Here is a 56,914-nt window from a genome sequence, read left to right as displayed (position 1 = left end):
TCGACAAGCGCACGTTCAACTGGTCCGCCCGCCAGGCGTTGGCCTGTTCGCGCAGACTGTTCAATGGCACGACCAGCAGTCGATACAGACCGACGCATAACAACAGCGTGAACAATCCCGGAATGATGCCGTTGGTGACCACGCGCCAGAACAACCGGTATTGCCCTGGAACAAAGCGCTGAGGCAGTTCGATCACCAGGCTGCCGACCGCCGGGTCCTTTGGAAAAGGGATGCGCAACCATGGCAAGCCTTTGGTATGGCGACTGGTTGGCCAATCAAGCCCACGCAAAAAGGTCAGGCGCTGAACTTCTTTTTCCGTCAGCGGATAGCTGCTCAACGACTGCAAATCAGCGCCGATGACACCGACCCACGACGTCTCGCGCTTGCCGATACCTTCCAGCCAGACATCAACGCCTGCGCTCTGGCGTTGATTCCAGGCTTGCTCGGCTTCGGCGGCATAACCGGTCAGCGTGAGGCGGGCCTCTTCGGACAAGAACAGGTTTTTCTGTTCCATGTACCGGCCCCAGGACCAGCTCAACCAGATCATCAACAGACAAAACGCTATCAGCAGACAGGCGAGTTTCCAGAACAGTGAGTGCCGGCCCGGCAGGTCAGACCATTTCATCGGCAGCACTCAATACGTACCCCTTGCCCCAGACCGTGCGCACTTCCCGCTCGGTATAGCCGATGCCTTTGAGTTTGCGGCGGATCTGACTGATGTGCATATCGAGGCTGCGGTCATGGGCAGCGTAACCGCGTTGCAGCACGTGCTGATAAAGAAACGCCTTGCTCAACACTTCATCGTCATTGCGATTGAGTGTTTCCAGCAACCGATACTCACTGCGGGTCAGGCCGGCGGCGTGTTCGCCATAGAAGACCTCACACAGCTCATCGTCGAAACGCAGACTGTCCGCCTCACGGGTCACGGGTGCCGGCGCCGGTCGACGGTCGAGCGCCACCCGACGCAGGATCGCTTCGATGCGTACCCGCAACTCAGCCATGCTGAACGGTTTGGGCAAGTAGTCATCGGCGCCCAGGCGAAAACCGCTGATGCGATCCTCCTCGGCGCCCAATGCCGACATCAGCACCACCGGGGTGGAATGGCTCTGGCGCAGTTGCGTCAACACATTGAGCCCGTCCAGGCCCGGCAACAGAATATCCATCAACACCACATCGAAGGCTTGCTGACGCGCGATGGCCAGACCTTCCTGGCCGTTCTGGCACCAGGTCACCTGAAAACCACAACGGCCCAAATGTTCGTGCACATAGGCACCGAGCACCAGGTCGTCTTCGATGGAAAGGATTCGGGGATGGCCAATCGACATGGGAGTCATCAGTATCTGCAAATAATTCTCAGTTGAGTGATTATTCAAGATTGCCCGCCGATGGGCAACCCAAGGTTTGTTCTGGCGTCAAAAGCAGCGCGGTAGCCGACGAATAACGACATCAATTTTACGAAGATTGCCTGCCTGCAACTCGCTACACTGCCCGGGTGGCGCGTACGGGACGTACACGCAGGTCAATCAATCGCTGGATGCAGGAGAGATGCGTGCTCAAGAAACTGGGAATTAAAGGCCGCGTGCTGTTGCTGACCTTGTTGCCGACGACGTTGATGGCATTGGTCCTGGGCGGCTATTTCACCTGGATGCAGCAATCCGACCTGCAATCCCAGCTGCTGCAGCGCGGCGAGATGATTGCTGAACAGCTGGCGCCGCTGGTGGCCCCGGCCATGGCTCACCAGGACAATGACCTGCTTGAGCGCATCGCTACCCAGTCGCTGGAAACGGCGGACGTGCGCGCCGTGACCTTCCTCGCCCCCGACCGCACGCTGCGGGCCCACGCCGGCCCGACCATGCTCAATCAGGCACCGGTGGGCAACGGCTCGCAGATGCTGCGCCGCAGCGGCAACGATGCGACGCGTTATCTGCTGCCGGTGTTTGGTAAGCACCGCAACCTGGCCGGCGACTTGATTCCCGATGAAGCCAACCGCCTGCTGGGCTGGGTCGAAATCGAACTGTCCCACAGTGGCATGTTGCTGCGCGGTTACCGCAGCCTGTTTGCCAGCCTGCTGCTGATCGCCGCCGGTCTGGCCGGCGCGGCGCTGCTGGCATTGAGGATGGGGCGCACCATCAATCGGCCGATCAGTCAGATCAAACTGGCGGTGGCGCAACTCAAGGACGGTCATCTGGAAACCCGCCTGCCGCCGCTCGGCAGCCAGGAACTGGATGACCTGGCGTCCGGCATCAACCGCATGGCCGGCACCCTGCAAAATGCCCGGGAAGAATTGCAGCACAGCGTCGACCAGGCCACTGAAGACGTACGGCAAAACCTGGAAACCATCGAGATCCAGAACATCGAGCTGGACCTGGCGCGCAAGGAAGCCCTGGAAGCGAGCCGGATCAAATCCGAGTTCCTGGCCAACATGAGCCATGAAATCCGCACGCCGCTCAACGGCATTCTCGGCTTCACGCACTTGCTGCAAAAAAGCGAACTGACACCACGCCAGCTCGACTACCTGGGCACCATCGAAAAGTCCGCCGACAGCCTGCTGGGGATCATCAACGAGATCCTCGACTTCTCGAAAATCGAGGCCGGCAAACTGGTGCTCGACAATATTCCGTTCAACCTGCGCGACCTGCTGCAAGACACCCTGACCATCCTCGCCCCGGCGGCCCACGCCAAACAGCTGGAACTGGTGAGTCTGGTGTATCGCGACACGCCACTGTCGCTGGTGGGCGACCCGTTGCGGCTCAAGCAGATCCTCACCAACCTGGTGAGCAATGCGATCAAATTCACCCGCGAAGGCACCATCGTTGCCCGCGCCATGCTTGAAGAAGAGCATGAAGACAGCGTGCAACTGCGCATCAGCATTCAGGACACCGGCATCGGCCTGTCGAACCAGGATGTGCGCGCGCTTTTCCAGGCGTTCAGCCAGGCCGATAACTCCTTGTCCCGGCAACCCGGCGGCACGGGGCTGGGGCTGGTGATTTCCAAGCGGCTGATTGAACAGATGGGCGGCGAGATTGGCGTCGACAGTACACCGGGCGAAGGGTCGGAGTTCTGGATCAGCCTGAGCCTGCCCAAGACCCGCGATGATGCCGAAGACCTGCCAGGCGCTCCCCTGCTCGGGCGCCGCGTGGCGGTGCTGGAAAACCATGAACTGGCACGGCAGGCCTTGCAGCATCAACTGGAAGATTGCGGCCTGAGCGTAACACCGTTCAATACCCTGGAAAGCCTGACCAATGGCGTGACCGGCGCGCACCAGACCGATCAGGCCATCGACCTGGCAGTGCTTGGCATCACCAGCAACGACATGCCACCGGAGCGTCTCAACCAGCACATCTGGGACCTCGAACACCTGGGCTGCAAAGTCCTGGTGCTGTGTCCAACCACCGAGCAAACACTGTTCCATCTCTCGGTGCCTAACCCGCACAGTCAGCTTCAGGCCAAACCGGCCTGCACCCGCAAACTGCGTCGGGCCTTGTCCGATCTGGTCAACCCCCGTCAGCAGCGCACCGAACCGGGTGAACCGGTGTCCAGTCGCGCGCCGAAGGTGCTCTGCGTCGACGACAACCCGGCCAACCTGTTGCTGGTACAAACCCTGCTCGAAGACATGGGCGCCAAGGTGCTGGCCGTGGAAAGTGGATACGCGGCGGTCAAGGCGGTGCACAACGAAACCTTCGACCTGGTGTTGATGGATGTGCAAATGCCCGGCATGGATGGGCGTCAAAGTACCGAAGCGATTCGTCTGTGGGAAAGTGAACGGCATTGCACACCGCTGCCGATCGTGGCGCTCACCGCCCATGCCATGGCCAATGAAAAACGTGCGCTGCTGCAAAGCGGCATGGACGATTACCTGACCAAACCCATCAGCGAGCGACAATTGGCGCAGGTGGTGTTGAAGTGGACAGGCCTTGCCCTGCGCAATCACGGGCCGGAACGTTCCAGCGACAGCCACGGCGGCGGTCATGATTTGCAGGTGCTCGACCCCGAGGAAGGTTTGCGTCTGGCTGCGGGTAAAGCGGATCTGGCGGCGGACATGCTGGCGATGTTGCTGGCCTCGCTTGAAGCCGACCGCGAGGCCATTCGCACGGCCCGGGAAAGCAATGACCAGAATGCATTGATCGAGCGCGTCCATCGCTTGCACGGGGCAACCCGTTATTGCGGCGTCCCGCAACTGCGAGCGGCCTGCCAGCGCAGTGAGACGCTGCTCAAGCAACAGGACTCGAAAGCGCCCGGCGCACTGGAAGAGCTCGAACGGGCGATCAATCGCCTGGCCGCTCATGCCCGTATTAATGCTTGATGCAGTGCAACCGCGCCGATCACATTCAGCGCTAAGCTGCCTTTTGTAGCAGCTGGCGCAGCCTGCGTCCGAGGGCGCAGCCGTCGTAAACCCGACAAACGCGGTTTACCTGAAAGACCGCAGCGCCTGATTTTACGACGGCTTCGCCCTCGGACGCAGGCTTCGCCAGCTGCTACATAACGCGGGACCGAGTTAAATGGAGGATTCATGCGCACGATTCTTTTCAGCAGCCAGACCTACGACCGCGACAGTTTTCTGGGCGCCGACCTGCCCGTCGGTATCGAGCTGCACTTTCAGTCAGCGCGGCTGAGCCTTGACACTGCGACACTGGCGCAAAAGCACGAAGTGGTCTGTGCCTTTATCAATGACGACCTCAGCGCCCCGGTTCTGGAATGTCTGGCGGCGGGGGGCACGCGCCTGATCGCCCTGCGCTCGGCCGGTTTCAATCATGTTGATCTGCCCGCGGCCAAGCGCCTGGGTCTTGCAATCGTGCGCGTCCCGGCCTACTCGCCACACGCGGTGGCCGAACATGCGGTGGCGCTGATCCTGGCACTCAACCGCCGCTTGCACCGTGCCTATAACCGCACCCGCGAAGGTGACTTCAGCCTTCATGGGCTGACCGGCTTCGACCTGGTGGGCAAGACCGTCGGCGTGGTCGGCACCGGGCAGATCGGCGCGACGTTCGCCAAGATCATGAACGGTTTCGGCTGCCGGTTGCTGGCCTATGACCCCTACCCCAATCCGCAGGTCGAAGCCCTGGGCGCTCGCTACTTGAGCCTGCCGGAACTGCTCGCCGAGTCGCAGATCATCAGCCTGCATTGCCCGCTCACCGAGCAAAGCAAACACCTGATCAACCGCGAATCACTGGCGCACATGCAACCTGGCGCAATGCTGATCAACACCGGGCGAGGTGGTTTGGTGGACACCCCCGCACTGATCGACGCATTGAAGGACGGCCAATTGGGCTATCTGGGGCTGGATGTGTACGAAGAAGAGGCGCAGTTGTTTTTTGAAGACCGCTCCGACCTGCCGCTGCAAGACGACGTGCTGGCGCGGTTGCTGACCTTTCCAAATGTGATCATCACCGCGCACCAGGCCTTCCTGACCCGCGAAGCGCTGGGCGCGATTGCCGCGACGACCCTGCAGAACATCGTGGCCTGGGCGGCCGGCACGCCGCAGAATCAGGTCGAGGGCTGATCGACTCAGTCCCTGGACCTTATCCGTTCCTTCAATGTGCAAAAGCGGGCGCCATGCCATGAGTCAGCGGGGCGGTTGAACCTGATCGAAGGTCACCTGCCCGCGCCATGCTGCGCGCAGGCCCGTGATAGCATGTCGCGCCTATTTGGAGGACCCATGGTCGAACACGATTTCCGCTACACCCTGATGAACCCGCAACACACCCTCACCGAATGCCGCGCCCTGGTGCCGGGGCGTTATCAAGTCACCGGTAACGGCGGCTCGATCCGGATTGGCGACGTGCTGGTAGTGACCCTTAAAGGCAGCAAGGACTTGTCCATGCGCCTGACCGTCGAAACGGTTCGCCATTTGATCAACCCGCCAGGCCAATGGGTCGCGGTGAGCAGTGGCCCGGTGTTCGGCGAATTGGCGATCCACACTTGGGAAGTCAATTGCGACAGCTGTGCCAAAGCGCTGAGCTTTGAGTTCGCGGTCGACGCCAAGCTCGGCAACAAGGCTGAAAAGCCCGCTGCCACGGTGCGGATTGCCGAGCTGGGCTGGACCTCTGTCGGCGAGAAACACCTGTGCCCGAAATGCCAGTGACCGCCGTGATGAAACGTTTCGCGCTGACCGCTTTGGTCGGTGCCAGCCTGCTGGGATGCGCCGCTGAGCCAGTGCAACTGGAAAAAAATCGAAGCTACATTCTGGAATGGATCGGCGAATATCCATTGATGGACTACAGCCACCTGACTGTCACCCTCGGTGAAGACGGCCGGGCCTATGGCAGTGGCGGCTGTAACCATTGGTTCGCGCCGTACACCCTGGAAGGCAACAAGTTGAGCTTCGGCAAGATCGGCAGCACCCGCAAGCTGTGTGCACCCGCGCTCATGGAGCAGGAAAAGCGCTTCTTGCAGGCGCTGGAAGGCGTACAGCGCTGGGACGTTTCACCGATTGAGCAGATGCGCTTCTGGCCGGCGCAAGGCAAGCCATTGCGATGGTGGCTTGAAGAGGGTTGATCCCTCGACCCGATCGTTCCCACGCTCTGCGTGGGAATGCATCCAGTGACGCTCTGCGTCACAGGGACGCTGAGCGTCCCGGGCGGCGTTTCCACGCAGAGCGTGGGAACGATCAAACGGTCACTTGAATGCCTGCAACGCCTCAAGCTTTGCCATCAACCCCGCCGCCGTCTGCTCGCCCATCAGTTGTTCGCGCACCTTGCCTTTGTTATCGATGATGTACGTCACTGGCAGGGCTTCACTGCGCGGCAGTTCAAAAAGATCGGCCGGGTCTGAAGCCAGTACCGTGAACTTGATCCCCAGTTTCTCGCTGGCGCTTTTCAGTTCTTCGCCCTGCACATTGTCGAAGTTGACGCCGAACACGCCGATCTTCTTGTCCTTCAATTGATCAGCCAACGCATTCAACTGCGGGATTTCGGTCCGGCATGGCCCGCACCATTCGGCCCAGTAATTGAGCACCACCCATTGTTTGTCCAGCCGTTCGGACGCAACTTTCTGGCCGTTCTGGTCCACGCCATAGTCGTTGCCACAGCCCCCCAGCATCAACGCCCCGAAAATCGCCAATGCCGCTGCCAGTCGCCTTGTCATGTCGTGTTCCTTGTTCAAAATTGAATGCGCCTGCGACCCATCGCCTCGCAAGGTTCAGGATTACGCGCTGCACAGTTAGAATAGCTGCCACTTTACGCAAGAAGCGACCCGCCCATGACCGATCTGACGCTTTATCACAACCCGCGCTGCTCGAAATCCCGCGGTGCGCTCGAACTGCTCGAAGCCCGCGGCCTGGCCCCGACCGTCGTCCGCTACCTCGAAACCCCGCTGGACGCTGCGCAAATCCAGCGCTTGCTGACCAAGCTTGGCCTCAGCGCCCGACACCTGTTGCGCACTGGCGAGGAGGAATACAAAACCCTCAACCTGGCTGACAGCAGCCTGAGCGAAGCGCAATTGATCGCGGCCATCGCGGCTCACCCGAAACTCATGGAGCGCCCGATTCTCGAAGTCGGCGACAAAGCCGTTATCGGCCGTCCACCAGAAAACGTGCTGGAGTTGCTGCCGTGAGCGCACCCTACATTCTGGTTCTGTATTACAGCCGCAGCGGCTCGACCAATGAAATGGCCCGGCAAATTGCCCGTGGCGTCGAGCAGTCCGGGATGGAAGCGCGCCTGCGCACCGTGCCGGCGATCTCCACCGAATGCGAATCCGTGGCGCCCGACATTCCGGACACAGGTGCGCTGTACGCCAGCCTCGATGACTTGAAGAACTGCGCGGGCCTGGCCTTGGGCAGCCCGACCCGTTTCGGCAACATGGCGGCGCCGCTCAAGTACTTCCTCGACGGCACCAGCAACCTGTGGCTGACCGGCGCGCTGGTGGGCAAGCCGGCCGGCGTGTTCACCTCCACCGCGAGCCTGCACGGCGGCCAGGAAACCACCCTGCTGTCGATGATGTTGCCGCTGCTGCACCACGGCATGCTGATCACCGGCCTGCCCTACAGCGAATCTGCCTTGCTCGAAACCCGTGGCGGCGGCACGCCATATGGCGCCAGTCATCACGCCGGGGCCGATGGCAAAAGCGGCTTGAATGAACACGAAGTGGCGCTGTGCCGGGCCTTGGGCCTGCGGTTGGCAAAGACTGCGCAAAAGCTGGGGAACTGACGTGGCCAAGAAGCCGAAGATTCTGCCCTCCATTGAATGGCTCGAACCGCGGGTACGGGCAATGCGCATCGTCAGCCTGCTGTGTTTTTTCGGGCTGGTTGGGCTGTTGTGCGCCTACTACCTGGTGTTTGCCGACCTGCATGGCGCGCGGCCGTGGGTGATTTTGCTGATCGAACTGGTGCCCCTGCTATTGCTCGCACCGGGAATGATTATCGGCAGCGCCCGTGGGCATTCGTGGATGTGTTTTGTGGTGAACCTGTATTTCATCAAGGGCGCACTGGCGGCGTATGACCCGAACCGGCAGCTGTTTGGGTTGCTGGAGATGGGAGCGAGTCTGGCAGTGTTCTGCTCAGCGCTGTTGTATGTGCGGTGGCGGTTTCAGCTCAATCGCAAGTTGGCGGGGGAAGGCGAGATCTCCGTCGCCTGATAGACCGCTATCGCTGGCAAGCCAGCTTCCACAGGGGATGGGTGAACGACACAAATCCAATGTGGGAGCTGGCTTGCCAGCGATGGGATCAACTCGGTATCAATGATTCACTGTGTAGGCGAGCATCATCGAAATCTGGCTCATCGGCCGCCCGCCACTCTGTTCATGCCACTGGTTGAACACATCCTGCACCAAGGCCAGATCCCGCTGACTGCTCGGCACCTTGTCGACGATCTTCTGTGCATTCAACGCCGCGACCACATCGTAGCTCGGCACAAAGGTGTCCTTGCCGACCATGCGCAAGAAACGCGGCGCCGACAACCCACCCAATTGATGGCCGCGCTTTTTCAGGTACGTCCACAGCCCAACAATATCGGTCACCGGCCAATCGGCAATCAGCGCACCGAAACTGCCCTTCTCATGCGCCACGTCCAGAATGAACTGCGCATTGCGCGGCACGCTCTTGAGCTTGCCCAGGTGACGGATGATTCGCGCGTCCTGCATCAGGCGTTCGAGGTGTTCGGCGCTCATCAGCACGACTTTTTCCGGGTCGAACTTGAAGAACACTTCTTCGAACGCCGGCCACTTGGCGTCCACCAGGCTGTGCTTGAGGCCGGCGCGGAATACACGTAGCGCCATGGTCGAGAGGTAGCGGTCGTCGCTGATCTTGCGCAATTGTGCCGGGGTTTTCGGAACGGGCAGATGGGCTTCCAGTTCAGCTGCTGAACCGAAGCGGTTCAGACAGTATTCGTGCAGCCACTTGTAATCGCGCATGCCCTCTCCTGTTGAATAAGTGAATAGACCCCTGTTGGCTCCCACAGGGATTGTGTTTAGAGGTTGACTACGTTGACGAAGCGCGAAGCGGCGGATTCGTCGATCTTGAGGCTGGTGAAGTCAAACAGGTTGCGGTCCGCCAATTGCGACGGGATCACGTTCTGCAGGCTGCGGAAAATGCTTTCGGTACGGCCCGGGGTCTTGCGCTCCCAGTCCTGCAGCATGTCCTTGACCACCTGACGTTGCAGGTTTTCCTGAGAGCCGCAGAGGTTGCACGGGATGATCGGGAACTGTTTCAAGTCCGAGTAAGCCTGAATGTCTTTCTCATTGCAGTAGGCCAGCGGACGGATGACGACGTTGCGGCCATCGTCGGCGCGCAGTTTTGGCGGCATGGCCTTGAGCGAACCGTTGAAGAACATGTTGAGGAAAAACGTCTCGACGATGTCGTCCCGGTGATGGCCGAGGGCCATTTTGGTCGCACCGATTTCGTCGGCAAAGGTGTACAGCGTGCCGCGACGCAGACGCGAGCACAGCGAGCAGGTGGTTTTTCCCTCAGGAATAAGCTCCTTGACCACGGAGTAAGTGTCTTTCTCGACGATGTGGTACTCGATCCCCAGTTCCTTGAGGTAGGCCGGCAGCACGTGCTCCGGGAAACCTGGCTGCTTCTGGTCCATGTTTACGGCCACGATCTCGAACTTGATCGGTGCGACCTTCTGCAAGTGCATCAGCACGTCGAGCATGGTGTAGCTGTCCTTGCCACCGGACAGGCAGACCATGACCTTGTCGCCATCTTCAATCATGTTGAAATCGGCAACCGCCTCGCCGGCCTGACGGCGAAGGCGCTTTTGCAGTTTGTTCTGGTTGACCGTAAGAGTGCCCATGTCGCGAAATCCGTGAGGTGTGACGAAAGGCCGGCATTTTACGCAAAAACCCGCCTTCGGCGAAGTACCTGATCAGGTTAGAAAATTATGCGCCGACGCACTCTTTGTAACTGCTGGCGAAGCCTGCTACACGTCGCGTCATGTACCTATTCAGTCATCCAACAGATCCTGCGGCGATTAACCTGCTTGTTTTCAGCGCGATAAGCTCTAACCCCCTATCACCTGTACGGTTAAGTCCTTTCTATACTGCGACATAAGGTCGCATTCAAATCCAGACCTTTACTTACTTGGCCACTTTGGCCCGTAGGCGCTCCGCTGGGGGGCGATGGTAAAAACAAGAGGAGTGACTGGCATGATCCATCACGTAGTGGGACTTTTCACCCACCCCGACCAGGAATGGAAAGAAATCCGTGGCGACAATGAGGAAAGCATTAGCCACATGTACCTGACCCACACGCTGATTCTGGCCGCGATCCCTGCCGTATCAGCGTTTATCGGCACCACCAAGGTTGGCTGGGTGATTGGCAGCCGGGCACCGGTGATGCTGACGCAGGAAAGCGCGCTATGGATGACGATCATGTCGTACGTGGCGATGCTCGGCGGTGTTGCAGTGATGGCCGCGTTCATCCACTGGATGGCTCGCACCTATGACGCCAATCCGAGCCTGGCCCGTTGCGTTGCGTTTGCGACCTATACCGCGACCCCGTTGTTTATCGGCGGACTGGCGGCACTGTATCCACACCTGTGGCTGGGAATGATCGTCGGGACGGCGGCCATCTGCTACACGGTGTACCTGTTGTATGTGGGACTTCCCACTTTCATGAACATTCCATCAGACGAGGGGTTCCTGTTTTCAAGTTCGGTGCTTGCGGTAGGCCTGGTGGTGCTGGTGGCCATCATGGCGTTCACAGTCATTGTCTGGGGACTCGGCGTGGGGCCGGTCTATACTAATTAGTGGTGTTTTCACCAAACAACAAGATCTGCCAACACAGGCCGCCGCAAGGCGGCCTTCTAATGTCCAGGGATACCAGGCACTGACGACCATTCGGTACCTCGGCGATTCGCAAGACCCCAGGGTTGCGGCATACTCGACGTCTCTGGAGATCCCTCAAGCATGCCCGAGCAGCTCAGTACCCGCGTCGAAGACTGTTACCAACTCGCCGAATCCTTTTTCAAACGCACGTTCAAACGCCCCGTGGTGAGCCTCAAGCTGCGTGGTCAAAAAGCCGGGGTCGCGCATTTGCACGAGAACCTGCTGCGTTTCAACCCGCAGCTGTACCGGGAAAATACCGAAGACTTTCTCAAGCAAACCGTGGCCCATGAGGTCGCCCACCTGATTGCTCATCAATTGTTTGGTGACCGCATCCAGCCTCATGGCGAAGAGTGGCAACTGATCATGCGCGGCGTGTACGAACTGCCGCCCAATCGCTGCCACACCTACGACGTCAAACGCCGCAGTGTGACGCGCTATATCTATAAATGCCCGTGCGTGGACAGCGATTTCCCGTTTTCGGCGCAGCGTCATGGTCTGGTGAGGCAGGGGCGGCGGTATTTGTGCCGACGGTGCCGGAGTACGCTGGTGTTTAGCGGGGAGATGCGGGTCGAGTAAGTCAGAGTTGTGGTGCCTGTGCTGGCCCCATCGCGAGCAGGCTCGCTCCCACAGGGTTTTGTGTACGCCACAGATCCACTGTGGGAGCGAGCCTGCTCGCGATGGGGCCAGTACAGCCGCTAGAGAATCACCTTGGCACGCCGCAGCTCTTCGATCCGCTGCGCACTAAACCCCAGCTCCCCCAACACCTGATCCGTATGCTGCCCCAGCGCCGCGCCAATATGCCGGGGCTCAGGCAACCCCTCTGAAAATTTCAACGGACAGGCCATCTGCGCCTGGCTCGTGCCATCCCCACGCGGCACCTCAGCCACCAGCTCCCGCGCCTTCAGCTGCGGATGCTCAATCGCTTCGCTCAAACTCAACACCGGCTCGACACACGCATCGAGCTCGGCAAACAGAGCACACAAATCGCTAAAGTCGTGTTTCTCGAATTCGGTCATCAGCGCGTCCTTGAGCTTTTTCTGGTCCGCAGGCTTTGGCGACAAGCCCAAAGGCGCCAACTCCTCCAGACCCAACGCCGTACACAGTGGCTTCATAAACGCTGGCTCCAGACTGCCCACCGACAACCAGCGCCCATCGCGAGAACGGTAATAGTCGTAGAAGCTGCCGCCGTTAAGCATCTGATCTTCCCTGCCCGGCTCCGCGCCACAGGCCAGATACCCGGCGCCCGCCATGGCGTTCAGGCTGAAGGCGCAGTCGGTCATGCTCACGTCCAGATGCTGCCCCTGCCCGGTTTGCTGCCGGGCGATGACCGCCGCCAGCAGGCCGATGACCCCGTGAAGCGAGCCTCCGGCGACATCCGCCACTTGCATGCCCAACGGCAGCGGCCCGCCATCGGCGCGTCCCGTGTAGCTGGCCAGGCCCGCCAGCGCCAGGTAGTTGATATCGTGGCCGGCGCGGTCCTTGTAGGGGCCGGTCTGGCCGTAACCGGTAATCGACACGTAGATCAGCTTCGGATTGATCGCCTTCAACGCTTCATAACCCAGCCCCAGGCGTTCCATCACACCGGGGCGGAACTGTTCAAGCACGATGTCGTAGTCGGCAAGCAGCAGCTTGATCACTTCCAGCGCCTCGGGTTGTTTGAGGTCCAGTCCCAGACTGCGCTTGTTGCGATTGAGATAAGCGTGACTGGCCGACACGCCGTGATCGTGGGGCGGCAACACCCGCAGCAAATCCATGCGGGTCGGCGATTCGATGCGCAATACCTCGGCGCCCATGTCCGCCAGCAACAACGAGGCAAACGGCCCCGGCAACAGTGTCGAGAAATCCAGAACCTTGAGTGATGCCAGTGGCCCGAGCATGAGCGATCTCCGTGAACGATGCCTCCAGCCTAGGCAGCCGATGGCGTTGCGGCAATCACCCGAAGTGTCAGCAAAGGTGACCGTTACGCTCAAATCGCAGGCATGAAAAAACCCGCCGAAACGGGTTTTTCAGTACAGCGAGTCTTATTTCACGTTGCTTGGGGTTGGGCCTTCGGCCACGCCCAGGTCGTCTACTTCACGCTCGTCGGCGATACCGCGACCGCCAGAAGCCAGCTCGACTTGCAGCTTGTCTTCGTCCAGCTCTTTCACCCACTTGGCGACCACGAGGGTAGCCACAGCGTTACCAACAAGGTTGGTCAGCGCACGGGCTTCGGACATGAAGCGGTCGATACCGAGGATCAGCGCCAGGCCGGCCACCGGCAGAGTACCCACGGCCGACAGAGTGGCTGCCAGCACGATGAAACCACTACCGGTCACACCTGCCGCACCTTTGGAGGACAACAGCAGCACCAGCAGCAAGGTGATCTGGTGAGTGAGGTCCATCGGTGTATCAGTCGCCTGAGCGATAAACACAGCCGCCATGGTCAGGTAGATCGAAGTACCGTCGAGGTTGAAGGAGTAACCAGTCGGGATCACCAGACCCACCACCGATTTATCCGCACCCAGGCGTTCCATTTTGATCAGCATGCGTGGCAGAGCCGATTCAGACGAGGAAGTGCCCAGTACGATCAGCAGTTCTTCACGGATGTAGCGGATCAGCTTGAGTACGCTGAAACCATGCGCGCGGCAGATGGCGCCCAGTACCAGAACCACAAACAGGATGCAGGTGATGTAGAAGCAGATCATCAGCTGACCGAGTTGCACCAGCGAACCGACACCGTAGGCACCGATGGTGAAGGCCATCGCACCGAACGCGCCGACTGGAGCGAGCTTCATGATCATGTTGATGATGTTGAACATCACGTGAGCGAAGCGATCGATGAAGTCCAACACCGGTTTGCCATAGGCACCCAGGCGATGCAGGGCAAAACCGAAGATCACCGAGAACATCAGCACTTGCAGGATGTCGCCGTTGGCGAAGGCGCCGACGATGGTGTTCGGGATCACGTTGAGGACAAAAGCGATGATGCTCTGGTCTTTACCGGCCGAGATGAAGCCCGCGATTTTGCTGGTGTCCAGAGTCGTCACGTCGATGTGCATGCCGGCGCCCGGTTGCACGACATTGACCACGACCAGACCGATGAGCAAGGCAATGGTGGAAACAATTTCGAAGTACAGCAGCGCATAGCCGCCGGTTTTGCCGACCGACTTCATGTTCTGCATGCCGGCGATACCGCTGACGACCGTACAGAAGATGATTGGCGCGATGACCATTTTGATCAGTTTGATGAACCCGTCACCCAGCGGCTTGAGGGCCACACCGGTCTGCGGGTAGAAGTGACCGAGCAGAATGCCGATGGCGATGGCAACGATCACCTGGAAATACAGGGATTTGTACAGCGGCTGACGAGTCGTCATTGCAAGTTCCTCAAGAGTGCCCGGTGACAACATCCATCTGTTGCCCAAGTCACTTCAATTGCGAACCCTCCTGCTTCTGGAGGGATTTGTTTTGTCGAGCTGCGCGACGGCAGGCATCTGCTCGTTGTATCGCAAGGCCCGTGCCACATTCGTCAAAATGCCAGCAAGCCTCTTGGCATCAGGGGTTACAGGTTTTTCTTCGTCACTGAGTGGTTACATCAATGTGGCGGATTTCCGCCCATCCACCTGACCTCGTCCTGCAATTTGGCGGATATCCGCCTTGTTCATCGCAAGGCAGCACGGCTACCATCCGTCGTTCAATGGACGGATTTGCCTGCTCATGCGCGAACGCACCATCGCCAGTCATTTCGCCCGCGCCGCCCTTGGTGGCGCGCGCCGGCTGGGTGTCGACTCTTCAGACCTTTTGCAGCAACTGGGTATCAGCCCCGAGTTGCTGGACGAGCCGCGTGCGCGAATCGCGCCCGAACAATTCACGCGATTGATCCAGGGGTTGTGGCTGGCAATGGATGACGAATACCTGGGATTCGGGCCAGTGCCGAGCAAAACCGGGAGTTTCGCGATGATGTGCCACGCGGTGATCCACTGCCGCAACCTGGAAAAAGCGCTGAATCGCGGCCTGTTGTTTTATAGCTTATTCCCCGAAGGTCCGCGCCTGACCCTGACCCACGAAGGCGAATTGATCCGCCTGAGCCTCGATGATTCGAAGTTCCAGGACCCGGACCATTTCCTCACCGAAAGTCAGTTGATGGTCTGGCATCGGTTCGGCAGCTGGCTGATCGGCCAGCGCATACGGCTGGAGCAGGCGACGTTCAGCTACCCAAGGCCCGAGCACGGTGCCGAGTACGAATTGATGTTCCCCTGCCCGATGCAGTTTGGCGCGGCACAAAGCAGTCTGCTGTTTCACAATCGTTACTTGAACATGCCATTGCTACAGGACGAACGCACCCTCAGACATTTTCTCGAACACTCCCCCGCCGACCTGCTGTCACGCCCGGATGACGGCGACAGCCTGAGCAGCCAGTTACGCCGTTTGCTCAGCCGCGACAGCCCACGCTGGCCGGATCTGGAAGCCGTGGCCGCGCAGATGCACATCAGCCCACAGACGTTGCGTCGGCATTTGCGCGAGGAAGGGTCGAGTTTTCAGGAGTTGAAGGATCAGCTGCGCCGAGATATCGCGATTTATCATCTGGGGCGGGCGGATTTGTCGTTGCAGCAGATCGCCGAACAGCTGGGATTTTCCGAACCTTCGGCGTTTCACCGGGCGTTCAAGAAGTGGACGGGGCTGACGCCGGGCGCCTACCGCGCGCAAGAGAACTGATTGTTCGTTCCCACGCTCCGCGTGGGAATGCAGCCCCGGACGCTCCGCGTCCCTGCCAAAGCCGACGCAGAGCGTCCATTGAGGCATTCCCACGCAGAGCGTGGGAACGATCATGGCGCGGTCTACCCTGACGGGTGACTACGGCGGATCAAGCCGATCCAGCATCCGGTTCACTGCCAGTTCCCCCAGCATGACCACCTGCTGAATCCCCAGCACCTTATTGCGCTGCGAACCCTCCACCTGTCCTGCGAAATCACTCAGCATCACACTCGCCGATGCCATGGTTTCACAGGCGCTGACCAGCAGGGTTCCATCATCCGTGTCGGGCCCGACGAAGTAGATCGTGCTGGGTTTACGAGGTGTGTCTTTGGGGATGACCGGTTTGAGGTAGTAATCGAGCGCCCGGTCGGCGGCGTCGTTGGGCTTTTTGGAATCGGGGGTTTCGTACGGGGAAACGTCGTTGGTTTCGGGCGGGTTGGGTGTGATCTTGAACATTTGAAGCTCCGTGGTTGGTTGAGCCGCCACGACCTATCGCTAAACAAGTAAAGGTGGCGGCTGTACGCAGGTTAGCGATCCGGGTCACAGAAACCCCGGGTAGACTCGAAGGTCTCCCACGCACAGCCACCATTAAGCAAATTGCAGCTTTTGCGTCTGTGTAGGGGATCGGATCGCTAAACCCGATCGCTGATTCGTCAGCGACCGGCAAACGATAGAACCCACGCCCAAGGCGCACAAGCCGGCGGATTCTGGCGTAGTCGTAGGCAACGGCGCAAGGATGTGTAGCCTGAGTGAGTGTCAGCAGATGTCTTTTTAAACATCACTGTTTAATGCTCACCCAGGCCTCACGGGATGCAAGATCGGCTAGATAAAAATGCGCCCCCTATTCAACTCTTTTCCGCTTAAACCCAGTTGATTCCCCAAGCTGTCTGACTCAATAACCCCGATAATTCGTCTCGAGCCTGATAGGTCGCGTATCCCGCGTTTGTAGCCCACCCGAACTCGTTGATGGTGTAACTATTGACCCCGGTCCCCAACTGCACTGCTCCGTTGTGGTTATTGCTGCCTACAAGTAACAGCAAACGCGATTTCGTGGGGTGTGAGTAACATCCCCCAGTGACTCTTAACTGAACCCCACGAGGAAGAGTTGACCCACTGGGAACAAATGCCCCGGTGTCAGTTCGGACTACGTTAGTAATCGTTGGTCTTGAATAGGGTGGAATGATCGAAAATTGCCGCTCGGCCGATGGAGGGATGCTGCCATACAGCGCTTTGACGGTGAAGCGGTGGCTTCCTACGCTCAGCCCACTCAATGTCAGGGTCCAGACCCCGGTCGTGATGTTGGCGATCGGTTTCCCCTTGGACATAGTGCCATCGAGCACATCGACTTGCAGGCCCTTACTCGCCATACCGGTCAACACCACGGTGGTCTCAACGGTATAGTCGCCTTGACGAATCTCGACACCGCTGGGCGAGCCTTTGATCGAACTAATGGTCGGTGCGACCAGCGCTATCACGGTAAATGTCCATGCCTGGGAGGTCTGACCCGAACCGTACAGCGCCGTCGCGGTGTAGCTGTAGAGATCAACGTTCAAGCCGGACACCGATAAGCTCCAGATCCCCGTCGTCGGGTCAGCCGTGGGCTGACCTTTGGAGACTTTGCCGTCGCTCACATCGACTTTCTGTCCTTTGCTGGCCAGCCCCGTCAGCACCACAGCGGTCTCGACAGTCGTGCCGCCGTTGGGGATTTCGACCCCGTTCGAAGCGCCTTTGATTGAGGTGATGGCAGGTTTCTCGTCTACCACGGCGCTGACTGTGTATTCGCGCAATGGAAATGTCACCGCCCGATTCAGGTCAGCCACTTTGCCAAAGTTAACCCTGAACGAAATCGTGAAATTCGTCTTATCCTTGAGCGCGTTCAACCAATCAACCAACGCCTGCCCGAGCGGCCGCGTCAGTCCTTGCGTTTCGTTGTGCGGCACCCCATTGAGATCATCAAAGAAAACCGGCGCCCCACTGCTGTTAAACCCGTCATAGCCCAACCACACATACTGCCCCGCCGCTTGAAGCAGCCATTGCGCAATACTCAACAGATCGGTAACCACCAGTTTTGTGACATCGAGTTCCTGTCCCACCTGACCGGCAATGACGGGTGTCGGAAGGCGCGTATCCCCATTCGCAATCCGACTCACGTTCAACACCAACGGCCCGGACCGGGCAATCTCCTCGCCCCCCCGAATCAGCGCCCATACAAATTGCACGGCTGTGCCATGCCACGCCCCGAGAAGCCCCGCTTGAAGGTTAAAGGTGGCTTGATGAATCGCGTCTAGCGGCAAATCCGCAAACGTCGGTGGATCCGGCATATTGACCACGATCAATCGAGCCTGATCCTCTGGCAGCGATGCCTCAAAGGCAACCTGAATCGTCATACCTTGAAGGTAGGCCAACGGGTCAACGGGATTGGCAGCAGGGACTGGCGGATTCAGCTCGACACGATTGACATGAACATCAATGTACCGGGTCACTGACTGGTTGAAATTGCCCAGTTGATCGGTGGCGGAATAGAGAATCGGCGTTCGGACGTTATCGGGATTTTTCCTGAACGTATCGATATACAGGGTCTGAGTCACTGACTGCCCCGGTTCAGCCTCTTCAGGGGTCAGTTCACGTTCGACCAGCCCTCTGGCCCCCAGCGACAGGCTGATGAAGTCATATGGCCGGCGATTGGAATAGTCGAGACCGAATTCCACGCCACGAGTGGCTAGTTCCAGGCCAACACCGTTGGTAACAACTTCGTCCGAGATCTGTAACAGAATGGAGTCAGGCGCGGGCTCGCCGGGGGCCCAACGGTGGTACAGGACCCTCAACTTCCGCGAATCTTCAGATCCGTTGCCGCTAGCGCGGGTCACCCGGTAGTAAATCTGATTGAAGCCATCATGCAGGCGCCCTTTGGGGACGTACAGACGAATGCGCTGGTTTTCCTCGCCGGGAGCAATGGTTTTGCCGTCCACCGGTACAGGCGAGGTGTTGATAAACAAATCAACACGATCATCCTTGGCCGTGGGCACGTTGAAGGGCTCGATCCAAGGATCCACCAGACACTCCAGCCCCCGGACCTGGTCGTCGTAAAGCGACTTGGGAATACCACAATCAGCTGTACCGGCGGGTCGAACAGGCTTGATCGACCCCTGAATGATCACTGGAAAAAGTACGAATGTTTCGAATAACTCTGCTGACTGGATATCCATCGCTCTCTCCGAAAATGCGGCAAGGCCTTGAGCCCATTCGAGACCCAAGGTCATCACACACCGGAAAGGAAAAACTGACTACTGTCAGAAATAACAGGTTAGTACCTCATTGAGACGAACGGTCGCGGAATTGAGTTTGTCGCATTAAGGTCAAACCACCGGAAAATGAATCCGAAACGCCGCCCCGCCCATCGGCGAATCCCCCAGCGTCAGCTTCGCGCCGTAGCTCTCGATAATGTCCTTGACCACCGCCAGCCCAATCCCCTGCCCCGGATGCTGGGCATCCAGCCGCTCGCCCCTTTGCAGAATCCGAGCCCGCTGATCCGGCGGCACACCCGGCCCGTCGTCTTCAACGCACAACTCAACTCCGCTCGGTGTTTCACGCACGCTGATGCGCACTTCGCTCAGGCACAGCCGATAGGCGTTTTCCAGCAGGTTGCCCATCATTTCCAGCAAGGCGCCCTGCTCGATCGGTACGTAACACTGATCCGGCAGATCGAAGGCGACGCGCACGTGTTTATCGCGGTAGACCTTGTCGAGCGTGTCGCACAGGCTTTGCAGCACCGGTTGCAGTCGCACCTGATGGCGCACCAGCCCGCTTTTGCGCAGGCTGGCGCGTTGCAGTTGGTAGCTGATTTGTTGGCTCATGCGTTCAATCTGGGTTTGCAGCACCCAGGCCTGATCGCGGTCTTGCGGGCGCTGGGCCATGTTTTCGCTGACGCCTTGCAGCACGGTCAGCGGGGTTTTCAGGCTGTGGGCCAGGTCGTCGAGGGAGTCGCGATAGCGGCTGCGCTGTTCGCGCTCGCTGTGCAGCAAGCGGTTGAGGGAGCCGGTCAGGCGCAACAGTTCGCGCGGGTGTTGTTCGCTGAGGCTTTCCCGGGCGCCGCTTTCGATTTCGTCCAGTTCCTGACTGAGCCGGCGCAAGGCCTGCAAGCCCCAGGTCAGGCCGACCCACAGCAATGCGAGCAGCACCAACAGCGCCGCGCCGAAACCAAGGTAGAGGTTTTCGCGCAGGCCTTCGAGGGTGTTTTCATATTCGCGCACCGGTTGCAGGGCGACGATGCTGAACGCCGCGCTTTTGCCGCCGAGCAGTTTGACTTCGACGTCGTAGACGAAGAATTCCTGACCGTTGGCCTCGCGTATACGCGCGAACTCATTACCACGGCCATCGTAACGTGGCGTGTAATTAATCATCTCTGCCCCGGCGGCCTTCGAACGCCAGACCAGGTGACCTTCGCGGTCAAAGATGTAGCCGAGCAAACGACTGTCCGTCAGGTTGAAACGTTCATCCGGCAACTGCGCCGGCATTTGCAGGGTGTTGTTTTCCACGCGCGCGGCGGAGATCAGCGTGGTGACGTCCGAGGCCAGGCGTTGCTCGATCGAATCCTGCAACGCCAGACTGAACGCACCCTGCATCGCCGGCAGCAACCCCAGCATGAACAACACCGCCAACAGGGTGGCGGCGAGCATCAAGCGGACACGGAGCGAACGAATCAAGTGCAGTGCTCATTGAACAGGTAGCCGAGGCCACGCACGGTGTCGATCGGTTTGAAACCGGCCGGGCCTTCGAGTTTTCGGCGCAGACGGCCGACCAGTACTTCGATGACATTCGGATCACGCTCCTCGTCACCGGGGTAGAGCTGCTCCATCAGGCGGTCCTTGGCCACCACTTGCTGGTGATGACGCATGAGGTACTCGAGGATCCGGTACTCATACGCGGTCAGGGCCAGCGGTAGTTCATCGAGCGTGGCCTGCTTGCGGTTGAGGTCGAGCAGCAGTGGCCCGGCGACGATGGTCGACTGGGTGAAACCGCTGGAACGGCGCAGCAAGGCATTGAGCCGAGCGTCGAGCTCTTCGAACTGGAACGGCTTGACCACGTAATCGTCGGCGCCGGCGGCGAGGCCTTCGACCTTGTCCTGCCAGTTACCGCGCGCGGTGAGGATCAGGATCGGGAAGGTCTTGCCCCGCGCACGCAACTGCCGGATCAGGTCGAGCCCGCTCATGCCCGGCAAGCCGAGGTCGATCACCGCCAGGTCGTGGTTGAACTGCTCGGTCTGGTACAGCGCCTCTTCGGCGTTGGGCACGGCTTCGACCACATGGCCATTGTCCGTCAGGCGAGTTTTCAGGTGATGACGCAACAGCGCTTCATCTTCGACGACCAGCAGTTTCATAACGCTCTCCCGGGTAAAACGACCTTCTCGATGGCACAACGGCGCATCCAACGGTCAGGACAGATCATAGTGGCCCTTGAGGTCTTGCTGACCGAGTTTAAAGCCATTGTGCGTCACCGACACGCTGGCGTAACCGGCGGAGTAATCGGCCGGGTTGTTCAGATGGCTCAAATGCGCCTGCCAGGCACTTTCATTTACCACCGGGCTGAGCGTGCTGAAGCGGGTCAGGGCCAGCGACTTTTTGACCTTCTCGTTGGGTATTCCCAGCGCAAGGTGGGCGATGAGGTCATCGATGGCGAGCGCCGCGGTGCTCGCGCTCGCAACGGTGAAAGTCAGAAACAGCTTTTGAAAGCCAGACATTAGGGAATTTCCTCATGCGCAGGTGCTTTTGGGTACGAGCCACCTTACTCACCCGCCCCTGAACTGCCCCTGAACACAGCCTGAACCCAAGCTGAACAAGATCGACTAGGCTGTCTTGATGACTTTCTCGCAGGAGATCCGACCATGCGCATCTTTCTCGCCCTTTGTTTGCTGGTGATGAGCGGGCTGACTCAAGCCACCATCAAAACCCAGGAAATCCCCTATCAAAGTGTCGATGGCACAAAAATGATCGGCTATTACGCCTACGACGACGCCATCAAAGGCCAGCGACCCGGCGTCCTGGTGGTGCATGAATGGTGGGGGCTGAACGATTATGCCAAGCGTCGCGCCCGTGACCTCGCCGCTCTGGGCTACAGCGCGCTGGCCATCGACATGTACGGCAACGGCAAGAACACCGAACATCCGAAGGACGCCATGGGATTCATGGAGGAAGTGCTCAAAGACAGCTCGGCGGCGGCTGCACGCTTTCAGGCCGGGCTTGAAGTGTTGGAGCAACAACCGCAAACCGACCCGAATAAGATCGCGGCGATTGGCTACTGCTTCGGCGGCGCGGTGGTCCTGAACGCCGCACGTCAGGGTTTGCCACTGGCGGGCGTGGTGAGTTTCCATGGCTCGCTGGCAACCAAGACACCAGCAGCACCAGGCACTGTGAAGGCGAAAATTCTCGTGGAGCACGGGGCGATGGACAGTATGGTCAAGCCGGATGCCGTGGCGGCGTTCAAGGCTGAAATGGACAAGGCCGGCGCCGACTATAAGTTCGTCAGCCTTGAGGGTGCCAAGCATGGGTTCAGCAATCCGGATGCAGATCGGTTGGGCCATGGCGAGCATGGCGGGCCGGATATTGGTTACAACAAGGCTGCGGATGAACAGTCCTGGACGGATATGCAGGCGTTTCTCAAAAAGATTTTTAGTTGATCAGATCGACCGCAGCGCGGCCATCGCGAGCAGGCTCGCTCCCACCTGGATCTATGTAGCACCATAAATCCCTGTGGGAGCGAGCCTGCTCGCGATGGCCGCAGCTCGGTCTAACGTCAGGACTACCCAGCCTGAGCGCAACCCGGCAAAATGCCCGGCATGAATCCCGCCCCCGCCCTGCCAACCTGCTGCACCCCACTCGACGCCCACTGGCCGCTGCCGGTTGTGCTGCCCGATACGGTGCTGCTGAGTACCCGCTTCGACAGCGCGCAACTGGCCAGCGATGATTTCCAGCGCAGCGCCATCGAGCCGCCTGCGAGCATTCAGCGTTCCGTCGCCAAGCGTCAGGCCGAATTTCTCGCTGGCCGGGTGTGTGCTCGGGCCGCGTTGCAACAACTGGAAGGACTGAATTTTATCCCGGCCATCGGCGAAGACCGGGCGCCGGTGTGGCCTGCGCACGTCGCTGGCTCGATCACCCACAGCACCGGCCGGGCAGCGGCGATTGTCGCGAGAAAAACCGCTTGGCGCGGTTTGGGCATGGACCTGGAAAACCTGCTCAACCCTGAACGGGCCCAGCGTCTGGCGGGAGAAATTCTCACGCCACCGGAGTTACAGCGCATGGCGACCGGTCGCCGTGATGATCTGGCCATGCTGGTGACGTTGACGTTTTCAGTGAAAGAAAGTCTGTTCAAGGCGCTGTACCCGATCGTTCAGCGGCGCTTTTATTTTGAACACGCCGAGGTGCTGGAATGGAGCGAAACGGGTGAGGTGCGGTTGCGCTTGCTGACGGATTTGTCTGGTGAGTGGCGCAATGGCACCGAGCTGGAGGCGCAGTTTGGGCTGATGGATGGGCAGTTGTTGAGTCTGGTCAGCATTAAGGCCTGAAGATTTGCAGTGTTTGGGCTGGCCTCATCGCGAGCAGGCTCGCTCCCACATTGAATCTATGCAACGCCACAAATCCCTGTGGGAGCGAGCCTGCTCGCGATGAGGCCGGAACAGGCCCCGACAAACTCAGCGCTTCTCCTGATTGCGCGGCCAACTCAAGCTAAAGCAAGCCCCACCCAGGCTCTTGCTCTTGCTGATCAACGCCCGTCCGTCATGCCAATGGATGATTCGCCGCACGATGGACAACCCCAACCCATGTCCGCCTGACGCACGGGTACGGCTGTCATCCAGGCGCAGGAACGGCGTGAAAATTCGTTCCCAGGCCAACTCCGGCACACCCGGCCCGTCATCCTCGACGTCCACCCGGCAACGCTGCTGCCCCACCTGATAACTGACGGTCACCCGCGATTGAGCGTGACGCATGGCGTTGCTGACCAGGTTCTGAAGAGCCCGATGCAAGTAGCGCGGTTCGGCCTCGACCCAGGCGTCATCGCAATCAGCGGCCGACAAACACAAGCCGCGCTGCACCGTGACCTCGGCGCGCAATGGCGCCAGTTCTTCGATGACTTGATTGACCAGTGCGTCCAGATCGATCCGCTGGAAATTCAGTGCCGGCGAGCCCTGCTCCAGCCGCGCATAAGTCAGCATCTCGTCGACCAGTTTGTCGAGGTCCTCGATGTCGTGGTCCATACCCTCGCGGTATTTCTCCAGCTGCTGCGGCGTGGTGGCCGAGCCGATCATCTCCAGGCCGAAACGCAGGCGTGCCACAGGGGTGCGTAACTCGTGGGACACGGCGCGCACCAGTTCACGCTGGATCGCCAGCAATTGCTGCAAGTGTTCGGCCATGCCGTTGAACGCTGCGGCCAGTCGCCCCACCGAATCGGCGCCGCGCGCCGGTACACGGGTTTCCAGGCTGCCTTGGGCAATACGTGTGGCGGCCGCTTCGAGCCCGCGCAAACGGCGCTCCAGTTGCCGCACCAACAGGTAGACGATCAGACCGATCAGGCTTAACCCGAGCGCCGCGATCAACACCAGCCATTCCGGCGGATAAGGATTCATCTGGTACAGCGGGCCGATCTCCAGCACCCACGGCGTCCCGACCATGCCGGCAAACACCCGGATCGAGTCGCCGCCCTTGCCCAGCGCCATCACCGTGTCACCCTCGGACACCCGGCGGCTCTGGTCTTCGTCCATGTCCGCCTGCTCGACCTTGACCAGACGCAAGTCGAAACCAAAGCTTTTCTCTTCTTTCAACAATGCCAGCCGCTGGGGCTGTTCGGCCACCGGGTAGCGCACCAGTTCATCGACCAGTAGATAAATAGTGGCGCGGGCCAGTTGTTCGCTGATCTGCTGGACCTCACCCACCAGCACAAGCTGCTCCTTGTCGCTGACCAGTCGATAGACCTTCGCCGCGTGCGGGCCGGTCTGTTCAACCAGCGCCTGGCCGTGCAGGACGCGGGTACGCTGGGTGAGGTCGAGTTCGGTTTGAGCAAATGTGGTCAGCGCCAATGGAATCCCGAGCAAGCGCTCCCAGACCAGCAAGGCGCGATGGCGCTCGGTTTCGTTCATCGGATTGAGGTTGTCGGCCATCAACGCAAACGTACCGTGGGCCAGGCGCTCGCGGTATTGCTCGCCGCGTACCTCATTTAGCAAGTGCAACGCCAGCACGCCCAGCACCGCGACCAGAATCAGCGCCGCGCACATGCCGCCATAAATACGCAGGAAGATCGAATTCACAGCGACGGGTCTACGCTGGCTTCCGGTACAAAAAGATAACCTTTGCTGCGGATGGTTTTGATCAGCCGCGGGTGTTCCGGGTCATCGCCGATTTTCGGGCGGATGCGCGAGATGCGCACATCAATGGAGCGGTCCTGACCGTCATAACCGATGCCGCGCAACGCGGTGAAAATCTCTTCACGGGACAGGATGCGCCCGGCGTTGGCCACCAGCAGCCAGAGCAGGTCGAACTCGGCACTGGTCAGCTCGATGCCGTTGTCATGCAGCCAGGCTTCACGCAATGCGTTGTCCACCACCAGCGGACCAAACTGCAGGCGTCGCTGTTTTTCCGGGACGACCTCCGGTGCTTCGCTGCGGCGCAACAGGGCCTGGATACGCGCCAGCAACAGGCGCGGGCGCACCGGTTTGCACACGTAGTCGTCGGCACCGAGGTCCAGGCCGAGGATCTGGTCGGTGTCGTCGGTGCGGGCAGTGAGCATCAGGATCGAGCCGTCATACTGGTCGCGAACCTTGCGGCAAATGCTCAGCCCGTCTTCGCCGGGCAACATCAGGTCGAGGATCACCAGGTCCGGCTTCTCCTTGATGATGCGAGCCGCCGCCAGCGCCCCATTGCCCTCGATCGAGACGCACAGGCCATTGGCCTCCAGGTAGTCGCGGGTCAGTTCGGCCAGACGCTGGTCGTCCTCCACAATCAATACCTGCCAGGCTTCTTGCTCCACGGTGACCTCTGCTTGCCAATAACACTTATAAGGAAGGATCCGCCCGTCTTTTTGTAATGATTGGGGAGGATAAGAATGCGTAACGCTGGGGCGATTGTATAAACGCCGCCCGTCGAGAACACAAGCCGGCAAATGCGTTCGGACACGCCGGTTTTTTGTGATAGGGTTCGCGCCCTTAAAAATCCGGACGGCTGTTTTCAATCCCTGAAAATCGATGAAAAACGCCTCGGTCCCGCTAGGTCGCGGCCTGCACGCCGGTTCCACCTTTCACACACAATTTACACACAGGTTTATCCACAGGCAGTACGTTGCAACACCTCCAAAAACGCACTATCTTGTACCCCGGCGTCAAAAAAACCCTACATGTAGGGTTTTAGATTAAAAGCCCCACCACATTTCAGAGCAGAAACTCAAGCGCTTTATTGCCTGTTTCTGGTTGAACACAGCGTGATTTTACAAGACCAAACCGCACAGGCGGATGGCACCGTTTTTTCAGGCCCGAACAGCCAAAACGGTACGGGTGTTGCAGTCATTATTGCCACCCCGAAAGGAATCCGGTTTCGAGCCCAGGCTCGCAGCCCAAGACTTCGGCAAGGATGCGGCCTCATTAGCCTTTTCCTACTGTCCCGGAGTTGTTATGCCCGACGCCCGTCGGTTGTAGTGCTTTTGGACAGAACGGTGGGCACCGTGACGGTGCCCAAACAAACATAGAGAATGTGGAGATACTCCCCCATGCAAACCGACACAACTCGCGAGAACCCGCAGGGCACCTTGCCGCAGGCCGCTGATTCGACTTCGGATCTGTCCGCCACCGCGCCTGGTCAGCTGCGCGTGATCAAGCGAAACGGCACTGTCGTTCCTTACACCGACGACAAAATCACCGTCGCGATCACCAAAGCGTTTCTCGCAGTTGAGGGCGGCACCGCTGCCGCCTCGTCGCGAATCCATGACACCGTGGCCCGCCTGACCGAACAAGTCACCGCGACCTTCAAGCGTCGCATGCCATCGGGCGGCACCATCCACATCGAAGAAATCCAGGACCAGGTCGAACTGGCCCTGATGCGTGCCGGCGAGCAGAAAGTAGCCCGCGACTATGTGATCTACCGTGACGGTCGTTCGAAACAACGCGCCGCCCACGCACCGGCCGAAGAAGCCGTCAACGCTCACCCGTCGATCCGCATCACCCGCGCCGATGGCAGCCTGGCACCTCTGGACATGGGTCGCCTGAACACCATCGTCACCGAAGCGTGCGAAGGTCTGGAAGAAGTCGACGGCGACCTGATCCAGCGCGAAACCCTGAAGAACCTGTACGACGGTGTGGCCCTGACCGACGTCAACACCGCCCTGGTGATGACCGCCCGCACCCTGGTTGAGCGTGAGCCGAACTACTCGTTCGTGACCGCTCGCCTGCTGATGGACACCCTGCGTGCCGAAGGCCTGAGCTTCTTGAACGTTGCCGAAAGCGCGACTCACCACGAGATGGTCGACCTGTACGCCAAGGCCTTGCCTGCCTACATCGCCAAGGGTATCGAATTCGAATTGCTGAACCCGGTCCTGGCGACTTTTGACCTGGAAAAACTCGGCAAGGCGATCAACCACGAGCGCGATCAACAGTTCACGTACCTGGGCCTGCAAACCCTGTACGACCGTTACTTCATCCACAAGGACGGTATCCGCTTCGAACTGCCACAAATCTTCTTCATGCGCGTGGCCATGGGCCTGGCGATCGAAGAGAAGCAGAAAGAAGACCGCGCCATCGAGTTCTACAACCTGTTGTCGTCCTTCGACTACATGTCCTCGACGCCGACCCTGTTCAACGCCGGCACCCTGCGTCCACAGCTGTCGAGCTGCTACCTGACCACCGTGCCGGATGACCTGTCGGGCATCTACCACGCGATCCACGACAACGCCATGCTGTCGAAATTCGCCGGTGGCCTGGGCAACGACTGGACACCGGTTCGTGCACTGGGTTCGTACATCAAGGGCACCAACGGCAAATCCCAGGGCGTTGTACCGTTCCTCAAGGTAGTGAACGACACCGCCGTCGCCGTTAACCAGGGTGGCAAGCGCAAAGGCGCTGTGTGTGCCTACCTGGAAACCTGGCACATGGATATCGAAGAGTTCATCGAACTCCGCAAGAACACCGGTGATGACCGTCGTCGTACCCACGACATGAACACCGCCAACTGGATCCCTGACCTGTTCATGAAGCGTGTCTTCGATGACGGCAAGTGGACCCTGTTCTCGCCATCCGAAGTACCGGACCTGCACGACCTGACCGGCAAGGCCTTCGAAGAGCGTTACGAGTACTACGAAGCCCTGTCCGAGTACCCGGGCAAGATCAAGCTGTTCAAGACCATCCAGGCCAAAGACCTGTGGCGCAAAATGCTGTCCATGCTGTTTGAAACCGGCCACCCATGGCTGACCTTCAAAGACCCGTGCAACCTGCGCAGCCCGCAGCAGCACGTCGGCGTGGTTCACAGCTCGAACCTGTGCACCGAAATCACCTTGAACACCAACAAGGACGAGATCGCTGTTTGCAACTTGGGCTCGATCAACCTGCCGAACCACATCGTCAACGGCAAGCTGGACACCGCCAAGCTGGAACGCACCGTGAACACCGCCGTTCGCATGCTCGATAACGTGATCGACATCAACTATTACTCGGTGCCGCAAGCGAAGAACTCCAACTTCAAGCACCGTCCGGTCGGTCTGGGCATCATGGGCTTCCAGGACGCTTTGTACCTGCAGCACATTCCTTACGGTTCCGACGCGGCCGTCGAGTTCGCCGACAAGTCGATGGAAGCGGTCAGCTACTACGCGATCCAGGCCTCCTGCGACCTGGCCGACGAGCGTGGCGCCTACGAGACGTTCCAGGGTTCGCTGTGGTCCAAAGGCATTCTGCCGCTGGATTCGCAACAGATCCTGATCGAGCAGCGTGGCCAGAAGTACATCGACGTTGACCTGAACGAATCCCTGGACTGGGCACCGGTTCGCGCCCGTGTTCAGAAAGGCATTCGTAACTCCAACATCATGGCCATCGCACCGACCGCGACCATCGCCAACATCACTGGCGTCTCGCAGTCGATCGAACCGACCTACCAGAACCTCTACGTGAAATCGAACCTGTCGGGCGAATTCACCGTGATCAACCCGTACCTGGTTCGCGACCTGAAGGCTCGCGGTCTGTGGGACTCGGTCATGATCAACGACCTGAAGTACTACGACGGTTCGGTGCAGCAAATCGAGCGCATCCCGCAAGAACTCAAAGAGCTCTACGCGACTGCATTCGAAGTGGACACCAAGTGGATCGTTGACGCGGCAAGCCGTCGCCAGAAGTGGATCGACCAGGCTCAATCGCTGAACCTGTACATCGCTGGCGCATCGGGCAAGAAGCTGGACGTGACCTACCGCATGGCCTGGTACCGTGGTCTGAAAACCACTTACTACCTCCGTGCCCTGGCCGCGACCAGCACCGAGAAGTCGACCATCAACACCGGCAAGCTGAATGCTGTTTCCAGCGGCGGCAACCACGGTGAAGATTCGGTCCTGGCAGCACCTGCCGGCCCTGCTCCAGTGCCAAAGGCGTGCGCCATCGACGAGCCGGATTGCGAAGCTTGCCAATAAGCTGAGCCAGTAGGCGCCGCAAGGCGCTTACTCGAAACCCCCGATCAGTCCTCTGGATTGATCGGGGGTTTTCTTTTGCCTCAAGGAAAGCGTCGACTGTGCTGACGCTATCGCCGGCAAGCCGGTCTCGCTCTCACACAGTGTCAGTAGCTGTTGGTGCCCATCCGGCACGCAATCTCGAACGCCTGGCGAATCGCCCCGACATTCGCCTTGCCCTGCCCCGCGATATCAAACGCGGTGCCGTGCGCCGGGGTGGTAATCGGAATCGGCAAACCGCCCTGTACCGTCACCCCACGGGAGAACCCCATCAACTTGATCGCGATCTGCCCTTGGTCGTGATACATCGTCACCACCGCGTCAAAGGCACTGGCATCGCCCTGCACCTTGAGGAAAATCGTGTCCCCCGGGTACGGCCCTTCCGCCGCAATGCCCAACGCCTGGGCGGTTCCCACGGCGGGGCCGATGATGTCCAGTTCTTCGCGACCGAACGAGCCGTTGTCGCCGTTATGCGGGTTCAAGCCACACACGCCGATACGCGGTTTTTCCAGGCCATTGCGCTTGAGCGCGGTGTCGATCAGCTGAATGGCTTCCACCACCCGCGCTTGCGTGAGCATGCCCGGCACTTCAGACAGCGCGACGTGGGATGTCACGCGGGAAGTCCAAAGGTTGTCGAGTACGTTGAATTCGCAGAACGGCCCGTGGAAATCCAGTAACTCGGCGAACCAGTGCAGCTCATCGTTATGTGCCATGCCAGCCATGTGCAACGAGGTCTTGTTCAGCGGTCCGAACAGCACCGCATCCGTGATACCGGCCTCGGTCAGGCGCAAGGCTTTTTCCAGGGTGTCGAGGCTGTAGCGGCCGCCGATGATGCTGGCTTCGTTGCGCGCGAACTCGCCAATCGTGTCGCCGCGAAAGTCATAGAACAGCGGCGTGTCATCGACAAACGACAGCTGTTCCAGCGATTCCACGCGACGATAAGGAAACTCCGTCCCGGCGATGCGCATGCCACGGCGCATTTCCGCCTCATCGGCAATCAGGATGACATTGGCCTGACTGCGCACCTCGGGCTCGGCGAGCAGACGTGCGATCAGTTCCGGGCCGATGCCTGCGGGATCGCCCAGGACCATCGCGATGGTGGTTTTGTTCATGCTTCACTCCTCAAGGGTTCGGGCCTTGTCCGGTCAATGGCGCAGGGCTCGCAGCGATAGACTTGCTGCGCGTTGCTGTAGAAAAGCCGTTGCTGATCGGCACTGGGAAGATCGGCAACGATGGATTTGAAACCGCTGTAGATGTCGTCGAACGAGCCGCACAGGCTGTCCACGGGAAAGTTGCTGGCGAACATCGCCCGGTCGCTGCCAAACATGGCGATGACTTCGCGCACGATCCAGGCATTGTCTTTGGCCCGCCAGCGTTGACCTCCCTGCCCCAGGCCGGAAATCTTCACCCGCACGTTCGGCCACTGTGCCAGCCGCACCATCGCCAGGCGCCAACCTGCCAGGCCTTCGGCACTGCGGTCGTTGGGCAAACCTGTGTGGTTGAGAATCAGCGTGGTGCCGGGAAAGTCGCGGGCCAGGCGTTCGGCTTCGTGCAGGTTCCACCAGGGCGTCTGCAAATCGAAATGCAGGCCCAGGCCTTCGAGCGCGGCGTAACTGCGGCGCCAGTGTTCGTTGCTCATCAGGCTGCGGGTGTGCCCCACCTGCTCAGGTGTGGTCGGGCCACCGGGTTTGTGGCGCACGCTGCGCACACACTTGAAACTCGCTTGCTCGGTCAGCACCGCCATGGCGTCCGGGTGGTCGAGCCAGGCTTGGGCGACGATGGCGTTCGGCACGCCGTAGCGAGCGGCCAACCCCTCGATGAATCGGGTTTCGCCGATGGGGTCTTGCGGGTTCCATTCGGTCTCGACGTACACCGTTTGCACGACGTTATGGGAGCCGGTATCGGCGAAGTAATCATCGGGAAAATAGCGCCGTTTGATCGCGCTGTAATCACCGTAGCGGAACGGGATGTTGGCCTCGGGCGCGAGCCACGGATGGTCGTTGATCGAGGGGTCCCAGAAATGGTGATGGGCATCTACGATGGGGCCGTTCCACAACTCAGGCATGACGCACCTCATCCAGGCTGATAAACAATGTGGCCAACACGAAGACGGCCGAGCACGCCGCGAAGAAGCCCAGTACCGGCGCAAAGCCACCGGCCATTTGCACAATGATGCCCACCAGAATCGGCACCACAATGCCGCCGGTACTGCCGGCCATGTTCATCACGCCGCCGATCAAACCGACCCGCGCCGGTGCTGCCAGCAACGCCGGGAAGCTCCAGTAGAGGCTGCCCCACATCAGAAAAAACGCGGTCATGGCCAACAACGCCACGGCCGCAAAAGGATCGTTCAGGGTCGGCAGCAACAGGAATGCACCGAGCGCCACCACACCGGAAAACGCCAGCAGGCTCTTGACCGCCACACCCCGGCTTACGCCTTTACGGATCAGACCGTCGCAGAGAAAACCACCGGTCAACGAACCCAGTGCGCCGCAGATGAAAATCACGAACGTCGCCGCGCCAATGCCTTTGATGTCGAAGCCTCGTGCCTGCGCCAAATAACTCGGGCCCCAGGTCAGCAAACCGAAATAGACCATCGCCCAACTGGCGCGACCAATCAGCAAACCCGTCAGTGAACGGGCCGCAATCCCCAGCCCCTTGACCGGCGCACGCGCGGCTTCGGCAGCCGGCGTGGCACGCCCGGCGTTGATCTTTTCCAGCTCCTGGCTATTCACTTGCGGATGCGTGGCCGGGTCATCGCGCAGATAACGCCGCGCCACCCAGGCCAGCACCAATGTCGCGATGCCTGCGATCACGAACGCCAGACGCCACGAATCCAGCGAAGCGATCAGATACGCAATGATCAACCCGCCCAGTGCCACTCCCAAGGGGCTGCCACTGTCCATCAGCACCGCGCCGCGGCTGCGCTCGCTCGGTGCCAGCCACAGGGAAATCAGCTTGCCCCCCGAAGGAAACAGCGGCGCTTCGGCGGCGCCTAACGCCACCCTGGCAAACAACAATGACAAGCCGCCCGTGGCAAACGCCGCCAGTACCTGGAACGTGCCCCATAAACCGGTGGACCAACTGATCACCCGACGCGGACCAAAACGGTCGATCAACCAGCCGCCGGGAATCTGCAACAGCGCATACGCCCAGAAGAAGCTGCTGAGGATCAGCCCTTGCAGGCTCGGGGTCAGGGAAAACTCATGGGCGATGGTTGGCATCGCAATCGATAACGACACCCGATCGATCAGGTTGACCATGGTCAACGCAAAGACGATCGCGAAGATCCGCCAGCGCACGCTGCTGGCTTTGGCGGTACCGGTCAGCGGAGTTGCCGCTGCCGGTGATTGAACACCTGCGCCGGGCAGATGCAGGGAAGCACTGGGACGAGCCATGGTGCGTACCTCGGTTTATTATTTTTTTGTGGTGACAACATTGGTAAGCACTATCGAAGGCTCAGTGATAACCGTCTAATCAAAACTTGAAATCAGGCGATAGCCTTGAGTTATGGCATGCCCTGCTTTCAGGCAGCTTTCAATGGGTATCGCCTTTTCGACTTTTCTCGAAAAAGGCTCTGGCGCAAAGCCTTGGGCGATAAACGCCACGTTCAAGGACAAGTGCTATAACCCCAGGCTATCGGTGTATGTATTGTTTTGACTAGACGTGGGGCCGGAGGCTTCCCACACTCAGGGCAGGCTTGCAGCTTTCCCGCTCCGACAAGTCACTCATAACAAATACAAAAACGAGGCCATTCCATCATGCGAAATGCATTCGTCCGTCGCACCTCCCGTCTGTTTCTCGGCTGCACGCTGGTCGCCGCTGGCGCCCTTCCCGCTCTTGCCAATGCCGCCTGGCAGCCGGACAAGAATGTCGAAATCGTCGTCGCGGGTGGCCCCGGTGGCGGTACCGACCAACTCGGTCGCCTGATCCAGTCGATCATCACCACCCACAAGTTTCTCGATGTGAATACCATCGTCCTTAACAAGGGCGGCGGCAATGGCGCCGAAGCTTTTCTCGACCTGAAAATGAACAAGGGCGATCCGGAAAAACTGGTGATCGGCACCAACAACATCTACCTGTTGCCGCTGGTGTCCAAGCTCGGCTACCAATGGCAGGAACTGACACCCGTGGCCGCCGTGGCCGAAGATGACTTCATTCTCTGGAGCTACAAAGACGCCCCCTGGAAGGACGCCAAAGGCTTCTACGCAGCGGTCAAGGCTGACCCGTCGAACCTGCGCATGGGTGGCAGCCAGTCCAAGGATGTCGACCAGACCCTGACCCTGCTGTTGAACCAGACCAATGACAGCAAACTGGTGTACATCCCGTTCAAGAGCGGCAGTGAAGCCGCGACCCAACTGGCCGGCAAACACATCGCCGCCAACGTCAACAATCCCAGCGAAAGCATCAGCCAATGGCGTGGCGACCAGGTCGAGCCGCTCTGCGTCTTCAGTAAGGAGCGCATGAGCTACACCGAGAAGGTCGCCGGTGATAAATCCTGGGCGGACGTGCCGACCTGCCACGAACAAGGCCTGGGCATCGATCAGTACCGCTTCCCGCGCACCGTGTTCATGCCAGGCGATGTCACCGCCGAGCAGCGCGCGTTCTACGTCGAGCTGATGCGCAAAGTCACCGAGACGCCGGAGTTCAAGGCTTACGTCAAACAGAACGCGCTGGTGCCGACCTTCCTCGAAGGCGAGCCGCTGACCGCCTACATTGAGAAAGACACCGCCCGCGTAACGCCGGTGTTCAAAGAAGCCGGCTGGCTAAAAAACTGAGTTGCCTACGGCCGTCCGCACGCGCGCGGCCGTCACCTCTGGAGGTGTTTTGATGTCCCATTCTACGGATTCACCGGCACTGGTCGGCACCCGCTGGGTCGAACTCGGTCTGACACTCTTCACCACGCTGATCGGCGCGGTGGTGATGTTCGGCAGCGTCGAACAAGGTATCGGCTGGGGCGATTCCGGCCCCGAGCCGGGTTACTTCCCCTTTTATATTGGCCTGCTGTTAAGTGCCGCCAGTGTCGGCAACGGCGTATTGACCCTCGTGCGCTGGCAAGCCCTGAGCGTTTCCTTCGTCAGCCGCAGCGCCTTCAAACAGGTGATGTCGGTGTTCATCCCGATTGCGCTGTTTGTCGGCGCCATGCCCTTCACCGGTATCTACGTAGCCTCGGCCTGTTTCATCGCCTGGTTCATGTGGCGTGACAAGGCCCGCGTCAAACCCTACGGCAAGTGGATGATTGGTACGGTATCGCTTGGCGCCGTGCTCGCCAGCTACCTGATTTTCGCGCTGTGGTTCAAGGTCCCGCTGGATGCCGGCCCGATGGGCGACTGGATTGCCCTGGCCGGGAGAAATTTCAAATGAGCGAGTTCGATTCCCTGCTGCAAGGCATGAACCTGATCCTGACCCCGGGCCATATCGGCCTGATGGTGATCGGCGTGCTGCTGGGCATTCTGGTCGGCGTGCTGCCTGGCCTCGGCGCTCCCAATGGCGTGGCGTTGCTGCTGCCGCTGACGTTCACCATGTCGCCGGTGTCGGCGATCATTCTGCTGTCGTGCATGTATTGGGGCGCGCTGTTCGGCGGCTCGATCACCTCGATTCTGTTCAACATCCCCGGTGAGCCCTCATCGGTGGCGACGACGTTCGACGGCTACCCGATGGCGCGCGAAGGTCGCGCCGCCGAGGCGCTGACGGCCGCCTTCAGTTCGGCACTGATTGGCGCACTGGCCGGGGTACTGTTGCTGACGTTTCTGTCGACAAAAATTGCCGCGTTCGCCATGTCGTTCAGTTCGCCGGAGTTCTTCGCCGTGTACCTGTTGGCGTTCTGTACCTTCATCGGCATGAGCAAGAACCCACCGCTGAAAACCGTGGTGGCGATGATGATTGGCTTTGCCATGGCGGCGGTCGGCATGGACACGGTCTCGGGCAACCTGCGCCTGACCTTCGACCAGCCGATCTTGATGACCGGTATCAGCTTCGAAGTGGCGGTGATCGGCCTGTTCGGCATCGGCGAAATCCTCTGCACCGTCGAGGAAGGCCTGGTGTTTCGCGGCGAACATGCACGCATCACACCGATGGTGATCCTGCGCACCTGGGCCAAGTTGCCGCGTTACTGGTGGACGATTGTGCGCAGCACGCTGGTCGGTTGCTGGATGGGTATCACCCCCGGCGGCCCGACTGCGGCCTCGTTCATGAGCTACAGCCTGGCGCGGCGTTTCTCGAAGAACCGCGAGAACTTCGGCAAGGGTGAACTGGAAGGCGTGATCGCTCCGGAAACCGCCGACCACGCTGCCGGTACCAGCGCCTTGCTGCCGATGCTGACCCTGGGCATTCCCGGCTCGGCAACGGCGGCGGTGATGCTTGGCGGCCTGATGATCTGGGGTCTGCACCCTGGCCCGACGCTGTTCGTCGAGCAGCATGATTTTGTCTGGGGCCTGATCGCCAGCATGTACTTGGGCAACGTCGTCAGCCTGTTCGTGGTGTTGGCCACTGTGCCGCTGTTTGCCTCGATCCTGCGCATTCCGTTCTCGATCATTGCGCCGATCATCATCATGGTCTGCGCCATCGGTGCCTACTCGGTGCACAACTCGTTCTTCGACGTGGTGCTGATGCTGGGCTTCGGCGCGCTGGGTTATCTGTTCAAGAAACTCGGCTACCCGATTGCACCGCTGGTATTGGCGGCGGTGTTGGGCGACAAAGCTGAAGACGCGTTCCGGCAGTCGATGCTGTTCTCCGACGGCCATTTGGGGATCTTCTGGTCGAACCCGCTTGTGGGCAGCCTGACCACGGCGGCGCTGCTGATGTTGTTTTGGCCGCTGATTTCCAAGGCACTGGGAACCCTGATGGGCCTGCGTAAACCCCACGTCGGCAAAACCAAATCGGTGCTGTGACACGGCAATGCTGGCAACGCCTGACATTTGTTGTCAGGCTTGCCGCAGACTTTCTTGCGAGCCACGGCCCATGACCCGAATTCCTGCTGCCAATGTGATCCACAGTCGACTGCGTCTGCGCCAACTGCGGCTGATGCTGGCATTACAGGAATTCGGCTCGTTGCGCCGCGCCGCCGACCACATCGGCATGACCCAACCGGCGGCGACCAAAATGCTCCACGAAGCCGAGGACTTGCTCGGTGTCGAACTCTTCGAACGCCTGCCTCGAGGCATGCGCGCTACCCCGTTCGGGGAAACCGCCATTTACTACGCGCGCATGGTGTTCGCTGAACTCAGCGGCATGCGTGAAGAACTGGTGGCTCTGGAATCCGGCAACCTCGGCCGGGTCGCGGTCGGTGCGATTCCGGCACTGGCTTCGGGGCTGCTGACCCGCACCATCGCAACGTTGAAACAAAGCCATCCCCGGTTGTCCATGAGCATTCAGGTCGACACCAGCGACGTGTTGGTGCAAGCGCTGTTGCAAGATCAACTGGATATCGTGCTGGGGCGGATTCCGGTCGGTGCGCGGGCTGAAGAGTTGCTGTTTGACAGCCTCGGTGAAGAAGCCCTGTGCGTGATCGCCGGTGCGAAAAATCCACTGGCGCAGGAGAAGCAACTGAGCTGGGCGGAACTGCAGCATATGACCTGGGTTTTGCAACAACATCCAAGCCCGATGCGCGCCATCATCAATCAGGTGTTCCACAACGCGCGGGTCGACATCCCCAACAGCATCGTCGAAACCACCTCGATCATGACCCTGCTTTCACTGGTGCAGCAGACCGACATGCTCGGCGTCACCCCGGTGTCGGTGGTGGAAGACTATCCAGGGCGGGATTTGCTGGCCATCTTGCCGATCAAGTTCGAAGCGCGGCTGCCCCCCTATGGACTGATCACCCGGCGCCATCGCATTCAATCGTCGGCGATGCAGGCGTTCATGAATTCGGTGCGGGCAGAGCATGCGTTGGCCAAATAACCAGGTCCGGAGCACTGATTCCCGCACGTGATGGGGTAACGCGCCGACTACAGCCAGCGGGTGACATGGATTGCAATGACTTGGACAAAGGGCCAGTAACGACAGCCAGACAAATGCTGCTTACGCTGAGTGAAAGGGAATCACCCGCGTTGGGGGACATGGAATGCAAGAGATCACATGCCAAGGGAACGGACGTGTCTGCGGTATCAGTTGTATCGATCAAGGGCCAGGACGCTGGCAGGCCTCAAAACTGCTCAACTGCAACACGAGCTTGAGCTGGTTGGGCCAACAGATCTCGATTTGTCGAAAGTGCGATTTGAAGCGATCAACGCGCAGGCACTGAAAGCCTGGGAGCTTTGGCAAGATCCACACTTTGCATGGAATGAAGTGGTTGGATGGAAATCGAGTGAGCCTTTGGCTCTGGACCTGGCCATCTGGTTTGATGAACGACTGTGCGGACTGTGTTTCGCAAATCCCAACAACAGTCGGCAAAGAATCCGCATCGTGCGATTGGAGGGATTGCCCAGAGAGGCTCATCCTCTAAAAAAACGTATTGCACCGTTGGCCATTTTGGTCGTTGAACAGTACGCCAAAATTATTGGCAGCAAGTTCATCGAAGTACAGGAGCCGTTGAAAGGTGCAATTTCTATCTACCAACAATTCGGCTTTTACTTCGATGCAGAGCGTCGACTTGTCAAAGCCGTAGGGAGCCTAGTATCTTGAAAATTGTTCAATATGTAACCAATAACGGAGGGAAGATGGGTAAAGTAATTAAGAAATCCCCCACAAGAAAACGCTCATCCACACCTGAAAGAAAACAGGGTGCTGTAGTGCTGACAGCCAGTGAGCGCCGAATTCTGCAGCTAATTGCAACGGGCATCGAAGGCGAAGAACCTAGCCTGCTCGCCGGGAGTCCGTAAAGTCGGCGATAAAAAACCGCTCCAAGGAGCGGTTTGTCATTTCTTGACGAGTTTCACCCAAACAACCAATACCCCAACAACGCCAGCACCACCACCGCCAACACCGGCCGCATCACGCGGTAAGCCTTGGGATGACGACGCTTCCACTGTTTAACCACCCCACTGACCTTGTCGCTGGAGTTCTTGCTCAAGGCATACGCCCGATTAATCCCGCCGACGCGTTCATCATCAAGGTTTTGAGTGGCTGTGGCGCGACCCAGAAAACCGCTGATGCTGCGGTTGATGTGGGTCAAGACGCGGCTGCTCAATGGGCGTTCGATGTCACAAAACAGGATTACCCGGGTCTGTTCGGTTTCGTTCTTGACCCAGTGCACGTAGGTCTCATCGAACATTACGTCTTCACCATCGCGCCAGGCGTATACCTGCCCGTCAACAAAGATGCGGCAATCATCGGAGTTGGGGGTCGACAACCCCAAATGATAACGAAGTGAACCGCCAAACGGATCACGATGCGGATTGAGGTGGCTGCCACCCGGCAGTAACGCGAACATCGCCCCTTTGACATTGGGAATGCTGCTCACCAGCGCCACGGTTTTAGGGCATAGGGCTACTGCCGAAGGCAGCGGCTTGTCGTACCACTTGAGGTAAAAACGCTTCCAGCCTTTTTTGAAAAACGAACCGAAACCGGCGTCATTGTTCCTCTCGGCAGCGCGGATATATCCCTCGTCGAACAAGTGCATGGCTTCGTCGCGGATGACTTGCCAATTGTCCTTGAGCACGTCCAGCTCCGGAAACTTGCTGCGGTCCAGATAGGGTTTGGACGGCACCCCGGAGAACAGGTACATCAAGGCGTTATAGGGGGCGAACAATGCCGAGTGATTGACGAATTGCCGCAAAACCGGCAATCGCGCCTTGCCACGCAAATGGACAAAGAGTGTGCTGCCGAGAAACAGCAGCAACAACGACGCTTTCGCGGCAATGGTAAAGCTCATCTACGACTCCTTGAGAATAGCTTCATCGCTCAGCACCCTTTATCCGAAGTGGCAGCCGGCGATCACCCACATGCCCGCCCCAGGGAAAATCAGTGCGAAACAACACTCAGCAATAATTACGCAACAAGGCAATTATTAGCACAAGGAACCTGAATGGGGACTGACCTGATCAATCCCGCCAACTCATTTATAGACGCTTAACCTGCGGCGCGCTTATTGCTGATTTTCCTGTTCGGTAAACAGATCGCTGAACAGCATGCTCGACAGGTAGCGTTCGCCGGAGTCCGGCAGGATCACCACGATTGTCTTGCCCTGCATTTCCGGGGTTTCTGCCAAGCGAACAGCAACAGCCATGGCCGCGCCACACGAAATACCGCACAAAATCCCTTCTTCCTGCATCAAGCGCAGGGCCATGGCCTTGGACTCGTCGTCGGTGACCAACTCAACCCGATCAACCATCGACAGATCCAGATTCTCAGGCACAAAACCGGCACCGATGCCTTGAATCTTGTGCGGGCTCGGTTTGATCTCCTCGCCGGCGAGGGCCTGGGTAATCACCGGTGAACCCGCAGGCTCAACGGCCACCGAGATAATCGGTTTACCTTGGGTGTTCTTGATATACCGCGAAACACCGGTAATGGTTCCACCTGTTCCGACCCCTGCCACCAACACATCGACGGCGCCGTCGGTATCGTTCCAGATTTCCGGACCGGTGGTTTTTTCGTGGATGGCCGGGTTGGCCGGGTTGTCGAACTGCGAAGGCATGAAGTACTTGGCCGGGTCGCTGGCAACGATGTCGCCGGCTTTTTCAATCGCGCCTTTCATGCCCTTGGCCGGCTCGGTCAAGACCAGTTCGGCGCCCAGGGCCTTGAGCACCTTGCGTCGTTCGATACTCATGGACGCCGGCATGGTCAGCATCAACGTGTAACCACGGGCTGCGGCGACAAATGCCAGGCCGATTCCGGTATTGCCTGAGGTCGGTTCGACGATGGTCATGCCAGGCTTGAGTTTGCCGCTGCTTTCAGCGTCCCAGATCATGTTCGCCCCGATCCGGCATTTGACTGAATAACCGGGGTTGCGCCCTTCGATCTTGGCCAGGATGGTCACGCCGCGCGGGGCGATGCGGTTGATCTGCACCAACGGCGTATTGCCGATGGAGTGGGCGTTGTCAGCGAAGATACGGCTCATGTCTGGGTCCTTAACTGCAGCATGGAATTAGCGCATCAAGGTAAGCCTCTTGCCCTTGGTCGTCCAGTCAGGTCGAACGTCCGGTTGTCAGCGCAGTCAATCGCTTTACATCGCCAGAGATTTACCACCATGAAACGTCGATACAGTTGGCCCCTGTGGACGCTCGCCGGCCTCGTTGTGCTGCTGATCACCCTGCACTTCGCCCTGCCCTATATGGTGCGCGACTATTTGAACGACAGACTGGCTGACATGGGTGACTACCGTGGCCAGATCACCGATGTGGACCTGGCCCTGTGGCGCGGCGCTTACAAAATCAACGGATTGAAAATCGTCAAGGTCGACGGCAAGGTCCCGGTGCCTTTCGTCAATGCACCGCTGATCGACCTTTCCGTCAGCTGGCATTCACTCTGGCACGACCATGCGGTGGTCGCCCAGGTGCAGTTCTTCAACCCCGAGGTGAACTTCGTTGACGGCGGCGCCAATAAAAAGAACTCACAAACCGGTGAGGGCACCGACTGGCGTGCGCAATTGGGCAAATTATTACCCGTTACCCTGGACGAAGTGCAGATCCACGACGGCAAACTCAGTTTTCGCAACTTCAATTCCAAGCCTCCCGTGAATATGAACGCCACTGAGGTCAATGCCAGCATTTACAACCTGACCAATGTGGTCGACAAACAAGGCAAGCGTGACGCTCGCTTCGAAGGCAAGGCCCTGCTGCTCGGGCACGCACCGCTGGAAACCACGGCGACGTTCGATCCACTGAGCAATTTCGAAGACTTTGAATTTCGTATGCGCGCCAAAGGCATTGAACTCAAGCGCATGAACGACTTCGCCTCGGCCTATGGCAAGTTCGACTTCAACGCAGGCCACGGCGACGTGGTCATTGAAGCGCAAGCCAAAAAAGCCCAATTGACCGGCTACATCAAACCGCTGCTCAAAGACGTCGACGTGTTCAACTGGCGACAGGATGTGGAAAACAAGGACAAAGGGATTTTCCGATCCATTTGGGAGGCCATCGTCGGAGGCTCTGAAACCGTTCTGAAAAACCAGGGTAAAAACCAGTTCGCAACCCGAGTGGAACTCAAAGGTAACGTGCATCGCCAGGATATCAGCGCGTTCCAGGCGTTTTTGCAGATTTTACGCAACGGTTTTATCAAGGCGTTCAACGCCCAGTATGAGCGGCCGAAGCCGGAGGCCGGTTAGGGTTTGCGTGTGACGGTATAGCGACCGGTTTCCTCAGCTGCCCGTGAAGATGTCGATTGCTGTTGCAAAAAATCCCAGCCCAGGCAGGCCAGTGCCAATGATCGCGGCACCACTTCACGACCACTGCTGTAGCGGCTGATACTGCGGGCGCTGACACCAAGCGCCTCAGCCGCCTGATTGAGTGACAAGCCGGTGCGTGCGCGCCATTCAATGAACATACGAGTGTTTTCGTCGGATGCGTTTTGTGCGAGTGCATCCAGATACAGGGTGTCTGCCCCGATTTGAATGTCCAGCTCAGGCCACTCAACGCTCCAGCCATCATCGCCTAGACACACACTGGTGAACGCCTGCGGCGCCAGCAATGGTTGTAATCCTGGATAAGCGTGCAGGTCACGGCTCAAATCGAGTGTTAGCTGCTGACCATCGATAAAAGTCAGCGCCAGACGGTTGTCTGGCAACGACTGAACGGCCGACAGCCGTGGTCGTTTCATGGGTAACATCGTTTCCAATCCTCCAACAATTGCACTTGATGGGCCCTGCCCCATTCCCGCGCGTCCTTGATAATCAGCGGCGGCGCCTTCCCGACCATCACTTCGACGGTTTCCAGGCAGAGCATCACATCGAGCCCGCCACCGGTCAGGTGAACATGGGGTGGCGGATGATCCTTCTCGCGCAATTGAATGCGGTACGTATCACGAAATCGATATTTAGTAGACGTGCCCCGCACGATATCGCCAAAATGGCGATAGCCCAATACTGGCCAGCAGCCGAGACCGAGTCAAGATGTGACGCCCCATTCAGAGACTGAATAAGCCGTCTGCGTTCACAGTCGACCGGGCAGCGCGGTATAGTCGGGCATCACCACTATTGCGCCCCGCCCTGCCTCGTTCAGGTCGGCGTTACCGTTCGAGGATTAGCAGATGAAGTTCGAAGGCACCCAGGCCTACGTCGCCACCGATGACCTGAAGCTGGCGGTCAACGCCGCCATTACCCTGGAGCGTCCACTGCTGGTCAAGGGCGAGCCGGGCACAGGCAAAACCATGTTGGCCGAGCAACTGGCCGAGTCACTCGGCGCCAAGTTGATCACCTGGCACATCAAGTCCACCACCAAGGCGCATCAGGGCCTGTACGAGTACGACGCGGTCAGCCGCCTGCGCGACTCGCAACTGGGCACGGAAAAGGTCCACAACGTTCGTAACTACCTGAAAAAGGGCAAGCTCTGGGAAGCCTTCGAATCCGAAGAGCGGGTGATTCTGCTGATCGACGAGATCGACAAGGCTGACATCGAATTCCCGAATGACTTGCTGCAAGAACTCGACAAGATGGAGTTCTACGTTTACGAGATCGACGAGACCATCAAGGCCAAGAAGCGACCGATCATCATCATTACCTCCAACAATGAGAAAGAGCTGCCGGACGCCTTCCTGCGTCGCTGCTTCTTCCACTACATCGCCTTCCCGGACCGCACCACGATGCAAAAGATCGTCGACGTGCACTACCCGGACATCAAGAAAGACCTGGTCAGCGAAGCGCTGGACGTGTTCTTTGATGTGCGCAAAGTGCCGGGGCTGAAGAAAAAGCCATCGACGTCCGAACTGGTGGACTGGCTCAAGCTGCTGATGGCCGACAACATTGGCGAAGCGGTACTGCGCGAACGCGATCCGACCAAGGCCATTCCGCCGCTGGCCGGCGCGCTGGTAAAGAACGAACAGGACGTGCAGCTGCTTGAGCGCCTGGCGTTCATGAGCCGTCGCGGCACCCGCTAAGAGGCTGATGCCATGTTGCTCAACCTGTTCAATGAAATGCGCGCCGCCAAGGTGCCAGTCTCGGTGCGTGAGCTGCTGGACCTGATCAACGCGCTGAAACAGCGTGTAACCTTCGCCGACATGGACGAGTTCTATTACTTGTCCCGGGCGATTCTGGTGAAGGACGAAAAGCATTTCGACAAGTTTGACCGGGCGTTCGGGGCTTACTTCAATGGTCTGGAAAAACTCGACGATCACCTTCAGGCACTGATTCCCGAAGACTGGCTGCGCAAGGAGTTCGAGCGCTCGCTGACCGACGAGGAACGGGCCGCGATCCAGTCCCTTGGTGGCCTGGACAAACTGATCGAAGAGTTCAAGAAACGCCTAGAAGAACAGAAAGAACGCCATGCCGGTGGTAACAAATGGATCGGCACCGGCGGCACCAGCCCGTTCGGCTCCGGCGGCTTCAACCCGGAAGGCATTCGGGTCGGCGATGCCGGAAAACGTCAGGGTAAAGCGGTCAAGGTCTGGGATCAGCGCGAGTACAAGAACCTCGACGATTCGGTGGAATTGGGCACGCGCAACATCAAGGTGGCCCTGCGTCGGTTGCGCAAATTTGCCCGTCAGGGAGCCGCGGAAGAGCTGGACATCGATGGCACCATCGACCACACCGCCAAAGACGCCGGGCTGCTGAATATCCAGATGCGACCGGAGCGGCGTAACACCGTCAAGTTGTTGCTGCTGTTCGACATCGGCGGCTCGATGGACGCCCATGTGAAGATTTGCGAGGAGCTGTTTTCGGCCTGCAAGACCGAGTTCAAGCACCTTGAGTACTTCTACTTTCACAACTTCATTTATGAATCGGTGTGGAAGAACAACATGCGTCGCACCTCCGAGCGCACATCAACCCAGGACCTGCTGCACAAGTACGGCGCCGACTACAAAGTGATCTTCATCGGTGACGCCGCCATGGCGCCTTATGAAATCACCCAGGCAGGCGGCAGCGTCGAGCACTGGAACGAAGAAGCAGGGTATGTGTGGATGCAGCGGTTCCGGGAGAAGTACAAGAAGCTCATCTGGATTAACCCGTATCCGAAAGATACGTGGGGCTACACGTCGTCGACCAATATTGTGCGGGACTTGATTGATGATCAGATGTATCCGCTGACCCTTCGGGGGTTGGAGGAAGGGATGCGGTTTCTTTCCAAGTAATCTTTGTTGTCAGTGCCGGCCTCTTCGCGAGCAGGCTCGCTCCCACATGGGGTCTTGTGTACGACATAGATCCATTGTGGGAGCGAGCCTGCTCGCGAAGCTTTTAGCTTTTCAGGAATCGATGTAGATACTCGACTTGCTGCCGATGCGCCACCTCCTGCACCACCGGCCGCAACCGCACCTTCGCCCCCGGCAAGCACTGCGCAAGCCGCGCTAGAGCCAGCGGCGTCAACGCTCCCAATCGCGGGTACCCGCCAATGGTCTGTCGATCATTGAGCAACACAATCGGCTGCCCGTCCGGCGGCACCTGCACCGCGCCGAGGGGGATGCCTTCGGAAATCATCGGTTTTCCCTGGTACTGCAACGCCGTGCCCAGCAGGCGAATGCCCATCCGGTCGGCGCGGCTGTCGAGGGTCCACACACGGTTGAACGCGTCGAACAGACTCTGCCCGCTGAACTCGCCGATCTGTGCGCCCAGCACCAGATCCAGCGGCGAATTGTCGGTGACATCCGGTCGATGCTGCGCCGGTAACTCCCGCAGCAGGAGCAACGCACTACCGGCATAGCTCAGCTGCGCACCTTTGGCCAAAGCCCGCCCCCGGCCATCCAGGCCGCCAAGCTCCTCACGGACCACGGTCGAACGGCTGCCCAACACGCTTGGCGCCTCAAACCCGCCCGGCGCGGCGAGATAAGCCCGAGCCCCTCGCTTGGGCTGGGTAAATTGCAATCGCTGACCTTTTTGCAGCCTGAAACTGCGCCATGGCACCAGTGCCTCGCCCTCCACCGTCGCCCCTAGATCGGCCCCGGCCAGCGCCAGTACGCAATCCTCTTCGGCCATTACCGCGAACCCACCGAGAGTGATTTCGATCACCGGCGCATTCAGGTCATTGCCCAGTAGCCAGTTGGCCCAAGACATTGAACGCCAATCCAGCCCGCCCCCCTGCGTCACGCCCAGATGGCGCACGCCAAAGCGACCGGCGTCCTGCATCAGGCACAGAGGCGTACTCGCCTCTATTGATAAGCGGCTCATGCCTGCGCCTCCAATGGTGTGTCGTCACCGCCCAGATGAATGAACTCGGCATGGCTGACAGCTTCAAAGCGCACCGTGTCGCCCGGTTGCATGAGGCTGTAGCCGTCACGCTCGCGGTCAAACAGTTTGGCCGGCGTGCGGCCGATCAGGTTCCAGCCGCCGGGGGATACCACCGGATAGGCCGCCGTCTGCCGTTCGGCGATGCCGACACTGCCGGCCGCGACTTTTTTGCGCGGGGTGTCCAATCGGGGCGCGGCGAGCACTTCTTCGACCAATCCCATGAAGGCGAAACCCGGTGCGAAACCCAAGGCGAACACCTGATATTCGCGCCCGCTGTGACGGCGGATCACCTCCTCCATCGTCAGCCCGCTGCGCTGCGACAACAAGCTCAGCTCCGGGCCGACACTCACGTCATACCAGACCGGCAGCACATGACATTTGCCGCCAGTGCGGGTGTTAGGTGACAGGTCGATCAGCGCTTGGGCGATCAATTCCCGAGCCTGAGTCGGGCTTAGCGCGGTCAAATCGTAATGCACCATCAACGTCGTGTAAGACGGCACCAGATCGATGAGATGCACGCCGAACGCAGCCCGCAAGTTTTCGCTGGCCGCCAGCATCCACGGCATGTTGGATTCGCTGATCTCATCGAACAGACGCACCATCAGGCAATCCAGCGCCACCACCTCTACCCGCAGCTTCATGATGCGCGCTGCTGATCAAGGGCTTCGCGGATCCGTTGCACAGCGGCAACCGAACTGGCGTTGTCGCCATGCACGCAAAGGGTGTTGGCCTGCAAGTACAATGCGCTGCCGTCGCTGGCAGTGAGGGCGTCGCCACGGGCAATGGTCAGCGCCTGCTCAATGACTTGTTTGGGATCATGATGCACAGCGCCCGGCAATTGTCGCGAAACCAACAGACCCGCGCTGTTGTAAGCGCGGTCGGCGAAGGCTTCGAACCACAAGGTCACGCCATATTCATCGCCCAGAAGCTGCGCGGCGCTGTTGTCGCGAGTCGCCATCAACATCAACGGCAGGCTCCGGTCGTACGCCGCCACGGCCTGAAGCACCGCACGCAATTGCGCCGGGTTGGCCATCATGTCGTTGTACATCGCGCCGTGGGGTTTGACGTAGCTGACGCGGCCGCCCTGAGCGCGGCAAATGCCATCGAGGGCGCCGATCTGGTAATGCAGGATGTCCTGGAGTTCCTGGGCGGTATACGCCATCGAGCGCCGGCCGAAACCGACCAGATCCTGATAGGCCGGGTGCGCGCCGATCTGCACACCGTTGCTCAGCGCCAGGCTGACGGTCTTGCGCATGATGCCCGGGTCGCCGGCGTGGAAGCCGCAGGCGATGTTGGCGCAATCAATATAGGGCATGATTTCGGCGTCCAGACCCATGGTCCAGGTGCCGAAACTTTCGCCGATGTCGCAGTTCAATAGCAGGCGGCTCACGGAGAACACTCCTGTAGGTTTTATGCTTTTCAGAGGCAGGCAGATTACTGCGCATCCAGTTGTTTGCCACGGGTTTCCGGCAGGCTCAGCGCCGCGAGGATCACCACCCCGTAGGACACTGCCGCAAACGCCCCGATGCCGACGCTCAATGGCACCTTTTGGCTAAGCAAACCGATCAACAGCGGAAACAGTGCCGCCAGCGCCCGCCCGATGTTGTAGCAAAACCCCTGGCCCGAGCCGCGAATCCGCGTCGGAAACAACTCGGTCAAAAACGCGCCCATGCCGCTGAAAATACCCGAGGCGAAGAAGCCCAGCGGGAAACCCAGCCACAGCATCACGCCATTGCTGACCGGCAATTGGGTGTAGAGCAACACGATGGTGAATGAGCCGACCGCGAACAGGATGAAGTTCTTCTTGCGCCCGAGAATGTCAGTCAAATAGGCGCTGATGACGTATCCGACGTAGGAACCGACGATCACCATCGCCAGATAACCACCCGTGCCGAGTACGCTCAACCCCCGCTCGTTCTTCAGAAACGTCGGCAACCAGGAGGTAATCGCGTAGTAACCGCCCAGTGCGCCAGTGGTCAGCACCGATGCGCGAATCGTGGTGAAGAGGATGCCGGGGGCAAAAATCTCGTAGAACTTCGCCGGGTTACTCGGTTCCTGTTTGGCCTTGGCTTCGCGGTAGATTTCCGGGTCCTTCACCAGGCGACGAACGAAGATCACAAAAATTGCCGGCACGATGCCGAGAATGAACAGTGCACGCCAGGCGTCTTCCGGCGGCAAAAACGAAAACAGCAGCGCATACAGAATCGCCGTCAGCCCCCACCCCAGTGCCCAACCCGATTGCACCATGCCCACCGCTTTTCCACGGTCCTTGGCACGAATCACTTCGCCCATCAGCACTGCGCCGGCGGTCCATTCACCGCCGAAACCGAAGCCCATCAAGGTGCGGCTGATCAGCAGCTGCTCGTAGTTTTGCGCGAAACCGCAGAGGAAGGTGAAGAAGGCGAACCACAACACGGTCAGTTGCAAGGTGCGCACGCGACCGATGCGGTCGGAGAGAATCCCCGCCACCCAACCGCCAATGGCCGAGGCGATCAGGGTGCTGGTGTGAATCAGCCCGGCTTCGCCGGTGGTAATGCCCCACATCGCAATCAGGGTCGGCACCACGAAGCTGAGCATCTGGGTGTCCATGCCGTCCAGGCCATAGCCGATCTTGCAGCTCCAGAAGGTGCGGCGTTCCTGCTGATTGATGTTGCGGTACCAATCGAAAGGCCCCGGGCGAGCCGTTGTTTTGGGGATGTCGAGCGTGTCGGGCGCACTCATGGCAAATCTCCGCGCTAGTTTTTATTGGTATTGTTCTGAGCCCCGACGACGCCTATCGTGGGAACCGGATGTGCCGATTTTTGGGTTCCCGGCCCTGCTGCGTCCAACTAATAAAAACCGGGCTTAGGCATAAGAAAAAGTTGATCCCATGAATCTGAAGTTTCTCGAAACCTTTGTCTGGGTCGCCCGACTCAAGAGTTTTCGCCTGACCGCCGACAAACTCTTCACCACCCAAGCCTCGATTTCCAGCCGCATCGCCGTGCTCGAAAGTGAACTGGGGGTGAAGCTGTTTCTGCGCGATTCACGCGGCGTCAGCCTCACGCCCGAAGGCCTGAAAGTGCTCGACTATGCCGAGCAGATGATGGACACCATGCAGGCGCTCAAACAGTCGATCGAGACCCGTTCGAGCAAGGCCGGTCGGGTGCGGATCGGCGTCATGGACACGGTGATCCACACCTGGCTGAGCCCGCTGGTGGCGCAGATGACGGATCTCTATCCGTTGGTGGAAATCGAACTGGTGGCCGATACCTCGCTCAACCTCTGCGATCAGCTGCAAAAAGGCTTTCTCGATCTGATCCTGCAAACTGACCTGATGCGCCAGGAAAGCGTGCGCAGCCTTGAGCTGGCCAGTCATCCCATGGGCTGGATCGCAGCGAGTAATTCGCTCTACAACCGTGAGTATTCGGGCATCGCCGATCTGGCGCGCGAGCGGGTCATTACTTACTCGAAAAACTCCCATCCGCATCAGGAGGTGCTCGCCCTGATGCAGGCCAATGGCGTGATGACGCCACGCCTGAACTGCGTGAACTCGGTGTCGGCGATTACCCGGCTTTTGCGTGATGGTTTCGGCATTGGCGCGCTGCCGCCGGTGCTGGTGGCCGAGGAACTGGCGCGCGGTGAACTGATTCTGCTGGCCATCGACCAACGGCCACCGGATTTGCAAGTGGTGGTGTCGTGGCGCACGGGCGTCGAGTGGGTCGAGGAGATTGTGGCGTTGTGTCAGCACGTCGTGGAGCGCTACGCGCAGAAAGTGGGCGAGCACTACATCGTTTTGAGCAAACCCTTGGCCAGAATCTGAAGGACACTTTCTGCAACGTAAATATAAATTACTATCATTTGCATAATATTTCCCAAAAGGTATTCTCTGCGCGCTTTCAGCTAATCAACTGTCCAGAAGGAGTCGGACTAGATGCGCGCCTACACGCAAAAACAGCAGCTATTGCTCGCTCACTGGAGCGAAGCCCTTGGAACTCAGGCTTTCCAGTCCCACCGAATCACCCTTGACCATTTGAGCAATGCGCTGGAGCCCGCCGCCCAGCGCTGCTTCCAACGCCTGATCCAGGCGCTGTTTCGTGAAGGCCTGATCAACCCCGACGCTTGCGAATACGACGACAATAGCCGTTGCTGGCTGCCGCTTGGCGATGGCGCGCACCTGTGCTTCGAGCACCTGTCGAGTAACAGAATGAACAGCTGGGACGTGCGCGGCAGCATCGTCCTGCACACCCCCGACAGACTGCCTCACAAAATCCAGCTGCCCAGCGAATTGCTCGCTCACCTCAGCACTCAGCTCAACCCGCCAGCCTCTCCTCAAGTACTGGAGCGTCTGGCCCAGGAACTGGATGACAGCTTCAGCAACGACACCCTGTGCCTGGCGTTTCACCATGGATGGACCGAGCGCCTGAGAGAGCAGATCGATACCGAGTACGATGACAACCTGCTCGCCTGGCTCAAAGCCGACGCCAGCCACCAGAACCCTACATCGCTGCTCGAACAGTGGGGCACTCTCGGCCATCCGTGGCACCCGAACTACAAGACCAAACTGGGTTTGAGCGCCGCTCAGGTCATCGCTTTCTCGCCGGAATTCGAAGCGAGTTTTCCGATTGTGCTGTGCGCACTGCACCGCCAGTACGCACACGTCGAAGCGCTGGCGGGGACCGCCAATTACTGGGAGTGGTGGCAAGGTCACTTCCCACTGCCCGCCGAACAATTGCAGCGCCATTTGCAGCAACTGGGCCTGGACGTAAAGGACTACCTCCCGCTCCCGTCGCACCCATGGCAAGCCCATGAAGAACTGCCGGATTCGTTCGCCAACGAGATCGCCGACAACCTGCTGATCGTCACTGACATCGTCGCTTTTACCGGCCACCCGACCATGTCCTTCCGCACGGTCCTGCCGGACGCCAGCCGCGTTGCGCCGATGGTCAAACTGCCGGTGGCTTTGCGCCTGACCAGTGTGCAGCGCACCGTGTCGCCGCGCTCGGCCCGGATGGGGCCGCGCATCAGCCAACTGATATTGAAAATCCTCGATCAGGAGCCGCAGATTCAGCGTCTGCTGAACATCGTTCCGGAGCGCATCGGCGTGCACTACGCGCCGCAACCGGCCGATGACGAACGCTCTCGGCATGCAGCCGTGCTGTATCGCGACAACCCGCTTACCCTGCTGCAAGAAGGCGAGTTGGCGGTGCCGGTCGGCAGCCTGTTCGCCGTCAACGAATTCGAACAACCGTTGCTGCGTGATTGGGTAAGACTGGCTCAGGGCCGTGACGACAGCGAGGCCATCCTGGCGTTCTTCGATGATTACCTGTCGATTGCGGTACCGAGTCTGTTGGGCATTTACCTGATGTATGGCGTGGCGTTCGAAGCGCACCAGCAAAACAGTTTCATGGTGATGGGCGCTGACGGGCAGTTGAATCGGCTGTTATTGCGTGACTTTGGCGACGTTCGTATCGATCGCAAAACCCTGCACGCCAAGGGCCTGGATATCCAGTTGCACGATCCGGAAATGACCCTGTATGACAACTCCGGTTTTGTCCGCGACAAACTCCTGCACACCACATTCATGTGCCACCTCGGTGAGCTGACGTTGCTCTGTGCCCGCCACTGGAGTGTGCCGGAAAACATCCTTTGGGAGCGCTTGGCAACGCACGTTGCGCAGTGCTTCGAGACCTTGCGCGAGCGCGTTGAACCGACACGCTGGGAAAGCGAACGCCAAGCCTTGCTGGAACAGGATTGGCCTGCCAAATCTTTCATGCGCATGCGCTTGCTCGACAGTCATGCCGACATCGTCGGACGCCTGAGTAACCCGCTACGACCCATCACCCATGCTCACTGACGGTCGCGCCTTGCGACTGTTGATCGTTATCCAGTTTGTCTCCATGGGTGCCATGGAAATGAGCGGCCCGTTCTGGCCCCTGCAAATCCAGCATCTGCTCGGACCGGAGGGCGCCGGCTACACCGCGCTGTTATCGGCAATGGTCTATGCCGGTCCAATGCTGGCCGCCATGCTCCTGACGCCCATGTGGGGCCGGTTGGGTGATCGCACCGGACACAAACCGATGATTGTCCGGGCGTTGCTGGCACTCGCGCTGTGCCAAGGGTTGGCGGCCATCACCCTCGACCCGTGGCTGCTGGTAGGTATTCGCGTGATGCAAGGCGCGTTGGCCGGGTTTCTCGCCGCCGCGCAAGCCTATGCCTTGGCCTGCTGCGACAGTTCCAGACGGGGTCACACCCTGGCCCGCTTGCAATCGGCGACCGCAGTCGGCTCTTTGATCGGGCCGATACTGGGCGGCTGGCTGATGGACGTCTCGGGATTTGCCCTGCTCTGTTATGGCGCGACGTCGATTTGCCTGCTGTGCGCCCTGGGGAGTTTTTTCCTGCCGGCCGACAAGGCTCGTGCCTCAAAGAAAAAAACGGTTGAGCCCGTGGCACTGCCCAAAGGCTGGCTCGGTGGAATTCTGCTGGTGATCGTATTGATTCAGGCTGCGAAGATGATCCCGCAGCCGTTCTATGCGCTGTACGTCGCGAACATTCTGCACGCCCCAAGCTGGCTGATCGGCGCGACCTACGCGGCGAGCGCCGCGACCCTGGCCATATCCGCACCGCTGTGGGGACGCCTGTTCGACCGCTGGCAGCCGGCCTACACCTTGCGCGTCATCGAAGGCGTGGCCTGGCTGTGTGCCCTGACGCTGGCGGCCACGGCATTGGCCAACGAATGGCTGGGGTTTCTCGTCAGTCGGCTCGTCTGGGGCATCTGGCAAGGCGCCCTGCTGCCGGTGGCTTATGCCCTGATCGCCAACACCGTATCCGCCAACCAACAGGGCTTTGCGCTCGGCCTCGGCAACAGCGCGGCCAAGGCTGGCGCTCTGCTTGGCGTCGTTCTCGGCGGAGTCGGCATGGGGCTGGTCGGATTGGCCAATAGTTTCTGGCTGGTGGCGCTGACCTACGCCGTAGCCGCTATAGGGATCCGCTGCGTGCGGTCATTCAACGCCACACCTGACCGCTCAACCTTGCCTGCTCACACTTATCACAACTCAAAAAAGTCCTCATCATGACCCGAATCAAACTCCCCCTGCTGATCCCGTTGCTCGGTACCTTCAGCGCCCAGTCCTGGGCCGAAGATACCGAGCAGCAGCCCGGCACTTTGAACATGCAAGCCACCGTCGTCTCCGCGACTCGCAGCGAAGCGACCATCGCCTCGATTCCAGGTTCGGTCCTGGTGATCGACGAACAGCAGATCCGTGAGCAAAGCGGCGCGGGTCGCCGGATTTCCGACATCCTCGGGCAATTGGTCCCCGGTCTTGCACCGTCCAGCGGCGGGATGAGCAACTTCGGCCAGACCCTGCGCGGGCGCAACATGCTGGTATTGATCGACGGCGTATCGCAGAACGCCACACGCGACAACTTCCGCCAGCTCAACAGCGTCACCCCGGCCAGCGTCGAACGCATCGAAGTGGTCTCCGGCGCCAGCAGCCTCTACGGTGCCGGCGCTTCAGGCGGCATCATCAATATCATCACCAAGCGCAATCAGGGTCAGGACATTGCCTACAGCAGCAAACTGGGCCTGACCACCGGCAATAACCTCAATAGCAAAGGCTTTGCCTACGAAACTTTTCAGAGCGCGACCGGGCGCAAGGATGCCCTGGACTGGTACGTCTCCGCCGACCTGATCCAGCGCAACGATATGTACGATGGCAACGGCAACCGCATCCCTCAGGACACCTCTCAGGGCAGCAGCATGGACACCGAAACCTATGACTTGCAAGGTCGTTTCGGTTACGAACTGGATGCCGATAAAAAACTCAGTCTGTCGCTGCAGGACTACAAGGATCAGCAGGACACGGGTTACACCAAAGACCCGAAAAACCTGCAGCAAGCCGTGGCAGTCAAGGGATTGAAACTTGATGACCAACCCTATACCCACAACCAGGCAGTCAACCTCAACTACACCGACGCCGACTTCTACGGTCAAGGCCTGCAATTGGAAAGTTACTGGCGCCGCGCCGATGCACTGTTTTTCCCGGACCTGTCACGGGGCAAGGCCGGGATCTCCGACAACAACAGTGTGCAAGATGTCTACGGCCTGCGCGCAGCCATCGACACGCCGCTGCCGGCCATCGGCAGTGCCACTGGCAACCTGGTCTGGGGTGCCGACTATGATAATGAGCGCTCCCGCCAACGAGGTGATCAATACACGCTCAATGGTCTGACCTACACCAAGACCGGCACCACCTACGAGCTGGGCCCGGACATCGAAACCACCACCAAATCGCTGTTCGGGCAGATGTCATGGGACATCGGTGACTGGACCGTGCGTGGCGGTGTACGCCGTGAATGGATCGAAAGCGACGTTTCCGACAGCATCGCTTATGGTGAGATCGTCCAGACCGGCGTACGCGCAACGCTGCCCGGCGACACCCTCAAATACGATGACACACTGTACAACCTGGGCGCGGTCTACCACCTGAGTGATAGTCAGGACGTATTCGCCAATTTCAGCCAGGGGTTTTCGCTGCCGGATATCCAGCGCTTCATGCGTGACGTCAGCAGCACCTTCGACATCCAGAGCCTCAACGCCCAGGCCATCAAGGTCAACAGTTACGAGGTGGGCTGGCGTGGTGACTGGGACCAGTGGCAGGCCGACGTCACCGTGTATGAAAACACCTCGGACGTGACCCAGTTCTACGATGCCAATGATCGCGTATTACGCCTGATCAACCAGAAAGAGCGCGTTCGCGGCATTGAAAACAACCTGAACTACCGCGTGACCGATCAATGGTCGGTGGGTGGCACTTACGCCTGGGCCAAAGGCGAGACCGAGCAGAACGGCAAGTGGATCGATCTGCCGGCCACGCGCATCTCACCGGCCAAGACCACGCTGTTCGTCGGCTATATCGAAGAGGATTACAACCTGCGCCTGCAAGGCATGCATTTGTCCAGTTATGACGCCGCCGCCAAGGACAACAACGGACTCGACATCGACGGTTATACGCTGGTGGACCTGCTCGGCTCCGTGCAACTGCCGGTCGGTCGTCTTGAAGGCGGGGTGTTTAACCTGACGAATCGCACGTACGTAAACCTGTTCACCCAGGCCAACGCCAGAATGCCGTTCGCCAACGCCGAAGGCCGCACGTTGAGCATGAGCTACTCGGTCGACTGGTAAAACAGGTGCCGGCTTGCCAGCGATGCGATCTGCCGGACATAGGTGTCGCGGCAATCGCCGGCAAACCGGCTGCAGGGTTACAGGCCGCGCACATCCCGGTCTTCGATCGGCCGGCTCTGGCGCAGGCGTTTGCCGCCCAACACCACCCAGTCGATCAAGCGGAACAGGCATTCGATGCCGAACGACAACAGCATCGCGCCGCTCATGCCCCAGATCATCGCTTGCGGCGTCAGCAGGATCTGGTAGCTGTAGCCATTCCAGGTTTCCTTGCGGATGTCCGGGTCGGCGGCCAGCACCACTTGCAGGAAGCGGATGTACCAAGGGCCCTGCATGGCCTGGAATTGCTTGTCCAGCGCCAGCTGACGGGTCAGCAGGTTGCTCAGGCTGTCGGCATCGCTGCGAAAGATCGGGTCGTCACTGGCACGGTAGTGGGCGACCAGCGCCTGCATGTCGCCCTTGAAAAACTGATTGGCCGTGCCCTGAAAACCGCTCAAACCCGTCTGCGCCTCGATCAGGTGCGCCTCGACGCGCTTGGCGTAATCATTGATAAATCCCGGCACCTGTACACCGATCAACAGGCCCGCCGCAAATAACACCAGCCGTAGATAACTCAGCAACATCAGGGGGGAGATCCTTATTCGGTCTTGCCCTGGCTGACGCATTCGCCGCGCCGCCAGAGGCTCCATTGGCCCGGTTCGTAGCGGGTCCAGGTTTCGTTTTCAGTCAGGGGTTCAGTGGCAATTACTGTCACCACGTCGTTGGGCGTGGTTTCGGCCTGGAAGTCGACGATCACATCGACATCCTTCAAGCGCGCAGGGCCGAAAGGCGCCCGACGGGTGATCTGGGCCAATTTGGTCGAGCAATAGCAGAACAGCCAGTCACCGTCGCTGAGCAGGCAGTTGAACACGCCTTTGCTACGGTATTCGGCGCAGGCCGCCACCAGATCGGGCAGCAATTGCTCCACCTCGACCGGTTCCGGGAACCCCGCGCGCACGCGGTTGAGCAGATCGCAGAACGCCGCCTCGCTGTCGGTGTCACCCACGGGGCGATAGAAACTGGCAGTCGGTTGAAAGTCAGCGAGTTGGCCGTTATGGGCGAAACACCAGTTGCGCCCCCACAGTTCGCGCACGAACGGGTGGGTATTGGACAGGCAGACCTTGCCGACATTGGCCTGGCGGATGTGCCCGATCACCACTTCGCTTTTGATTGGATAGCGCTGCACCAGGTTTGCGACTTCAGACTCGCTGCTGGCGGCCGGGTCCTGAAACAGGCGCAGGCCACGGCCTTCATAGAACGCGATCCCCCAGCCGTCACGGTGCGGGCCGGTACGGCCGCCGCGCTGCATCAGCCCGGTGAAGCTGAACACGATGTCGGTCGGCACATTGGCGCTCATGCCCAATAACTCACACATGTTCGGACTCTCGATGAAAAGGCAGGGGCAAAGTTACAAACGCGGCTCGACCCGCAATCGCTGTGGATTGCTCGGAACCGGCGGACGACCGTAACGATCATCGCCGGCACCGCCGAAAAAATGATCCTCTTCAGGCTCGTCGGCTTTGGCGGCAGCCTTGGCGGCGGCCGCTTGTTCCTTGCGGGCATTGGCGGCGCGCTCGATGGGGATGCGGATCGCCACCATGACCAGATAAAGACCAAAGGCGATCATGCCGTACATGAGCAGATCGGAAATCGCCCGCCATGCGTTATTGCCTACCTTGAACAACAGGTCGAGCGCCGTGATGGCGATGGCCGGTGCGACTTTATCCTTCACCGGATCGATGATCGTCGGGCTGAACAGCAACACGGCCACCAGCAGCCGCAGCGGCTCCCCC

At 59.4% G+C, this 56,914-nt stretch carries 54 protein-coding genes (1 of these 54 cut by a window edge); 26 read left to right on the top strand and 28 right to left on the bottom strand.

Annotated elements, in window-relative coordinates; genetic code table 11:
- Positions 1-625, bottom strand: partial view of a sensor histidine kinase gene (locus PMI22_RS10955; protein WP_007946839.1) — the 5' end (the start) only. 770 nt of this gene lie to the left of the window's left edge; only the first 625 of its 1,395 coding nucleotides appear in the window; the start codon lies at positions 623-625; the stop codon falls past the left edge of the window.
- Positions 612-1,334, bottom strand: coding sequence for a response regulator transcription factor (locus PMI22_RS10960; protein ID WP_033049380.1), 723 nt, complete (start codon positions 1,332-1,334; stop codon positions 612-614). Before PMI22_RS10960 ends, PMI22_RS10955 begins: the two co-directional genes overlap by 14 nt.
- A gap of 215 nt (positions 1,335-1,549) precedes the next feature.
- Between PMI22_RS10960 and PMI22_RS10965 the strand changes: the two genes are divergently transcribed.
- The 4 genes from PMI22_RS10965 (at position 1,550) to PMI22_RS10980 (ending at position 6,495) form a co-directional block, all read left to right on the top strand.
- A complete protein-coding gene (locus PMI22_RS10965) occupies positions 1,550-4,303 on the top strand; it encodes a response regulator (RefSeq protein ID WP_007946837.1) in 2,754 nt (917 codons plus the stop codon).
- A 207-nt stretch (positions 4,304-4,510) separates the two neighbouring features.
- Positions 4,511-5,500 carry a 2-hydroxyacid dehydrogenase gene (locus PMI22_RS10970; protein WP_007946835.1) on the top strand — a complete coding sequence of 330 codons (990 nt, stop codon included), beginning with the start codon at positions 4,511-4,513 and terminating at the stop codon, positions 5,498-5,500.
- A 156-nt stretch (positions 5,501-5,656) separates the two neighbouring features.
- The gene (locus PMI22_RS10975) at positions 5,657-6,082 is read left to right on the top strand and encodes a hypothetical protein (protein WP_007946834.1); all 426 of its coding nucleotides are present in this window, start codon (positions 5,657-5,659) and stop codon (positions 6,080-6,082) included.
- Between the two features lie 8 nt (positions 6,083-6,090).
- A complete protein-coding gene (locus tag PMI22_RS10980; RefSeq protein ID WP_033049383.1) occupies positions 6,091-6,495 on the top strand; it encodes an META domain-containing protein in 405 nt (134 codons plus the stop codon).
- 120 nt (positions 6,496-6,615) lie between these two features.
- On the opposite strand, the gene PMI22_RS10985 is transcribed toward PMI22_RS10980, so the two are convergent.
- Positions 6,616-7,083, bottom strand: a complete 468-nt coding sequence (locus PMI22_RS10985; RefSeq protein ID WP_007946832.1) for a TlpA disulfide reductase family protein — start codon at positions 7,081-7,083, stop codon at positions 6,616-6,618.
- Positions 7,084-7,197: 114 nt separating this feature from the next.
- Between PMI22_RS10985 and arsC the strand changes: the two genes are divergently transcribed.
- The 3 genes from arsC to PMI22_RS11000 are packed head-to-tail and all read left to right on the top strand — an operon-like array spanning position 7,198 to position 8,571.
- Positions 7,198-7,551, top strand: a complete 354-nt coding sequence (gene arsC, locus PMI22_RS10990; protein WP_007946831.1) for an arsenate reductase (glutaredoxin) — start codon at positions 7,198-7,200, stop codon at positions 7,549-7,551.
- Positions 7,548-8,144: an NAD(P)H:quinone oxidoreductase gene (wrbA, locus tag PMI22_RS10995; protein ID WP_007946830.1), complete on the top strand. Its 597-nt coding sequence runs from the start codon at positions 7,548-7,550 to the stop codon at positions 8,142-8,144. The genes arsC and wrbA overlap by 4 nt, the downstream gene beginning before the upstream one ends.
- 1 nt (position 8,145) lies before the next feature.
- The gene (locus tag PMI22_RS11000) at positions 8,146-8,571 is read left to right on the top strand and encodes a DUF2069 domain-containing protein (protein ID WP_007946827.1); all 426 of its coding nucleotides are present in this window, start codon (positions 8,146-8,148) and stop codon (positions 8,569-8,571) included.
- Positions 8,572-8,670: 99 nt separating this feature from the next.
- On the opposite strand, the gene PMI22_RS11005 is transcribed toward PMI22_RS11000, so the two are convergent.
- Entirely contained in the window at positions 8,671-9,345 is a 675-nt protein-coding gene (locus PMI22_RS11005; protein ID WP_007946826.1) for a DNA-3-methyladenine glycosylase I, read from the bottom strand.
- A gap of 56 nt (positions 9,346-9,401) precedes the next feature.
- Positions 9,402-10,226 carry a tRNA 2-thiocytidine(32) synthetase TtcA gene (ttcA, locus tag PMI22_RS11010; protein ID WP_007946825.1) on the bottom strand — a complete coding sequence of 275 codons (825 nt, stop codon included), beginning with the start codon at positions 10,224-10,226 and terminating at the stop codon, positions 9,402-9,404.
- 352 nt (positions 10,227-10,578) lie between these two features.
- On the opposite strand from ttcA, the gene PMI22_RS11015 reads away from it, so the two are divergent.
- On the top strand, positions 10,579-11,181 hold the full coding sequence (locus tag PMI22_RS11015; RefSeq protein WP_007946824.1) for a Yip1 family protein: 603 nt from the start codon (positions 10,579-10,581) through the stop codon (positions 11,179-11,181).
- A 159-nt stretch (positions 11,182-11,340) separates the two neighbouring features.
- The gene (locus PMI22_RS11020; protein ID WP_007946823.1) at positions 11,341-11,835 is read left to right on the top strand and encodes a SprT family zinc-dependent metalloprotease; all 495 of its coding nucleotides are present in this window, start codon (positions 11,341-11,343) and stop codon (positions 11,833-11,835) included.
- 119 nt (positions 11,836-11,954) lie between these two features.
- Here the strand turns inward: PMI22_RS11020 and PMI22_RS11025 are convergent, their stop codons facing one another.
- Positions 11,955-13,136: a CaiB/BaiF CoA transferase family protein gene (locus PMI22_RS11025; protein ID WP_007946822.1), complete on the bottom strand. Its 1,182-nt coding sequence runs from the start codon at positions 13,134-13,136 to the stop codon at positions 11,955-11,957.
- A 144-nt stretch (positions 13,137-13,280) separates the two neighbouring features.
- The gene (locus PMI22_RS11030; protein WP_007946821.1) at positions 13,281-14,615 is read right to left on the bottom strand and encodes a dicarboxylate/amino acid:cation symporter; all 1,335 of its coding nucleotides are present in this window, start codon (positions 14,613-14,615) and stop codon (positions 13,281-13,283) included.
- A gap of 340 nt (positions 14,616-14,955) precedes the next feature.
- Between PMI22_RS11030 and PMI22_RS11035 the strand changes: the two genes are divergently transcribed.
- Complete coding sequence (locus PMI22_RS11035; RefSeq protein WP_033049379.1) at positions 14,956-15,954, top strand: AraC family transcriptional regulator; 999 nt, start codon at positions 14,956-14,958, stop codon at positions 15,952-15,954.
- 138 nt (positions 15,955-16,092) lie between these two features.
- Here the strand turns inward: PMI22_RS11035 and PMI22_RS11040 are convergent, their stop codons facing one another.
- The 5 genes from PMI22_RS11040 to PMI22_RS11055 form a co-directional block, all read right to left on the bottom strand.
- Entirely contained in the window at positions 16,093-16,449 is a 357-nt protein-coding gene (locus tag PMI22_RS11040) for a DUF6124 family protein (protein WP_007946818.1), read from the bottom strand.
- A 404-nt stretch (positions 16,450-16,853) separates the two neighbouring features.
- Entirely contained in the window at positions 16,854-19,253 is a 2,400-nt protein-coding gene (locus tag PMI22_RS31720) for a hypothetical protein (protein WP_177323436.1), read from the bottom strand.
- A gap of 96 nt (positions 19,254-19,349) precedes the next feature.
- Positions 19,350-20,696, bottom strand: coding sequence for an ATP-binding protein (locus PMI22_RS11045; protein WP_007946816.1), 1,347 nt, complete (start codon positions 20,694-20,696; stop codon positions 19,350-19,352).
- Positions 20,693-21,370 (bottom strand): response regulator transcription factor, encoded by a 678-nt coding sequence (locus PMI22_RS11050; RefSeq protein ID WP_007946815.1) that lies wholly within the window; start codon positions 21,368-21,370, stop codon positions 20,693-20,695. Before PMI22_RS11050 ends, PMI22_RS11045 begins: the two co-directional genes overlap by 4 nt.
- A gap of 54 nt (positions 21,371-21,424) precedes the next feature.
- On the bottom strand, positions 21,425-21,730 hold the full coding sequence (locus PMI22_RS11055; RefSeq protein WP_007946814.1) for a hypothetical protein: 306 nt from the start codon (positions 21,728-21,730) through the stop codon (positions 21,425-21,427).
- Between the two features lie 144 nt (positions 21,731-21,874).
- Between PMI22_RS11055 and PMI22_RS11060 the strand changes: the two genes are divergently transcribed.
- Positions 21,875-22,666, top strand: a complete 792-nt coding sequence (locus PMI22_RS11060) for a dienelactone hydrolase family protein (RefSeq protein ID WP_007946813.1) — start codon at positions 21,875-21,877, stop codon at positions 22,664-22,666.
- A gap of 159 nt (positions 22,667-22,825) precedes the next feature.
- The gene (locus PMI22_RS11065; protein WP_202949217.1) at positions 22,826-23,551 is read left to right on the top strand and encodes a 4'-phosphopantetheinyl transferase family protein; all 726 of its coding nucleotides are present in this window, start codon (positions 22,826-22,828) and stop codon (positions 23,549-23,551) included.
- Between the two features lie 126 nt (positions 23,552-23,677).
- Here PMI22_RS11065 and PMI22_RS11070 read toward each other — a convergent pair whose 3' ends face one another.
- A complete protein-coding gene (locus PMI22_RS11070) occupies positions 23,678-25,288 on the bottom strand; it encodes an ATP-binding protein (protein ID WP_007946811.1) in 1,611 nt (536 codons plus the stop codon).
- Entirely contained in the window at positions 25,285-26,007 is a 723-nt protein-coding gene (locus tag PMI22_RS11075) for a winged helix-turn-helix domain-containing protein (RefSeq protein ID WP_007946810.1), read from the bottom strand. Before PMI22_RS11075 ends, PMI22_RS11070 begins: the two co-directional genes overlap by 4 nt.
- A gap of 732 nt (positions 26,008-26,739) precedes the next feature.
- Between PMI22_RS11075 and PMI22_RS11080 the strand changes: the two genes are divergently transcribed.
- Positions 26,740-29,634, top strand: a complete 2,895-nt coding sequence (locus tag PMI22_RS11080; protein WP_007946809.1) for a ribonucleoside-diphosphate reductase subunit alpha — start codon at positions 26,740-26,742, stop codon at positions 29,632-29,634.
- 143 nt (positions 29,635-29,777) lie between these two features.
- On the opposite strand, the gene PMI22_RS11085 is transcribed toward PMI22_RS11080, so the two are convergent.
- The 3 genes from PMI22_RS11085 to PMI22_RS11095 are packed head-to-tail and all read right to left on the bottom strand — an operon-like array spanning position 29,778 to position 33,068.
- Positions 29,778-30,782: a 4-hydroxythreonine-4-phosphate dehydrogenase PdxA gene (locus tag PMI22_RS11085; RefSeq protein ID WP_007946808.1), complete on the bottom strand. Its 1,005-nt coding sequence runs from the start codon at positions 30,780-30,782 to the stop codon at positions 29,778-29,780.
- Positions 30,779-31,735 carry an amidohydrolase family protein gene (locus tag PMI22_RS11090; protein WP_007946806.1) on the bottom strand — a complete coding sequence of 319 codons (957 nt, stop codon included), beginning with the start codon at positions 31,733-31,735 and terminating at the stop codon, positions 30,779-30,781. The genes PMI22_RS11085 and PMI22_RS11090 overlap by 4 nt, the downstream gene beginning before the upstream one ends.
- Positions 31,728-33,068, bottom strand: a complete 1,341-nt coding sequence (locus PMI22_RS11095; protein WP_007946805.1) for an MFS transporter — start codon at positions 33,066-33,068, stop codon at positions 31,728-31,730. The genes PMI22_RS11090 and PMI22_RS11095 overlap by 8 nt, the downstream gene beginning before the upstream one ends.
- 363 nt (positions 33,069-33,431) lie before the next feature.
- On the opposite strand from PMI22_RS11095, the gene PMI22_RS11100 reads away from it, so the two are divergent.
- From PMI22_RS11100 to PMI22_RS31405, 6 genes are all read left to right on the top strand, one after another.
- Positions 33,432-34,448 carry a Bug family tripartite tricarboxylate transporter substrate binding protein gene (locus PMI22_RS11100; protein WP_007946803.1) on the top strand — a complete coding sequence of 339 codons (1,017 nt, stop codon included), beginning with the start codon at positions 33,432-33,434 and terminating at the stop codon, positions 34,446-34,448.
- Between the two features lie 52 nt (positions 34,449-34,500).
- Positions 34,501-35,034: a tripartite tricarboxylate transporter TctB family protein gene (locus tag PMI22_RS11105; RefSeq protein ID WP_007946801.1), complete on the top strand. Its 534-nt coding sequence runs from the start codon at positions 34,501-34,503 to the stop codon at positions 35,032-35,034.
- Positions 35,031-36,560, top strand: a complete 1,530-nt coding sequence (locus PMI22_RS11110; RefSeq protein ID WP_007946800.1) for a tripartite tricarboxylate transporter permease — start codon at positions 35,031-35,033, stop codon at positions 36,558-36,560. The genes PMI22_RS11105 and PMI22_RS11110 overlap by 4 nt, the downstream gene beginning before the upstream one ends.
- A 70-nt stretch (positions 36,561-36,630) precedes the next feature.
- On the top strand, positions 36,631-37,572 hold the full coding sequence (locus tag PMI22_RS11115) for a LysR family transcriptional regulator (protein ID WP_007946799.1): 942 nt from the start codon (positions 36,631-36,633) through the stop codon (positions 37,570-37,572).
- 177 nt (positions 37,573-37,749) lie between these two features.
- Positions 37,750-38,295, top strand: coding sequence for a hypothetical protein (locus tag PMI22_RS11120; RefSeq protein ID WP_007946798.1), 546 nt, complete (start codon positions 37,750-37,752; stop codon positions 38,293-38,295).
- Positions 38,292-38,492 (top strand): hypothetical protein, encoded by a 201-nt coding sequence (locus tag PMI22_RS31405; RefSeq protein WP_157214439.1) that lies wholly within the window; start codon positions 38,292-38,294, stop codon positions 38,490-38,492. Before PMI22_RS11120 ends, PMI22_RS31405 begins: the two co-directional genes overlap by 4 nt.
- A 53-nt stretch (positions 38,493-38,545) precedes the next feature.
- Here PMI22_RS31405 and PMI22_RS11125 read toward each other — a convergent pair whose 3' ends face one another.
- Positions 38,546-39,484 carry an aspartyl/asparaginyl beta-hydroxylase domain-containing protein gene (locus tag PMI22_RS11125; protein ID WP_007946796.1) on the bottom strand — a complete coding sequence of 313 codons (939 nt, stop codon included), beginning with the start codon at positions 39,482-39,484 and terminating at the stop codon, positions 38,546-38,548.
- A gap of 213 nt (positions 39,485-39,697) precedes the next feature.
- A complete protein-coding gene (cysK, locus tag PMI22_RS11130; protein WP_007946795.1) occupies positions 39,698-40,672 on the bottom strand; it encodes a cysteine synthase A in 975 nt (324 codons plus the stop codon).
- A gap of 129 nt (positions 40,673-40,801) precedes the next feature.
- Between cysK and PMI22_RS11135 the strand changes: the two genes are divergently transcribed.
- Entirely contained in the window at positions 40,802-41,878 is a 1,077-nt protein-coding gene (locus tag PMI22_RS11135; protein ID WP_007946794.1) for a DUF748 domain-containing protein, read from the top strand.
- Here the strand turns inward: PMI22_RS11135 and PMI22_RS11140 are convergent.
- Both PMI22_RS11140 and PMI22_RS30640 read right to left on the bottom strand, forming a co-directional pair.
- On the bottom strand, positions 41,875-42,378 hold the full coding sequence (locus tag PMI22_RS11140) for a DUF2442 domain-containing protein (RefSeq protein WP_007946793.1): 504 nt from the start codon (positions 42,376-42,378) through the stop codon (positions 41,875-41,877). The two genes, PMI22_RS11135 and PMI22_RS11140, sit on opposite strands and share 4 nt — an antisense overlap.
- On the bottom strand, positions 42,366-42,632 hold the full coding sequence (locus PMI22_RS30640) for a DUF4160 domain-containing protein (protein ID WP_081502803.1): 267 nt from the start codon (positions 42,630-42,632) through the stop codon (positions 42,366-42,368). The genes PMI22_RS11140 and PMI22_RS30640 overlap by 13 nt, the downstream gene beginning before the upstream one ends.
- Before the next feature lie 166 nt (positions 42,633-42,798).
- Here PMI22_RS30640 and PMI22_RS11145 point away from each other — a divergent pair, with 166 nt between their 5' ends.
- Together PMI22_RS11145 and PMI22_RS11150 are read left to right on the top strand one after the other, a co-directional pair.
- Positions 42,799-43,644 (top strand): AAA family ATPase, encoded by an 846-nt coding sequence (locus PMI22_RS11145; RefSeq protein WP_007946792.1) that lies wholly within the window; start codon positions 42,799-42,801, stop codon positions 43,642-43,644.
- Positions 43,645-43,656: 12 nt separating this feature from the next.
- Positions 43,657-44,835, top strand: coding sequence for a vWA domain-containing protein (locus PMI22_RS11150; protein WP_007946791.1), 1,179 nt, complete (start codon positions 43,657-43,659; stop codon positions 44,833-44,835).
- Positions 44,836-44,938: 103 nt separating this feature from the next.
- Here PMI22_RS11150 and PMI22_RS11155 read toward each other — a convergent pair whose 3' ends face one another.
- The 4 genes from PMI22_RS11155 to PMI22_RS11170 are packed head-to-tail and all read right to left on the bottom strand — an operon-like array spanning position 44,939 to position 48,646.
- Positions 44,939-45,865 (bottom strand): biotin-dependent carboxyltransferase family protein, encoded by a 927-nt coding sequence (locus PMI22_RS11155; protein ID WP_007946790.1) that lies wholly within the window; start codon positions 45,863-45,865, stop codon positions 44,939-44,941.
- On the bottom strand, positions 45,862-46,566 hold the full coding sequence (locus tag PMI22_RS11160) for a 5-oxoprolinase subunit B family protein (protein ID WP_007946789.1): 705 nt from the start codon (positions 46,564-46,566) through the stop codon (positions 45,862-45,864). The genes PMI22_RS11155 and PMI22_RS11160 overlap by 4 nt, the downstream gene beginning before the upstream one ends.
- The gene (locus PMI22_RS11165) at positions 46,563-47,315 is read right to left on the bottom strand and encodes a 5-oxoprolinase subunit PxpA (protein ID WP_007946788.1); all 753 of its coding nucleotides are present in this window, start codon (positions 47,313-47,315) and stop codon (positions 46,563-46,565) included. Before PMI22_RS11165 ends, PMI22_RS11160 begins: the two co-directional genes overlap by 4 nt.
- A 44-nt stretch (positions 47,316-47,359) precedes the next feature.
- Positions 47,360-48,646, bottom strand: coding sequence for an MFS transporter (locus PMI22_RS11170; RefSeq protein ID WP_007946787.1), 1,287 nt, complete (start codon positions 48,644-48,646; stop codon positions 47,360-47,362).
- A 148-nt stretch (positions 48,647-48,794) separates the two neighbouring features.
- On the opposite strand from PMI22_RS11170, the gene PMI22_RS11175 reads away from it, so the two are divergent.
- The 4 genes from PMI22_RS11175 (at position 48,795) to PMI22_RS11190 (ending at position 55,085) form a co-directional block, all read left to right on the top strand.
- Positions 48,795-49,724: a LysR family transcriptional regulator gene (locus PMI22_RS11175; RefSeq protein WP_007946786.1), complete on the top strand. Its 930-nt coding sequence runs from the start codon at positions 48,795-48,797 to the stop codon at positions 49,722-49,724.
- A gap of 111 nt (positions 49,725-49,835) precedes the next feature.
- Positions 49,836-51,758, top strand: coding sequence for an IucA/IucC family protein (locus tag PMI22_RS11180; RefSeq protein ID WP_007946785.1), 1,923 nt, complete (start codon positions 49,836-49,838; stop codon positions 51,756-51,758).
- Positions 51,748-52,977, top strand: a complete 1,230-nt coding sequence (locus PMI22_RS11185) for an MFS transporter (protein ID WP_007946784.1) — start codon at positions 51,748-51,750, stop codon at positions 52,975-52,977. Before PMI22_RS11180 ends, PMI22_RS11185 begins: the two co-directional genes overlap by 11 nt.
- A complete protein-coding gene (locus PMI22_RS11190) occupies positions 52,974-55,085 on the top strand; it encodes a TonB-dependent receptor (RefSeq protein WP_007946783.1) in 2,112 nt (703 codons plus the stop codon). The genes PMI22_RS11185 and PMI22_RS11190 overlap by 4 nt, the downstream gene beginning before the upstream one ends.
- A 77-nt stretch (positions 55,086-55,162) precedes the next feature.
- Here the strand turns inward: PMI22_RS11190 and PMI22_RS11195 are convergent, their stop codons facing one another.
- From PMI22_RS11195 to PMI22_RS11205, 3 genes are all read right to left on the bottom strand, one after another.
- Positions 55,163-55,705, bottom strand: coding sequence for a DUF2937 family protein (locus PMI22_RS11195; RefSeq protein WP_007946782.1), 543 nt, complete (start codon positions 55,703-55,705; stop codon positions 55,163-55,165).
- A 14-nt stretch (positions 55,706-55,719) separates the two neighbouring features.
- Entirely contained in the window at positions 55,720-56,496 is a 777-nt protein-coding gene (locus tag PMI22_RS11200; RefSeq protein WP_007946781.1) for a class II glutamine amidotransferase, read from the bottom strand.
- Positions 56,497-56,529: 33 nt separating this feature from the next.
- The coding region (locus tag PMI22_RS11205) for a hypothetical protein (protein WP_007946780.1) at positions 56,530-56,914 on the bottom strand (385 nt) is incomplete at its 5' end.

The organism is Pseudomonas sp. GM21, from assembly GCF_000282215.1.
Lineage (GTDB): Bacteria > Pseudomonadota > Gammaproteobacteria > Pseudomonadales > Pseudomonadaceae > Aquipseudomonas.
This window is presented reverse-complemented; position numbering and strand designations above follow the sequence as displayed.

Bases quoted from the DNA above. Each gene is read 5' to 3' on its own strand.
- PMI22_RS10960 (WP_033049380.1), bottom strand. From the start codon at position 1,334: ATGACTCCCATGTCGATTGGCCATCCCCGAATCCTTTCCATCGAAGAC.
- PMI22_RS10970 (WP_007946835.1), top strand. From the start codon at position 4,511: ATGCGCACGATTCTTTTCAGCAGCCAGACCTACGACCGCGACAGTTTT.
- PMI22_RS10975 (WP_007946834.1), top strand. From the start codon at position 5,657: ATGGTCGAACACGATTTCCGCTACACCCTGATGAACCCGCAACACACC.
- PMI22_RS10980 (WP_033049383.1), top strand. From the start codon at position 6,091: ATGAAACGTTTCGCGCTGACCGCTTTGGTCGGTGCCAGCCTGCTGGGA.
- PMI22_RS10985 (WP_007946832.1), bottom strand. From the start codon at position 7,083: ATGACAAGGCGACTGGCAGCGGCATTGGCGATTTTCGGGGCGTTGATG.
- arsC (WP_007946831.1), top strand. From the start codon at position 7,198: ATGACCGATCTGACGCTTTATCACAACCCGCGCTGCTCGAAATCCCGC.
- PMI22_RS11005 (WP_007946826.1), bottom strand. From the start codon at position 9,345: ATGCGCGATTACAAGTGGCTGCACGAATACTGTCTGAACCGCTTCGGT.
- ttcA (WP_007946825.1), bottom strand. From the start codon at position 10,226: ATGGGCACTCTTACGGTCAACCAGAACAAACTGCAAAAGCGCCTTCGC.
- PMI22_RS11015 (WP_007946824.1), top strand. From the start codon at position 10,579: ATGATCCATCACGTAGTGGGACTTTTCACCCACCCCGACCAGGAATGG.
- PMI22_RS11020 (WP_007946823.1), top strand. From the start codon at position 11,341: ATGCCCGAGCAGCTCAGTACCCGCGTCGAAGACTGTTACCAACTCGCC.
- PMI22_RS11025 (WP_007946822.1), bottom strand. From the start codon at position 13,136: ATGCTCGGGCCACTGGCATCACTCAAGGTTCTGGATTTCTCGACACTG.
- PMI22_RS11030 (WP_007946821.1), bottom strand. From the start codon at position 14,615: ATGACGACTCGTCAGCCGCTGTACAAATCCCTGTATTTCCAGGTGATC.
- PMI22_RS11035 (WP_033049379.1), top strand. From the start codon at position 14,956: ATGCGCGAACGCACCATCGCCAGTCATTTCGCCCGCGCCGCCCTTGGT.
- PMI22_RS11040 (WP_007946818.1), bottom strand. From the start codon at position 16,449: ATGTTCAAGATCACACCCAACCCGCCCGAAACCAACGACGTTTCCCCG.
- PMI22_RS31720 (WP_177323436.1), bottom strand. From the start codon at position 19,253: ATGACCTTGGGTCTCGAATGGGCTCAAGGCCTTGCCGCATTTTCGGAG.
- PMI22_RS11050 (WP_007946815.1), bottom strand. From the start codon at position 21,370: ATGAAACTGCTGGTCGTCGAAGATGAAGCGCTGTTGCGTCATCACCTG.
- PMI22_RS11055 (WP_007946814.1), bottom strand. From the start codon at position 21,730: ATGTCTGGCTTTCAAAAGCTGTTTCTGACTTTCACCGTTGCGAGCGCG.
- PMI22_RS11060 (WP_007946813.1), top strand. From the start codon at position 21,875: ATGCGCATCTTTCTCGCCCTTTGTTTGCTGGTGATGAGCGGGCTGACT.
- PMI22_RS11065 (WP_202949217.1), top strand. From the start codon at position 22,826: ATGAATCCCGCCCCCGCCCTGCCAACCTGCTGCACCCCACTCGACGCC.
- PMI22_RS11080 (WP_007946809.1), top strand. From the start codon at position 26,740: ATGCAAACCGACACAACTCGCGAGAACCCGCAGGGCACCTTGCCGCAG.
- PMI22_RS11085 (WP_007946808.1), bottom strand. From the start codon at position 30,782: ATGAACAAAACCACCATCGCGATGGTCCTGGGCGATCCCGCAGGCATC.
- PMI22_RS11090 (WP_007946806.1), bottom strand. From the start codon at position 31,735: ATGCCTGAGTTGTGGAACGGCCCCATCGTAGATGCCCATCACCATTTC.
- PMI22_RS11095 (WP_007946805.1), bottom strand. From the start codon at position 33,068: ATGGCTCGTCCCAGTGCTTCCCTGCATCTGCCCGGCGCAGGTGTTCAA.
- PMI22_RS11100 (WP_007946803.1), top strand. From the start codon at position 33,432: ATGCGAAATGCATTCGTCCGTCGCACCTCCCGTCTGTTTCTCGGCTGC.
- PMI22_RS11105 (WP_007946801.1), top strand. From the start codon at position 34,501: ATGTCCCATTCTACGGATTCACCGGCACTGGTCGGCACCCGCTGGGTC.
- PMI22_RS11110 (WP_007946800.1), top strand. From the start codon at position 35,031: ATGAGCGAGTTCGATTCCCTGCTGCAAGGCATGAACCTGATCCTGACC.
- PMI22_RS11115 (WP_007946799.1), top strand. From the start codon at position 36,631: ATGACCCGAATTCCTGCTGCCAATGTGATCCACAGTCGACTGCGTCTG.
- PMI22_RS11120 (WP_007946798.1), top strand. From the start codon at position 37,750: ATGCCAAGGGAACGGACGTGTCTGCGGTATCAGTTGTATCGATCAAGG.
- PMI22_RS11125 (WP_007946796.1), bottom strand. From the start codon at position 39,484: ATGAGCTTTACCATTGCCGCGAAAGCGTCGTTGTTGCTGCTGTTTCTC.
- cysK (WP_007946795.1), bottom strand. From the start codon at position 40,672: ATGAGCCGTATCTTCGCTGACAACGCCCACTCCATCGGCAATACGCCG.
- PMI22_RS11135 (WP_007946794.1), top strand. From the start codon at position 40,802: ATGAAACGTCGATACAGTTGGCCCCTGTGGACGCTCGCCGGCCTCGTT.
- PMI22_RS11140 (WP_007946793.1), bottom strand. From the start codon at position 42,378: ATGTTACCCATGAAACGACCACGGCTGTCGGCCGTTCAGTCGTTGCCA.
- PMI22_RS11145 (WP_007946792.1), top strand. From the start codon at position 42,799: ATGAAGTTCGAAGGCACCCAGGCCTACGTCGCCACCGATGACCTGAAG.
- PMI22_RS11150 (WP_007946791.1), top strand. From the start codon at position 43,657: ATGTTGCTCAACCTGTTCAATGAAATGCGCGCCGCCAAGGTGCCAGTC.
- PMI22_RS11155 (WP_007946790.1), bottom strand. From the start codon at position 45,865: ATGAGCCGCTTATCAATAGAGGCGAGTACGCCTCTGTGCCTGATGCAG.
- PMI22_RS11160 (WP_007946789.1), bottom strand. From the start codon at position 46,566: ATGAAGCTGCGGGTAGAGGTGGTGGCGCTGGATTGCCTGATGGTGCGT.
- PMI22_RS11170 (WP_007946787.1), bottom strand. From the start codon at position 48,646: ATGAGTGCGCCCGACACGCTCGACATCCCCAAAACAACGGCTCGCCCG.
- PMI22_RS11175 (WP_007946786.1), top strand. From the start codon at position 48,795: ATGAATCTGAAGTTTCTCGAAACCTTTGTCTGGGTCGCCCGACTCAAG.
- PMI22_RS11180 (WP_007946785.1), top strand. From the start codon at position 49,836: ATGCGCGCCTACACGCAAAAACAGCAGCTATTGCTCGCTCACTGGAGC.
- PMI22_RS11185 (WP_007946784.1), top strand. From the start codon at position 51,748: ATGCTCACTGACGGTCGCGCCTTGCGACTGTTGATCGTTATCCAGTTT.
- PMI22_RS11190 (WP_007946783.1), top strand. From the start codon at position 52,974: ATGACCCGAATCAAACTCCCCCTGCTGATCCCGTTGCTCGGTACCTTC.
- PMI22_RS11195 (WP_007946782.1), bottom strand. From the start codon at position 55,705: ATGTTGCTGAGTTATCTACGGCTGGTGTTATTTGCGGCGGGCCTGTTG.
- PMI22_RS11200 (WP_007946781.1), bottom strand. From the start codon at position 56,496: ATGTGTGAGTTATTGGGCATGAGCGCCAATGTGCCGACCGACATCGTG.